The 57,671-nt window shown below is 30.6% G+C and carries 51 protein-coding genes and 1 tRNA gene (2 of these 52 running past the window's edge); 49 read left to right on the top strand and 3 right to left on the bottom strand.

The genetic code is table 11. From position 1 onward, the window contains the following. The 15 genes from FHQ18_RS00780 to FHQ18_RS00710 all read left to right on the top strand — a co-directional run. Window positions 1–653, top strand: the 3' portion of a protein-coding gene (locus FHQ18_RS00780; protein WP_149265264.1) for a metallophosphoesterase family protein. Its footprint begins 133 nt before the window's first position; only the last 653 of its 786 coding nucleotides appear in the window; its start codon lies off the left edge, out of view; the stop codon is at window positions 651–653. Beyond that, window positions 641–1,351, top strand: coding sequence for an RsmE family RNA methyltransferase (locus FHQ18_RS00775; RefSeq protein WP_149265263.1), 711 nt, complete (start codon window positions 641–643; stop codon window positions 1,349–1,351). Before FHQ18_RS00780 ends, FHQ18_RS00775 begins: the two co-directional genes overlap by 13 nt. Further along, window positions 1,338–1,799: a nucleoside deaminase gene (locus tag FHQ18_RS00770; protein WP_149265262.1), complete on the top strand. Its 462-nt coding sequence runs from the start codon at window positions 1,338–1,340 to the stop codon at window positions 1,797–1,799. Before FHQ18_RS00775 ends, FHQ18_RS00770 begins: the two co-directional genes overlap by 14 nt. 99 nt (window positions 1,800–1,898) lie before the next feature. Further along, window positions 1,899–2,963, top strand: coding sequence for an AFG1/ZapE family ATPase (gene zapE / locus FHQ18_RS00765; protein WP_149265261.1), 1,065 nt, complete (start codon window positions 1,899–1,901; stop codon window positions 2,961–2,963). 15 nt (window positions 2,964–2,978) lie between these two features. Beyond that, window positions 2,979–3,743, top strand: coding sequence for an inositol monophosphatase family protein (locus FHQ18_RS00760; RefSeq protein WP_188020304.1), 765 nt, complete (start codon window positions 2,979–2,981; stop codon window positions 3,741–3,743). Then, on the top strand, window positions 3,733–6,105 hold the full coding sequence (locus FHQ18_RS00755) for a DUF4388 domain-containing protein (protein ID WP_149265259.1): 2,373 nt from the start codon (window positions 3,733–3,735) through the stop codon (window positions 6,103–6,105). The genes FHQ18_RS00760 and FHQ18_RS00755 overlap by 11 nt, the downstream gene beginning before the upstream one ends. Window positions 6,106–6,325: 220 nt before the next feature. Further along, window positions 6,326–7,048 (top strand): ABC transporter ATP-binding protein, encoded by a 723-nt coding sequence (locus FHQ18_RS00750; RefSeq protein ID WP_149265403.1) that lies wholly within the window; start codon window positions 6,326–6,328, stop codon window positions 7,046–7,048. Further along, window positions 7,039–8,931, top strand: coding sequence for an AMP-binding protein (locus FHQ18_RS00745; protein ID WP_149265258.1), 1,893 nt, complete (start codon window positions 7,039–7,041; stop codon window positions 8,929–8,931). Before FHQ18_RS00750 ends, FHQ18_RS00745 begins: the two co-directional genes overlap by 10 nt. Before the next feature lie 129 nt (window positions 8,932–9,060). After that, a complete protein-coding gene (locus tag FHQ18_RS00740; protein ID WP_149265257.1) occupies window positions 9,061–9,945 on the top strand; it encodes a branched-chain amino acid ABC transporter permease in 885 nt (294 codons plus the stop codon). Continuing rightward, the gene (locus FHQ18_RS00735) at window positions 9,942–10,994 is read left to right on the top strand and encodes a branched-chain amino acid ABC transporter permease (RefSeq protein ID WP_149265256.1); all 1,053 of its coding nucleotides are present in this window, start codon (window positions 9,942–9,944) and stop codon (window positions 10,992–10,994) included. The genes FHQ18_RS00740 and FHQ18_RS00735 overlap by 4 nt, the downstream gene beginning before the upstream one ends. 421 nt (window positions 10,995–11,415) lie before the next feature. After that, window positions 11,416–12,429 (top strand): IS110 family RNA-guided transposase, encoded by a 1,014-nt coding sequence (locus FHQ18_RS00730; protein WP_149265152.1) that lies wholly within the window; start codon window positions 11,416–11,418, stop codon window positions 12,427–12,429. A gap of 242 nt (window positions 12,430–12,671) precedes the next feature. Continuing rightward, a complete protein-coding gene (locus tag FHQ18_RS00725) occupies window positions 12,672–13,814 on the top strand; it encodes an ABC transporter substrate-binding protein (protein ID WP_149265255.1) in 1,143 nt (380 codons plus the stop codon). Further along, complete coding sequence (locus tag FHQ18_RS00720; protein ID WP_149265254.1) at window positions 13,814–14,596, top strand: ABC transporter ATP-binding protein; 783 nt, start codon at window positions 13,814–13,816, stop codon at window positions 14,594–14,596. Before FHQ18_RS00725 ends, FHQ18_RS00720 begins: the two co-directional genes overlap by 1 nt. After that, on the top strand, window positions 14,584–15,741 hold the full coding sequence (locus FHQ18_RS00715) for a phenylacetate--CoA ligase family protein (RefSeq protein WP_149265253.1): 1,158 nt from the start codon (window positions 14,584–14,586) through the stop codon (window positions 15,739–15,741). The genes FHQ18_RS00720 and FHQ18_RS00715 overlap by 13 nt, the downstream gene beginning before the upstream one ends. Window positions 15,742–15,921: 180 nt before the next feature. Beyond that, window positions 15,922–16,605 carry a CBS domain-containing protein gene (locus FHQ18_RS00710; protein WP_149265252.1) on the top strand — a complete coding sequence of 228 codons (684 nt, stop codon included), beginning with the start codon at window positions 15,922–15,924 and terminating at the stop codon, window positions 16,603–16,605. Between the two features lie 420 nt (window positions 16,606–17,025). Here the strand turns inward: FHQ18_RS00710 and FHQ18_RS00705 are convergent, their stop codons facing one another. Then, complete coding sequence (locus FHQ18_RS00705; protein WP_149265251.1) at window positions 17,026–17,970, bottom strand: ABC transporter ATP-binding protein; 945 nt, start codon at window positions 17,968–17,970, stop codon at window positions 17,026–17,028. 195 nt (window positions 17,971–18,165) lie between these two features. Here FHQ18_RS00705 and FHQ18_RS00700 point away from each other — a divergent pair, with 195 nt between their 5' ends. The 27 genes from FHQ18_RS00700 to FHQ18_RS00575 all read left to right on the top strand — a co-directional run bounded on the left by FHQ18_RS00700 (window position 18,166) and on the right by FHQ18_RS00575 (window position 45,220). Then, a complete protein-coding gene (locus FHQ18_RS00700; protein ID WP_149265250.1) occupies window positions 18,166–18,699 on the top strand; it encodes a hypothetical protein in 534 nt (177 codons plus the stop codon). Beyond that, on the top strand, window positions 18,686–20,407 hold the full coding sequence (gene dnaG / locus FHQ18_RS00695) for a DNA primase (protein WP_149265249.1): 1,722 nt from the start codon (window positions 18,686–18,688) through the stop codon (window positions 20,405–20,407). The genes FHQ18_RS00700 and dnaG overlap by 14 nt, the downstream gene beginning before the upstream one ends. Then, the gene (rpoD, locus tag FHQ18_RS00690) at window positions 20,404–22,206 is read left to right on the top strand and encodes an RNA polymerase sigma factor RpoD (RefSeq protein ID WP_149265248.1); all 1,803 of its coding nucleotides are present in this window, start codon (window positions 20,404–20,406) and stop codon (window positions 22,204–22,206) included. Before dnaG ends, rpoD begins: the two co-directional genes overlap by 4 nt. 51 nt (window positions 22,207–22,257) lie before the next feature. Further along, a tRNA-Ile gene (locus tag FHQ18_RS00685) sits at window positions 22,258–22,330 on the top strand. Between the two features lie 18 nt (window positions 22,331–22,348). Next, complete coding sequence (locus FHQ18_RS00680) at window positions 22,349–23,467, top strand: Nif3-like dinuclear metal center hexameric protein (protein WP_149265247.1); 1,119 nt, start codon at window positions 22,349–22,351, stop codon at window positions 23,465–23,467. Further along, entirely contained in the window at window positions 23,460–24,188 is a 729-nt protein-coding gene (locus FHQ18_RS00675; protein ID WP_149265246.1) for a zinc ribbon domain-containing protein, read from the top strand. Before FHQ18_RS00680 ends, FHQ18_RS00675 begins: the two co-directional genes overlap by 8 nt. Beyond that, entirely contained in the window at window positions 24,169–24,591 is a 423-nt protein-coding gene (locus FHQ18_RS00670; protein ID WP_149265245.1) for a ribonuclease HI family protein, read from the top strand. The genes FHQ18_RS00675 and FHQ18_RS00670 overlap by 20 nt, the downstream gene beginning before the upstream one ends. Then, window positions 24,566–25,762: a DNA-binding transcriptional response regulator gene (locus FHQ18_RS00665; protein WP_149265244.1), complete on the top strand. Its 1,197-nt coding sequence runs from the start codon at window positions 24,566–24,568 to the stop codon at window positions 25,760–25,762. Before FHQ18_RS00670 ends, FHQ18_RS00665 begins: the two co-directional genes overlap by 26 nt. A gap of 35 nt (window positions 25,763–25,797) precedes the next feature. Next, window positions 25,798–28,515 (top strand): tetratricopeptide repeat protein, encoded by a 2,718-nt coding sequence (locus tag FHQ18_RS00660; protein WP_149265243.1) that lies wholly within the window; start codon window positions 25,798–25,800, stop codon window positions 28,513–28,515. Further along, the gene (locus FHQ18_RS00655; protein WP_149265242.1) at window positions 28,505–29,020 is read left to right on the top strand and encodes a hypothetical protein; all 516 of its coding nucleotides are present in this window, start codon (window positions 28,505–28,507) and stop codon (window positions 29,018–29,020) included. The genes FHQ18_RS00660 and FHQ18_RS00655 overlap by 11 nt, the downstream gene beginning before the upstream one ends. Window positions 29,021–29,073: 53 nt before the next feature. Continuing rightward, on the top strand, window positions 29,074–29,850 hold the full coding sequence (locus FHQ18_RS00650) for an ABC transporter permease (protein WP_149265241.1): 777 nt from the start codon (window positions 29,074–29,076) through the stop codon (window positions 29,848–29,850). After that, complete coding sequence (locus FHQ18_RS00645) at window positions 29,847–30,341, top strand: hypothetical protein (RefSeq protein WP_149265240.1); 495 nt, start codon at window positions 29,847–29,849, stop codon at window positions 30,339–30,341. Before FHQ18_RS00650 ends, FHQ18_RS00645 begins: the two co-directional genes overlap by 4 nt. Beyond that, window positions 30,314–31,318: an MlaD family protein gene (locus FHQ18_RS00640; protein ID WP_149265239.1), complete on the top strand. Its 1,005-nt coding sequence runs from the start codon at window positions 30,314–30,316 to the stop codon at window positions 31,316–31,318. The genes FHQ18_RS00645 and FHQ18_RS00640 overlap by 28 nt, the downstream gene beginning before the upstream one ends. Beyond that, window positions 31,315–31,998, top strand: a complete 684-nt coding sequence (locus tag FHQ18_RS00635; RefSeq protein WP_149265238.1) for a hypothetical protein — start codon at window positions 31,315–31,317, stop codon at window positions 31,996–31,998. The genes FHQ18_RS00640 and FHQ18_RS00635 overlap by 4 nt, the downstream gene beginning before the upstream one ends. 114 nt (window positions 31,999–32,112) lie before the next feature. Next, window positions 32,113–32,451 (top strand): P-II family nitrogen regulator, encoded by a 339-nt coding sequence (locus FHQ18_RS00630; protein WP_149265237.1) that lies wholly within the window; start codon window positions 32,113–32,115, stop codon window positions 32,449–32,451. Window positions 32,452–32,478: 27 nt separating this feature from the next. Continuing rightward, complete coding sequence (gene glnA / locus FHQ18_RS00625) at window positions 32,479–33,891, top strand: type I glutamate--ammonia ligase (RefSeq protein ID WP_149265236.1); 1,413 nt, start codon at window positions 32,479–32,481, stop codon at window positions 33,889–33,891. Between the two features lie 42 nt (window positions 33,892–33,933). Then, entirely contained in the window at window positions 33,934–34,752 is an 819-nt protein-coding gene (locus FHQ18_RS00620) for an MBL fold metallo-hydrolase (RefSeq protein ID WP_149265235.1), read from the top strand. A gap of 95 nt (window positions 34,753–34,847) precedes the next feature. Beyond that, complete coding sequence (locus tag FHQ18_RS00615; protein WP_149265234.1) at window positions 34,848–35,480, top strand: response regulator transcription factor; 633 nt, start codon at window positions 34,848–34,850, stop codon at window positions 35,478–35,480. Next, the gene (locus tag FHQ18_RS00610; RefSeq protein WP_149265233.1) at window positions 35,477–37,168 is read left to right on the top strand and encodes an ATP-binding protein; all 1,692 of its coding nucleotides are present in this window, start codon (window positions 35,477–35,479) and stop codon (window positions 37,166–37,168) included. Before FHQ18_RS00615 ends, FHQ18_RS00610 begins: the two co-directional genes overlap by 4 nt. Before the next feature lie 250 nt (window positions 37,169–37,418). After that, window positions 37,419–37,760 carry a hypothetical protein gene (locus FHQ18_RS00605; RefSeq protein ID WP_149265232.1) on the top strand — a complete coding sequence of 114 codons (342 nt, stop codon included), beginning with the start codon at window positions 37,419–37,421 and terminating at the stop codon, window positions 37,758–37,760. Window positions 37,761–37,795: 35 nt separating this feature from the next. Further along, the gene (locus FHQ18_RS12810) at window positions 37,796–37,927 is read left to right on the top strand and encodes a hypothetical protein (RefSeq protein WP_281285435.1); all 132 of its coding nucleotides are present in this window, start codon (window positions 37,796–37,798) and stop codon (window positions 37,925–37,927) included. Between the two features lie 113 nt (window positions 37,928–38,040). Then, window positions 38,041–39,633, top strand: coding sequence for a dynamin family protein (locus FHQ18_RS00600; protein WP_149265231.1), 1,593 nt, complete (start codon window positions 38,041–38,043; stop codon window positions 39,631–39,633). Window positions 39,634–39,635: 2 nt separating this feature from the next. Then, window positions 39,636–40,094: a hypothetical protein gene (locus FHQ18_RS00595; protein WP_149265230.1), complete on the top strand. Its 459-nt coding sequence runs from the start codon at window positions 39,636–39,638 to the stop codon at window positions 40,092–40,094. A gap of 12 nt (window positions 40,095–40,106) precedes the next feature. Next, on the top strand, window positions 40,107–40,670 hold the full coding sequence (locus FHQ18_RS00590) for a hypothetical protein (RefSeq protein ID WP_149265229.1): 564 nt from the start codon (window positions 40,107–40,109) through the stop codon (window positions 40,668–40,670). Between the two features lie 23 nt (window positions 40,671–40,693). Further along, window positions 40,694–42,508, top strand: coding sequence for a dynamin family protein (locus tag FHQ18_RS00585; RefSeq protein WP_149265228.1), 1,815 nt, complete (start codon window positions 40,694–40,696; stop codon window positions 42,506–42,508). Window positions 42,509–42,527: 19 nt separating this feature from the next. Next, window positions 42,528–44,282 (top strand): dynamin family protein, encoded by a 1,755-nt coding sequence (locus FHQ18_RS00580; protein ID WP_149265227.1) that lies wholly within the window; start codon window positions 42,528–42,530, stop codon window positions 44,280–44,282. 263 nt (window positions 44,283–44,545) lie between these two features. After that, window positions 44,546–45,220, top strand: coding sequence for a hypothetical protein (locus tag FHQ18_RS00575; protein WP_149265226.1), 675 nt, complete (start codon window positions 44,546–44,548; stop codon window positions 45,218–45,220). Here the strand turns inward: FHQ18_RS00575 and FHQ18_RS00570 are convergent. Beyond that, the gene (locus FHQ18_RS00570) at window positions 45,207–46,034 is read right to left on the bottom strand and encodes a PHP domain-containing protein (protein WP_149265225.1); all 828 of its coding nucleotides are present in this window, start codon (window positions 46,032–46,034) and stop codon (window positions 45,207–45,209) included. The genes FHQ18_RS00575 and FHQ18_RS00570 overlap by 14 nt on opposite strands. Window positions 46,035–46,106: 72 nt before the next feature. Beyond that, window positions 46,107–47,366 (bottom strand): OmpP1/FadL family transporter, encoded by a 1,260-nt coding sequence (locus tag FHQ18_RS00565; RefSeq protein ID WP_149265224.1) that lies wholly within the window; start codon window positions 47,364–47,366, stop codon window positions 46,107–46,109. A gap of 432 nt (window positions 47,367–47,798) precedes the next feature. On the opposite strand from FHQ18_RS00565, the gene FHQ18_RS00560 reads away from it, so the two are divergent. The 7 genes from FHQ18_RS00560 to FHQ18_RS00530 all read left to right on the top strand — a co-directional run. After that, window positions 47,799–49,628: an AMP-dependent synthetase/ligase gene (locus FHQ18_RS00560; protein WP_149265223.1), complete on the top strand. Its 1,830-nt coding sequence runs from the start codon at window positions 47,799–47,801 to the stop codon at window positions 49,626–49,628. A gap of 59 nt (window positions 49,629–49,687) precedes the next feature. Then, complete coding sequence (locus FHQ18_RS00555) at window positions 49,688–52,075, top strand: 3-hydroxyacyl-CoA dehydrogenase/enoyl-CoA hydratase family protein (RefSeq protein WP_149265222.1); 2,388 nt, start codon at window positions 49,688–49,690, stop codon at window positions 52,073–52,075. 32 nt (window positions 52,076–52,107) lie between these two features. Beyond that, entirely contained in the window at window positions 52,108–53,286 is a 1,179-nt protein-coding gene (locus FHQ18_RS00550) for a thiolase family protein (RefSeq protein WP_149265221.1), read from the top strand. Between the two features lie 264 nt (window positions 53,287–53,550). Then, window positions 53,551–55,329 carry an acyl-CoA dehydrogenase family protein gene (locus tag FHQ18_RS00545; protein ID WP_149265220.1) on the top strand — a complete coding sequence of 593 codons (1,779 nt, stop codon included), beginning with the start codon at window positions 53,551–53,553 and terminating at the stop codon, window positions 55,327–55,329. 41 nt (window positions 55,330–55,370) lie between these two features. After that, complete coding sequence (locus FHQ18_RS00540) at window positions 55,371–56,318, top strand: MBL fold metallo-hydrolase (protein WP_188020302.1); 948 nt, start codon at window positions 55,371–55,373, stop codon at window positions 56,316–56,318. Between the two features lie 190 nt (window positions 56,319–56,508). After that, window positions 56,509–57,402, top strand: a complete 894-nt coding sequence (locus FHQ18_RS00535; protein WP_149265218.1) for a patatin-like phospholipase family protein — start codon at window positions 56,509–56,511, stop codon at window positions 57,400–57,402. After that, on the top strand, window positions 57,399–57,671 hold the 5' portion of the coding sequence (locus tag FHQ18_RS00530) for a biotin transporter BioY (RefSeq protein ID WP_149265217.1). The gene runs 258 nt beyond the window's last position; only the first 273 of its 531 coding nucleotides appear in the window; its start codon is at window positions 57,399–57,401; the stop codon falls past the right edge of the window. The genes FHQ18_RS00535 and FHQ18_RS00530 overlap by 4 nt, the downstream gene beginning before the upstream one ends.

Genomic DNA, 57,671 nt, shown 5'->3' with positions numbered 1-57,671 from the left:
TTGTTGATAGAGGTGATAATGCTAAGGATGTTTTGGATTTTATTATTAACTTTTCAAAACACTATAATTCAATATTTCTAATGGGCAATCATGAAGATATGATGTTAGATTACTTTTTTTCTGAAGGTAAATATGATGCTAATGTTTGGTTTGAAAATGGAGGTAGATTAACGATAAAATCCTTTGACAAAGAATTGTTTTTACGATTAATTTCTTTTCAAAATATAAAAAAAGATTTTGTTAAAAAGTTTGATAATTATTTAAATTTTATTAAAAGCTTTAAATTTTATCATACTGTGGAAGGCTTTGAAAAATATTTTTTCAGTCATGCTGGGTGTTTAAAAATTGATTTGCCACCTGAGTTTCATAATGACGTGGTTCCCGATAATAAAAAGAAAATATTTTTTCCTTATCTTTGGAGTAGAGAGATAGATTCTTACGACAAGAAGATTGAAAACACAGTTGTTATTCATGGGCATACACCTGTTCAAAAATTGAATGGAGAAAGTACTCCATTGGTAAACAGAAGTGATGAAGGTATAATATCAATTAATATTGATACAGGGTGTGTTTACGGATTTAATTTGAGTGTTTTAATACTTAATGAGGCAACTGGTGAGTTTGATTTTGAGGTAGTACGGTGTCTGGATTAGCATCTATTTATGAAGATATCGATAAACTGTCTAAGGAAATTTTACTGTCTCATGAAAACAGTCATTATATAAAAAATGTTTTAAGAAAAAAAGTTGGTGAACATATACAAATTTTTTCAAACAAGGAAAAAGGAATATTTAAAATCAAAGAGGTAAAAAAGAAACTTTTACTGTGTGAAAAGATTGAGGTAAAACAATATGAAATAAGTGAGAAGAAAATCAAGGTTTATCAAGGTTTAATGAAACGGGAATATATGGATTTTGTTGTTGAGAAGTATGGTGAATTAGGAGTTTATGAACTAAATATTGTTTTAACTGATTATAGCATAAAAAATATTACTGAAAAAAATTTGCTAAGATACAAGAAATTGTTAATTAATGGAGCAATGCAGGCAGATTTGGACTTTTTACCAAGAATAAATTTATTAGAATCTGTATCAAATATTAATGATGATTGTGATATGAAGCTGTGTTTTTATGAGAAGATTAAAAATAAGAGTTTTATTCATAAAGTAGGAAAGACTGTTTCCATCTTTATTGGACCTGAAGGTGGATTATCTGATAAAGATGTAAATATTTTAAAAGAAAAAGGATTTCTTTTAGTATCACCTTTAAAAAGTGTTGTTAAGGCTGAAACAGCAGCAGTAGTTTTTACTGGGATAATTAGAGCATTGATGGATTGCAATGAATTTATTTAATAATTGGGATGTGTATTTTATGAAAAAAGCTATTTCTCAGGCACTTATTTCTTATGACAATGGTGATGTGCCTGTTGGAGCTGTCATTGTTAAAGATAATGAGATTATTTCATATGGTAGGAATAGAAAAGAGGAAAAAAGAAATGCATTATTGCATGCAGAAATTGAAGCTTTGAATAAAGCTATTAAGATATTGGGGGATTGGCGCTTAAAAGGCTGTAAAATGTATGTAACATGTGAACCTTGTATAATGTGTGTAGGTGCTTTACTCCATTGTAGGTTAGATGAAATAGTATTTGGAGTGAATGAGCCTAAATTCGGGGGAGTTATTTCCAATGCTAGGCTTTTTGATATTCCATATAATCATAAAATAAGATATAAGTATGGTTTACTGGCAGATGAAATAAAAAATATCATGCAACAATTTTTTAAAGAATTGCGTAAGTAGATATTTATGTATTTGTAACGGTATTTGAAAAAAATAACTAGTTGCTTGATTTTTTCAAATCTGCCTAGTATTGTATCAAAAACAATTTGAGAGGAATAAATGATTGGTGTGGATAATGAATTAAGGTTGCATGATTTAGATTTTGAAATAAGTGTTGAAAGTAGTCTTAAAAATTTAAAACCACATCCAAAATTCAGTAGTTGTTCTTTTGAAAATTATTATCCTGATGAAAAGTATCCTTCACAAAGCTATGTCAAACAGATGCTTTTTGAAAAAATCAGTAAATATAATGATTACAAAAATAGGCCTATAATCAAAAAAAAGTCTTTTTTCTCTTTTTTTGGTAGAAACGAAAATAACGAAAATAGAAGTTTTAAAAACGTTTATTTAGATGGTGGTTATGGTGTTGGTAAAACTCATTTACTTGCCGCATGCTACAATGTTGCAAAATGTAAAAAAGCGTTTATGTCATTTTCTGAATTATGCTATTATATCAATTATATAGGCTTAAATGAGAGTATAGAAATTTTTTCGGATTATGATTTACTCCTTATAGATGAGTTTGAGATTGATGATCCAGCTACTGTAAGGATAATGGCAAAGTTTTTTTCAGAATTAAATAGAGATACTTTAATTATAACCACATCTAATACATTGCCTGGAGATTTAGGGAAAAACAGGTTTCAGGCTGATGAATTTAAGCGGGAAATGGGGGTTATTGCAAACACTTTTAAAGTTGTAGTTGTAGAGGGAGAAGATTATCGTAGTAAAAAAGAGGTTTGGAAAAGAACTTTGGATAGAAAACCTTTTGAAGTTGTTTACGGTGAATATAGTCCTTCTTTGGACAGGAAAAAAATGGTTGTAAGTTTTGATGATTTGATGGCTCAGCTTGAGCAGATACATCCTTTTAGATTTTTTATAATACCAGAGAATGTTGAAGCTGTTTTTATTAGAGATATGAAACCGTTTCCGCTTTTAAATGGTGCATTGAGGTTTACTCATTTTGTAGATTTATGTTATTATTATAATACAAAATTGTTTATTAAATCAGAATATGATTTAGAAGATATGTTTAGTAAAGAAATGTTGGAATCTTGTTTTGAGAAGAAATTGAAAAGGTGTATATCAAGATTAAGTGAACTAGGCATTTTTTACCACAATTAAGTTTTGGAGAAGTCAGTGATAAATTTTTTAAAAGAGATAGTAATAGAAGCCGGAAAGATTATTAAAGAAAATTTCAATAAATCAAATACGGTACATTACAAAGGAAAAATAGATTTAGTAACTGAAATAGATATCAAAGTTGAGGAGTTTATCAAAAAAAGGCTTGAAACTATTGAAGGGGATTTCAATATTGTTGCTGAGGAATCCTTTGATGGGAATTTGCCTGATGATAAAGTAATATTATTGGATCCTATTGATGGGACTACAAATTTTGTTCATGGTTTTCCTTTTGTAGCTATTTCTTTAGCATTAATAGATAAAGATTATGAGTGTGGTATTGTTTATAATCCCATTTTGGATGAGATTTTTACTGCTGAGTCTGGTAAAGGTGCTTATTTAAACGGTGAGAGAATTTTTGTATCTAAGACAGATAATTTAGAGAAATCTTTAATTGCTACCGGTTTTCCTTATTCTTCTGTTGTAGAAAATATTGATAAATTATTAAAATTGTTGTCTAATGTATTAAAAAATACAAGGGGGATTAGAAGGGCAGGCTCTGCTGCTTTAGATTTATGCTATGTGGCAAAGGGTGTGTTTGATGGTTATTATGAGAGTAACTTAAAACCATGGGATGTGGCAGCTGGCAAAATTGTAGTGAAAGAAGCTGGTGGGGAAGTTTTGAATATTGAAGGTGAGAGTTACACTTTTAGTGATAAATTTATAATTGCTACAAATAAATTTATAACAAAGGATTTATTAAGGTTGTTGAATGGCGTTTAATTCCCAATTAATTGGTGATTTGAAATCTATATCAGTTCCGGATGTTTTCCAGTGGGTTTCTCAAAATAGAAAATCGGGCTTTCTTTTTTTTCAAAGAGAAACAGAAGAAGTGAAAGTATTTTTTTCTGATGGTTTTATTATTAATACATCATCTAATATTCCTGAATTTTTATTAGGAAAATTATTAATAAGGTACAAAAAGATTGATAAAAAAAATTTAGCAAATGTTTTAAAAACTCAATTAAAGGAGAAACGTCCTTTAGGACAATTGTTAATTGCAAAAGGTTTTATTACTAAGGATGAGTTAAATGATATAATAAAACAACAAATTATTGAAATAACTGTATATCTATTAGGGTGGGATAAAGGATATTTTTATTTTGAAGAAAAACGTTATAGTAAAAATTTAGATTTTAGTATTAGTGTTGATGAGATTTTATTTGAATGTATTAGACGAAAAGATGAATTGGATTTGTATAAAAAAGTATTGGATGAAAGTGACATAATTAAAGTTGTTGATTCTAGTGATTTGTCAGGGGATTTAAAAAAATTTATAGATGGTAAAAGATGTATAGGTGAAATATTATTTGAGATAGGTGGAGATTATCTTGAGACCTATAAACAGTTATATCAGCTTTTTTTAGATAAAAAGATTGAAAAGATAGGTAAAAAAGAAGTTAAAGAAGACCCCACAGTTAGCTTTTTAGTGGCGTTAGAACTTTATGGTAGAGGTCGAATTTATGAATCTTACAATATAACTAAAAATCTCTATGATAAATATAAAAGTAGTCAAATAATTAAAAACTTCTATCAAAATCTTGTGATATTTGTAAATAATTTCTTTGAGAAAAAAGTAGGGGGGGAAAATTCTTGTTTTAAAGTGAATAGTTATAAATTGCTAGATCAAAGAATTTTTCTAACTCCTAAAGAAGGTTTTATCTTATCTAGAATAAGTGAATATCCTTGTTTTGATGAATTATATAAAGTTGTAAATATTGAAAAAACTGAGCTTAAATTAGTTTTGATTAAGTTGTATAAATTAAATTTGATTATGTTGAAAGAAATTAGACGTAAAGAAACTAAAGAATTAGAAGGAGATACGCTATTATCGTTATTGTATATTATGAAGAACGAATTAACTGGGGCATTGGAGGTTATTAACGAAAAATTTACCGGGGTATTCTTTTTTGAATCTGGAAAGTTTAAGATAGGATATTCCTTTTCAGAGAATTATAATTTTAGTAAGTATTTACAAAACGTTAAAGATATTTCTTTGGTTGATGAAAAAGATTTCAGCAAAACATTAAAATATATTATTGATGAAGATATTTTAAGTTTTGATGAGCTTAAAAGGGTTCTTGAAGTTTATGATAATATGCTCATTCAAGAGATTATAAAAACGGAACCAATTTCAAATATTTTCATATTCAATGAGAAATTTACTTACGATATAAGCATTTCTTTAAATCTTTTTTATCTAATTTTATTTGTTGTGTCTGGGTATAATGTTGATGTTAATGTAGATTTTGATTTGAACCAGAGTTATGAGTTGACAGTACTGGAAAAAGAGTTGTTAGAGATGGCAGAAGAGTACCATGCGATTGTAAAAATTTTGAGTAGTTTTGATAATAATAGATTGGACAGGGAAGTTTTAAGGCAGTTTAGTAGTAGTGAGATAAACATTTTGAAAATTCTGTATTACCTTGATCTTATTAAACCTGTAAGTCAGGATGATTTAGATGTTGATGAATTAAAGGAGTATTTAAACAATTTACAAAAAATGACCCCTTATGAAATTTTTGGAGTAAATAAGGATAGTTTTGATATTGATGAAGTAAAAAAAACATATGTTAATCTATCAAAAAAATACCATCCTGATTTATATGAGGATAAGCAAAAAAAGGCACTTGCTGATGAAATATTTAGGATAATAAAAGAGGCATTTGATTTGCTCACTTCAAAGGAGAAGGAAGAGGAAAGTGAATTAAAAATTGATGCGAAAAAGATATTCTTGGCTGAGCAATTGCTTACAAGTGGTAAAATTTATTTGAATATGGGACGCATATCTGATGCTGTAGATTCTTTTATGAAAGCATATGAAAATTTTGGGCAGGATGAGGAAATTAGATGTTATTATGGACTAGCTCTAATAAAATTAGGTCGTTTTCAGGAAGGATTTAAAATATTAAATAGTATAGACTTTACAAAATTCAATGATCCTAATCTTTATTTTGCCTTTATGGATGCGTCTATCAAACTAGGTAAAAAAGAGAAAGCAAGAAAAATACTCAATAAATTTATAACTGAGTTTAAAAGTCTTAGAAAGAAAGCAGAATTTTATCAGCGCAAATTATCATTATAATTTTCTTTAGATCAATAATTCTTATGGTCAAATAAAATGATTTTATAGTGAATTTTTTTATTAATGTTTAATATAATCAAAAATTGTTAAGCATAATCAAATTTATTGTTGACTATCCTTTTTAGTTTAGTTAGAATTAAATAAGTTTAATAGAAAAATGTTTTAAAAGAGGTTGCAGTTGCTCGAAGTCAATAGAATTTATTTGAGTTTTGGCGGGATAATGGCCATTGCAGGTGTAACATTTAATGTTAATAAAGGTGAGATTTTTTCAATTATTGGGCCTAACGGCGCAGGTAAAACAAGTGTTTTAAATACGATTACAGGTATTTATTTTCCTGATAGGGGGACTATTAAATTCGAAGGGAAGGATATCACAAAGCTTGTTGTTCATAAAAGGGCTAAACTTGGGATAGTTCGGACATTTCAAAATCTTGAATTGTTTAAGGGAATGACAGTTTTGGAAAACCTGATGCTTTCAAGACATATATTCATGAAATACGGTCTTTTTTCTTCAATTTTGTATTTTGGTAAAGCATTGAGGGAAGAGGTAGAGCATAGAAAGAAAGTGGAGGAAGTAATTGATTACCTGAATCTTAACAGTGTCAGAAAAAAATATGTGTATGAACTTTCTTATGGCTTGCAAAAACGGATTGAGTTGGCAAGAGCTCTTTGTTTAGAGCCAAAATTACTTCTCCTTGATGAGCCGATGGCAGGTATGAATATGGAAGAGACAGAGGATATGGCTCGCTATATTCTTGATATAAATGATGAATTAAACACAACCATTATTTTAATAGAACATGACATGAATGTGGTGGTTGATATTTCAGATAGAATAATGGCTCTTGATTTCGGTGAAAAAGTATGTGAAGGGACTCCTTCAGAAGTTATTAATAATGAAAAAGTTATTTCAGCATATTTGGGTGAAGAGAAGTGGTTATAAAAGAAACTTTGTTAGAGTACTTTCTGGAAAATTATAGAAGTAAAAAGGATAAAGTAGCATTACGTGAAAAAGATTATGGTATCTGGAAAGAAATTTCTTGGTCTGAATATTTTAAAAAGGTTGCGTTGCTTGCAATTTATTTTGAGCAATTTGGTATAAGAAAAGGGGATACTATTGCCATAATAGGAGACAATAAGCCTGAGTGGGTAATTGCAGAATTTGCTGCTCAACTTATAAGAGCATATCCTGTGGGTATTTATCAAGATTCTGTTGTGGAAGAAGTGGAATATTTGCTGACAAAAACCGGTGCTAAAATGGTTATCGCTGAAAACCAAGAGCAGGTGGATAAGGTTTTAGAAGTTGCCAGTAAACATTCTTTAATTAAGAAAATAATCTATTATGACAACAGAGGTATGTATTTATATGATGATGAGAAATTAGAAAATTTTGAAAATATTGTTAATAAAGATGTGGATATTGAAATACTGGAAAAGTATTTTGAAGATAAGTTGAGATTGGTTAGTAGTGATGACATAGCGGTTATGTGCACCACTTCTGGGACTACTTCAAAACCAAAAGTGGCAATGCTCACACACAGAAATTTGATTTTTATGTCTACGAGTCTAGCAAAGGCTGATCCAAAATATGATACTGATGAATTTGTGTCATTCCTTCCTCTTCCCTGGATTGGGGAACAGATGATGAGTGTGGCAAGTGCTCAGATTTTTGGCTTTGTGGTTAATTTTCCAGAAAGTTATGAAACGGTTGAAAATGACATGAAAGAGATTGGACCACATATTATTTTTTCTCCTCCAAGGGTTTGGGAAAATATGGCTTCTTCTGTTTTTATGAAAATGATGGATTCTACACCGTTTAAAAATTTTGTTTTTAATAAATGTATAAAAATTGGTTATGAATATGCAGATTTAAAATTTCAGAAAAAATCACCTACTTTGTATCAGAAAATTAAATATGCCTTAGCTTATATAATGCTTTTTAGAAAATTGAAGGAGAGACTTGGTTTTAGCAATTTGAGGAGTGCCATGACAGGTGGAGCTGCACTTGGCCCTGACACTTTTAGATTTTTTCATGCTATTGGAGTAAATTTGAAGCAGATTTATGGTCAGACAGAAATTTCAGGCATTTCGTGTATCCATAGAAATGATGATATTGATTTCACATCCGTAGGGAGACCGATTGAAGGTACTGAAATAAAGATAACAGAGGATGGAGAAATTATATCAAGAAGTCCTGCTGTTTTTGCAGGGTATTACAAGGATGAAGAAGCTACAAAAGAAGTATTGAGAAATGGTTGGCTTTACTCTGGTGATGCTGGTTATTTCGATGAAAATGGAAAGCTGGTAGTCATTGATAGGAAAAAAGATTTAATGTATCTTTCGAATGGCACCATGTTTTCTCCACAATTTATTGAAAATAAACTGAAATTTAGCCCTTATATCAAGGAAGCTGTGACTCTTGGCAATAAGAGGGATTACATAACTGCGATATTAAATATCGATATGGGGATTGTGGGGAAGTGGGCTGAGAACAACAAGATTGCTTATACAACATATACGGATTTAGCAGCAAAAGATGAGGTCTATGAACTTATTGCAGATGAGGTTCGCAAAGTAAATAGTGATTTGAAAGATGAGCATCAGATTAAGAAATTTGTGTTGCTTTACAAAGAGTTGGATGCTGATGACGGTGAGTTGACAAGGACAAGGAAGGTTAGAAGAGGATTTATCGAAGAAAAATATAAAGAGATAGTTGAAGCTCTATATTCGGATAAAAAAGAGATAAATATTGTTGCAACTATTAAATTACAGGATGGTAGGGAAAGAAAGATCAATACGGTTTTAAAAATATATTTTTTGGAATAGTGGTGGAGGTTGCTTCATCTGCTATGCTCAGAGGCTGGCAAGTATAGCAGATTCGCAGTAATGGAAATTGAGTTGGTGAGGTGTTTGGGATGAAGCAATCTAAAATTTTATAATATGAGGTAGTGGGCAATGGAACTTTTTTTTAATCTTCTTATCACTGGATTGGTTGTTGGAAGTATTTATGCCCTTTTGGCTTTGGGGTTTACACTTATATATAAATCCACAGGTGTAGTTAACTTTGCTCAAGGAGAATTGCTTTTAATCGGTGCATATATCTGCTTACATTTAACTGTAAGCTATAGGGTACCTTTTATCCCCTCATTTATACTTACATTTATTTTTATGTTTTTATTCGGTTTTATCATTGAAAGAATATTTTTACGCAAAATGATAGGGGAACCTATTATTTCCATTATAATGCTTACCATTGGTCTTTCCTCATTACTCAAGTCAGTGGTTCAGATTTTTTGGGGAACTGATACGAGAGTATTTCCAAAGGTTTTTCCAAGTGAGCCGGTAAATCTTTTTGGGATTAAAGTTAGTCAGGTATATATATATTCCGTAATAAGTGTGGCTATTTCATTGGTAATTTTTTCAGTTTTTTTCAAAAAATCTAAAGCTGGTGTGGCGATGAGAGCTGTGGCCAGTGATCAGCAAGCTGCCTTGTCAATGGGAATTGAGATAAAAAAGGTTTTTGCTCTTGCCTGGGCCATTGCTGCTGTTGTTTCTGCCGTTGGCGGTGTTTTTGTAGGAAATATTAATGGGGTTAACACAAATCTTTCTCAATTTGGACTCAAAGTTTTTCCGGCTGTTATTTTAGGTGGGCTTGATAGTATTTCAGGAGCAATCATTGGAGGAGTAATTATTGGTATCCTAGAAAATCTGGTAGGTGGTTATGTCGACCCTCTTATAGGTGGTGGTGCCAAAGAAGTTTTTCCATTCATATTTATGATTATAGTTTTAATGATAAAACCTTATGGACTTTTTGGAACTGAAGAGGTCGAAAAAGTATGAATTATGTCAACTGTGGAAATTTCAAAACCAGCTATGAGAAGGATTTTGCTCTTTATCAGACCACTTTTTCCAAAGTTGTATTGATAATTTTCCTTGTTCTTCTATTTCTTTTCCCTTTTGTGGCTACTGATTACCTTTTGTATATATTTAATCTTATTTTTGTTTCAGTGATTGGTGCAGTGGGGTTAAATATTTTGACCGGTGCCACAGGACTGATTTCATTGGGGCATGGAGCCTTTATAGGTGTTGGTGCTTATGCAGCAGGTTACTTTTACAATACGCTTCATGTTAATTTTATCGTCGCTATATTGTTTGGTGGTTTAGCAGCAGCTTTCATCGGGAGTATTTTTGGTATTCCGTCTTTGAGATTAAAAGGGTTGTATTTATCCATTGCCACATTGGCTGCCCAGTTTATTTTAGAGTTTTTATTTGTGAGAATGGAGGGGATTACAGGCGGAGTTACCGGGTTATCTGTAGATTATGCGAAAATATTTGGTATTGAGATAGATGATGATTTCAAGTTTTATTATCTTGGTTTAATTTTTTGTATTTTAATGACCATTTTTGCCGTGAATATCATGAGAACAAGGATAGGGAGGGCATTTTTAAGTATAAGGGACAATTACATTGCTGCAGAGGTTATGGGTGTAAACATTTTTCAGTATAAAATTTTATCTTTTGCCATAAGTAGTTTTTATGCCGGAGTTGCTGGAGGACTATGGACTTTTTATACAACAATTATTACTCCTGAACATTTCACGATAGGTGTTTCCATCCAGTATCTTTCAATGATCATAATCGGTGGACTTGGAAAAGTTCTTGGAAGTATCTTTGGTGCTGTTTTTATGACGGTGCTGCCTGAGGCGTTGAAATTAATTTCTGATTTTCTCTCACAGTATTACCAAGATATTACGCAATTGTTTGCTTCGATTAGGGAAGGTGTATTCGGTTTAGTAATTATACTATTTTTGATGTTTGAGCCGGAAGGGCTTTATAGAAGATGGAAGTTGATAAAAGCTTACTGGAAGCTTTGGCCATTTTCTTATTAACAATAAATGGTTAGCGCAAAAAGCGCTAGCAAAACTACAAGTTTTAAGGATGAGAATGTCATTTAATATGCTTGCAATAATGGGTGCTGGCGTCACCCATTTTATGAAATAGAGAGGGAAATTGTTGTTGTTTTTAATTAGTTGTGTAAAAGAAGCGAGAGGAAAAAATTTTTCTCATCGTATATTAGAAATATGGAATAAACAATTAACAAAGAGTTAAAAAAAGGTTATGTAATGTATGGAGCACTGAAGGTGAACAAGGACATTTTTCTCATTGGTTGTAAGAAACCGTTGAGAATGTTGTCCCCACCTTCAGCTTTCCAAATACTGGACGGAACATTAGGCTACGAGCCTGTATTATGTTGCGATGATAGTATAAAGGGAAGCAAAGCTCAAGAAAAAATATAGGAGACATTATAAAATGAGAAGATTTGAAAATGTGGTAGGTATTGATGTATCAAAGTCGACATTGTCAATAAGTTTTTATGATGGATCTACGCACAAGTATTACGAGACGAGCAATAGTGTAAGATCTTTTACTAAAGATTTTCTTAAGAAAGTAAAAGGAGTAGATTGGTCGAAAGTACTTTTTATGATGGAAAGTACAGGAGTATATCATTTAAAATTAGCCACCCATTTGAGTAGGGAGTTAGGTTACGAAGTAAGTGTAGCTAATCCGATGTCAATAAAGAAATATTCAGATATGAATTTAAGGAAGGCAAAGACAGACAAATCGGATTCCAAATTGATAGCGGAATATGGGCTGGAATATGGTTATAAATGGAGATTTAAACCTAAGGATGAATTATATTATGAGATAGATAGTCGTTTAAAAGCAATAGAGGATTTTCAATCTCAGATAAATAGATTGAATAATCAGATAGAGGGATTTAGCCAATTGCCATATGAACAAGAAGAGGTTATATCGTGTTATAAAGATGTAATTTCCGCCTATAAGAGCAAGATTAAGAAATTGGAGCAGGAACTAGAGGTTTTGTTGAAAAGTCGTTATAGAGAGGAATATGAGTTAGTTATGAGTATTCCTGGAGTAGGTATGAAGTTAGCGTCGATAGTGTTGGGCAAATTGGAGTGTTTTCGTAATTTCAAGAGGGCGAAGGAGGTTGTTAGTTATATAGGTTTGTGTCCTTCTATTAGGGAATCTGGGACATCTGTAAGGGGAAGGGGACATATATCAAGGAGAGGAAATGCTTATATAAGGAAGATATTGTTTGTATGTTCATTGTCAGCGATACGGTATAATAAATTTTGTTCAAATTTGTATAGAAGGCTTTTATCATCAGGTAAAGCGAAGAAATTGGCGATAATAGCAGTAGCGAATAAATTGATAAGGCAAATATTTGGTGTATTAAAAAACGGTAGGCCATATGATCCAGAATATTTAAAAAATTTAACAGAGGTTACAGAAAATGGTTGACAATTAACACGGAACATTCTCATGGCACGTCCGGTGCCACTGCGAGGCAAGTTCCTCTAAAACCGCCGTCCATGGCGGTTTTATGGGAACTTAAACCCGAAAAATGTTTTTCTTCTCGCTTATAAAAAAAGAGTTTTTACAAAAATTAGGATGACGCCAGCGACCGGCGTGTTGTCGTTGAGAACGTAGAGCGTTAAAAAAAGCAACCTTTATGGTTGCTTAAATATAGTGTGGAGGATGTCATGAAAAGGTTTTTTGTCATATTTTTAACTTTTGTGCTGTTTGTGAGTTTAAGTTATGCCAAAGAGGTGAAAATAGGTGCTTTGGTGGATTTGACTGGCCCTACTGCTGATGTGGGTAAAGCGTATGCAGATGGCGTTAAAGATTGTGTGAGATGGTTTAATGAAAATGGTGGATTAAATGGTGATAAAATTAAACTGATATTGATAGATTATGGATACAAAATTCCTCAAGCTATATCAGCTTACAAAAAGTTTAAAAGGGAAAAAGTCGTAGCTATTCATGGTTGGGGTACAGGCGATACGGAAGCTCTAACAAAATTTATAAAAAAAGACAAGATACCTTATTTCAGCGCTTCATATTCTGAGCATTTAACTGATGCAAAGAAAAACCCTTATAACTTTTTAGTGGGAGTTACATATTCTGATCAGGCACGTATTGCATTAAAATATATTAAACAAAATGGTGTGAAGAAGACGGTGGCTTTTATTTATAATGATACGGGATTTGGTAGATCTCCGTTTTTTCCAGATGGTGAAAACTATGCCAAAGAGATTGGTGTGAAAGTGGTGGATAAAGAAGTGGTGGGGCTTAAATCCCTTGATGCTACAAGCCAATTGTTGAATATGGCAAAACATGATCCGGAATATGCTTTGGTGCAGGAAACGTATATGGCGACATCTACAATTTTAAAAGATGCAAAAAAGCTTGGAATAAAAACGAAATTTATAGGTTTTAACTGGACTTTTGGCAAAACTCTTATAAAGCTTGCCCAGGATGCTGCCGAAGGTTTTATGGCTACAAACCCTTTTGCTTTATGGACTGATACCGATGTGAAAGGGATAAAGTTTCTTCATGAATTAAATAAAAAATATCATCCGGATGTGACTTATAGAAAGATTAACTACATTCAAGGTTTCAGCAGTATGTATGTGATGCTTTCCGGGTTGAAAATGGCTAATAAAAATTACAAAGGGGAAAATTTGAAGAAGGTTTATGAGTCCATGAAAGATTTTGATACAATGGGACTTACTGCACCAGTGACATTTACAAGCACAAGTCATAAGGGTGTGAGAGCACTTAAAATTTATAGAATTAATAATGGGCAAATGAAGCCAATTACTGATTATATTTCGGTGGAGTAATGCTTAAGGTAAATAATATTGAAGTAGTTTACAATGATGTCATACTTGTTTTAAAAGGTTTATCTTTAGAGGTAAAGGAGGGGAGTATTACTTCCCTCCTTGGCTCAAACGGTGCAGGTAAATCCACTACATTGAAAGCCATATCGGGGCTTTTAAGGCCTGATAACGGGGAAATTACTGATGGAGAGATAATTTTTGACGGTGAAAGGATTGATAGAAAAGATGCTGCCGAGATTGTGAAGATGGGTATATTTCAGGTAATGGAAGGTAGGAGAGTTTTTAAAGATTTGACGGTTGAAGAGAATCTAATAGCCGGTGCTTATACAAGGAAAAATGCTGAAATAAAAGATTTAATAGAAAGAGTATACACTTATTTCCCAAGATTGAAAGAGCGCAGAAAACAGCTTGCCGGATATATGAGTGGGGGGGAGCAGCAAATGATTGCCATCGGTAGAGCTTTGATGGCGAAACCGAAGCTTATTTTGATGGATGAACCGTCGTTGGGGCTTAGTCCGTTACTGGTTAAAGAGATCTTTAAAATTATTGAAAAACTCAACAAGGAAGAGGGGACAACCATATTGCTTGTGGAGCAAAATGCCAATATGGCGTTGTCCGTATCTAATTACGGGTATATTATGGAAAATGGTAAGATTGTGCTTGAAGGAAGTGCTGCGGAATTAATAGAGAATGATGATGTGAAAGAATTTTATTTGGGGCTGGGTAGTAGAAAGAGTTTTAGGGATGTAAAACATTATAGAAGGAGAAAAAGGTGGCTCTCTTAAAACAGTTTTCAAAAGTTTTATCTTTTTTAAAAAAGAATAGAAATCATCCTTTTATTCAATATCAGTTGAAAAGATCAGGGCTGTCTGTGGATGATATCAAAGATTATGAGGACTTTAAAAAGATAAAGATAATTGGCAGAAAAGATTTAGCAGATTTGTCGAAAGATATAGATAGTTATTTAAAACTTTTTGAAGTGTGTCCGCACAAAATTTTTGAATCTCCGGGTGGAATTTTCAATTTTTTATTCGATAAATACTGTCAGTACAGATTTTATAAAGCGTTAGAGATATCAAGCTTTGGTGCCTGTGATGTTGTGATTAATACTTTTGCATATCATTTGACTCCTGCAGGTGAAATGTTTGAGGAGGCTGCTGAAAAGATTGGAGCCACTGTTATTCCTGTGGGGCCTGTTAGCAGTGAAAAATGTGCTGATTTAGTGGTTAGGACAAAGGCTACTGCTTTTATCGGGACAAAAACATTTTTGAAAAAAGTTTTAGAGAATTTAGGTGATAGAAATTCTCTATTAAAGGCATATTTAATTGCTGAAAAAATTACGGAAGAAGAGCGAAAAGAACTGGCTGAAAAGTATAATATTGAAATTTATCAAGGGTATGGAACTGCTGAAGTGGGATTGATTGCAACGGAGTGTGAATATAAGGATGGGATGCATATAGATGACGAGCTGTTTGTGGAGTTTTTGAGTGTCGACCATACTGAGAATGTGAAAGAAGGGGAATTGGGGGAAGTGATTGTTACTTTATTAAATGAAAAATTTCCTCTTATCAGGTATGGGACAGGTGATTTGTCTAAATATATTTTGAGTGAATGTAAATGTGAAAGAGAAAGTATAAGAATATTAGGTATATTCGGAAGAACCGATTCTTCAGTAAAAGTGAAAGGAGTTTTTATTCACAAATGGCAGTTTGATGAATTTTGTAGTGCAAATTCCATTGCTGGAAGGCTTGAAGTAAATTCAGATGAAGAGAAATTTGATTATTTAATTTTGAGAGTAAACAGTAATGTAAAAGACATTCATAAAAAGTTTAAAGATGTATTTAAGGTGAGCTTAAAAGATGTTATAATAGATGAAAAAATAAAAGAAAACGAGATTATAGATAACCGTGAATATCTAAAGAAGAGGTAAATAGAATAGTTAGCTTTACAACAGGCTAACTATTTAAAATAAAAATTTTTTTATAAATAAGTAAGTAAGTTTTTTGAGTTTTTACAAACTTTATGAGTAAATGCGGGGAAAAATTGAGTTTTTAATAAAGATTGCTTCTCTATTATTGAGTGCGAAAAGAATTTTTAGAGGAGAGTAGTTATGTTTGTAAAAGATTGGATGAAAAAAGACGTTGTGGTTGTAAATAAAAACGATACGATTTTAGATGCGCTACATTTGATGAGAGAGCATGGTTTTAGAAGACTGCCGGTTTTGGATGGTGAAAAACTTGTTGGTATTATTACTGAAAAAGATATAAAGGACTTTTCCCCTTCGAAGGCAAGCACTCTTGATATCTACGAGCTTCATAATGCCTTGGCAAAATATGAAGTGAAAGATGCCATGACGACAGATGTAATCACGGTAAGACCGGAAGATCCCATTGAGAAAGCAGCCATTATTTTACGTGACAAAAGGTTTGGCGGATTACCTGTGGTAAATGATAAGGGGAAGCTTGTTGGGTTGATTACAGCTGTGGATGTTTTTGATGTATTTGTTGAAGCAATGGGGATAAGGGAAAAAGGAGTAAGAATAAATATCCTTGTAGAAGATAAACCGGGAGCAATTGCTGAACTGGCAAAAATTGTTAAACAGTTTAGTTTAAATATTATAAGCCTTGCAACATTTTATATAAAAGAGAAACCTGGTTTGAGAGATCTTGTTTTGAGGATTAATGGAGATGAAAAGAATATAGAATTGTGCGTGGAAGAGATAAAAAAAGCTGGTTTTGATGTGACAAGTGTACTAAAAATGGGGGATATAAACGGAGTTCAATTATACAATTAAAAAAATTATAATGAAATTCTTTGCTAACTCTTACAATCTTGTTTTTTAAGGGCAAATGGCGCAGCATTTAAGTTTTGTTTGAAGAATTTTTAACGATGACTAATTAGTTGCCACTGAACACGTGTAATAAAGCATTTGAGTGATATATTGATTGCGGATAATTCAGGTTTTATTGTTCAAAATTAGAATGTGTGCCATACTATTACACGTGTTGAAAAAGTGGCAACTAATTAATAGTTAATATGTTTTTCCTTATTATACTGATTGTTATCCATCAATCACTAAAATCTGTTATCTTATATAATTTATTGTAAACTCTAAACCTTTTCGGGGGTTTAAAGGGGGCTTGCCCCCTTTAAGTATCATCTTTGCAAATATCACAAATGAATAATTTTCCATTTATCAATAAAATACACTTTTTCAGCAGTAACTAATTAAAGGGTTAAAGCATTTTAAATTGTTTTTAAATTGTGGTTTCTGTTTAGTGCATATTTCTCTTTTTCTGTCACATCTTTTGTAAAAAATACATGCGTTGTCATATGATTTGCTGTTTTGTTCAATTGTTCCAGGTATTGAGTAGAGATATTCTTCTTTATGCTCAATATCAGGAACGCTCTTTTTAAGTGCATATGTGTATGGGTGCTTTATTTTGCCGTCTTGTAAATCAGATTTGGTAATGAGCTCCATTGTTTCTCCAGCATACATTATGAGTATTTTATCTGTTATCATTTCCAGAAGGGATAAGTCGTGGGATATAAAAATGATGGTTAATCCTTTCTCTTCTTTTAGTTTTAGAAGCAGATTTATAATTTTTGTTTGAGTGGTTACATCAAGGGCTGTGGTAGGCTCATCTGCAATCAATACTTCTGGGTCACTTGCAAGGGATAGGGCAATCATAACCCTTTGATTCATTCCTCCACTCAAATTAAAAGGATAGCTCTTAAGTCTTTCTTCAGGGAAATCAATTTCCACTTTTCGTAATAAGTTTATAGCAATTTTGCGAGCAGTTTTTTCATCACACTTTTTGTGCAACTTTATCGTTTCGATTAGTTGTTCACCAATTGTTAGCACAGGGTTTAAAGATGCTGTTGGATTCTGGAAAATCATGGAGATTTTCTTACCTCTAATTTCATTAAAGTCTTTATCAGATTTTAATTCTTTATCTTTAAAAAATATTTTTCCACTTTTCTTAATTAAAGGATACTTAATCAATCCGAGTATAGTTTTTGCAAGGACAGATTTACCTGAACCTGATTCACCTGCAATACCAAAGAGTTCACCTTTATTTACTTGCAGGTTTATATCTCTTAAGATATGAATATCTGTTTTTTCTAACTGAACATTAAGGTTTTCAATTTTTAACATGTAAAAAATACTAATTGAAAAATTAGCTATTGTCTATAAAATATTAATATGAAGTTATTTGCAAAAATCAGCTTAGATTATGAACTTGAATAATAAGTATTAATCAAACAATTTTAACTTTAAATTTTATATGTTTTAATTTTATAGGTTTAGTTGGGAATTATGAAATTCAACTGTTTGGTTTTAGGGGACTTTTTGTTTAAAAATACTCTTTATGAAGAATATATGAAATTTCTCAAAAATTATTTTAAAGTCTATTATGATTGCGACATAAATTATGCTGATTTAATAGTAGGATGGGGAAGTGGATGTTTTGCATTGCTTGAAAATATAAAAAAATTAAACAATAAGGCAATAGTTTTGATTTCGCCATATCTTGATTTTGATATGTTCTTTAACTGGGTACATAAGGATGATGACTGGAAAAGAAAATATTTATATTTATCAGGGATTGATGAGGAAAGATTTTTAAAAGTTGACGCTGATTATTCCATGTTAACAAATAAAAAGGTATTTTTGCCTGAAATGGATGTGTATAATAGTAAAGTTTATATTATTTATGGTGATGAGAATAAACTGGTGCCAGTGGATTATGGTTTAAAGCTTGGTCTATTGTTGAATGGAACATCTTTCCATCTCATTGAAGGTGCTGGTTTTGCACCATTTTATGATAAACATGAAGAATTTAAAAAAATTGTTGAAGAATTTGTGATAAATGAAAATTTCTGAAAGCAGTATTTCAACCATATTAGAGCAAGCAAATATTTTAGACCTTATCTCTGAATATGTAGAGTTGAAAAAAACAGGGAAGAATTATAGAGGATTGTGCCCTTTTCATTCTGAGAAAACACCTTCTTTTTATGTGTCTGAAGAAAAAGGGGTTTTTCACTGTTTTGGGTGTGGTGCCTCTGGGAATGCTATCAGTTTTGTAATGAAATACCATGGTTATGATTTTATTGATGCAGTAAAGTTTTTGGCTGAAAAATATGGAATAAATATCGAAATGGGGGAAATAAAACCCTATGTTAACGAGTTGTACTCTCTGCACGAAGAAATAGGTGTTTTGGCTAAAAAAGAGATTTTACTGTCCAAAGATAAGCGTGTTAAGGAATTTCTTCAAAAAAGGAAGTTGAGTTTAGATTTAATTGATGAGTTTGATATAGGTTTTATTGGAGATGGTATTAATCTAGAAACGGTGCTTAAAAAATATGATAGAGATGTGATTATAAAGTCAGGGCTTTTTTATGAGAGGTACGGTTCTTATTCATTTAAATTGAGAAATCGCATTCTTTTTTCAATTCACAGTCTTACTGGTAAAACTATAGCTTTTTCCGGTAGGGTACTGGATGATAGTTTACCAAAATATATTAATTCTCCTGAGACAGATATCTTTTCTAAAAGAAAGATTTTATACAATCTGAATAGAGCAAAAAATTATACAGAAGGTGAAGTACGAAAAATTTATGTTGTAGAGGGGTATTTTGATGTAATTAGGATGTGGGAGTATGGTTTTAGGAATTGTGTCTCCACGATGGGGACATCTCTTACTGAAGAACATGCTGCAATATTAAAACGTTATGCAGATGAGGTTGTTTTATTATTTGATGGTGATGAAGCAGGTCGAAAAGCAGCAATTAGGTCTCTTGATGTCTTTTTGAAAAATAGTTTTGTTCCCAATGTGCTTTTTTTGCCAAAGGGTGAAGATCCTGATACTTTTTTATTGAAAAATGGTAGTGATGCTCTCATTAATTTAGAGAAGAATAAAAAGGATTTATTTAAGTTGTTTATAAATAAAGTTGCAAAAAGGTGTAAAGATAATTATAATCTAAAATCTAAGTATTTAGCAGACCTTTCTAAGAAAGTATCATTAATTCGAGATAATTATTTAAAGGAAATATATCTTAAGGAAATTTCAGATATATTTCATATTGATTATGACTCATTAAAAAAAGGGGTTGATTTTTCTCTTGCAAAGAAAATCTTAAATAGAAGTGAAAGAAAGGTGAAATACATATGTGAGTATGATTTCATATCATCTTTGTTTAGTTTGCCAGAAGATGTTTTGCTTGAGCTAATTAATGATATAAATGAGGATTATTTTTTCGATGAGAATATGAAGAAAATATATAAAAAAGTAGTTGAATTTTTAAATAAAAATGTTAATATTTCCGTTCTCGTGAATGACCCTGAAGTGGGGGATTTTCTATCTGAATTGCTTTTGAAAGAGCAAAATTACGAAGATGATTATTATAGCGCTCTTTTAAATAAATATAAAATATGCATAAATTATTTGAAAAAGATAAAAAAAGAGAAACAACAGTTGCTTGGGAAATCGAAAGATAATCATGAAAAGATGAAAATTCTCAGTGAAATTAATGACATAATAAATAAACAAAAGGAATATGAAAAGAGATTATTGGAGGTTCAGTCCTTATGAGTAAAAAAATTAAAATTCCAGAAGTAAAGCAATTGATTGCACTTGGAAAAGAAAAAGGTTTTTTAACAGTAGATGAAATAAATGAGACACTCCCGCAAGAAGTTTTAACTCCTGAATTCTTAGATGAGATATTTATGCTACTTGCACAACTTAAAATAGATGTTATTGATACTAAGAATAAAAAAGGTGCTATTATAACAGATATTGATTTAGAAGAAGATGAAGATGAATTAGAATTTGCCGAAGGACTTGAATTTGAGAAAGTTGAAGAGGGAGTTGCGGTAGATGACCCTGTTAGGCTTTATTTGAGAGAGATGGGAAATATCCCTTTGCTAAGTAGAGAAGAAGAAGTTGAGGTTGCTAAGAGAATTGAAGAAGGTCAGAAGAAAGTTATAAGAAGTGTATTGTTGTTTCCATCAACAGCCGCAAAAATTATGGAAATGGCTGAAAAAATTAAAGATGGTTCAATGAGATTGAAAGATATCATAGATATCGATGAAGACATAGATTACGAAGAAGAACTTGATTTTGAGGATATGGACGAAGAAGAAATACAAATATTAAAAGATGAGAAAGAAAATCAGATTAAGGAAGATTTTATAGGTGTACTTACAGATATTGCTGAAAAACTTAAACATAATATAAAACTTACAAAGAAATTGAAATCAGATAACGTTACGATTGATAATATCTTAAGTATTAAAGATCAAATTAATAAGACGGTAGATGAAATTACTGAAAAATTTATTGAGATTAAAGTTAATTATAAGAAAATCATGCAGATAGCAAATGAGATAAAAGAAATTTATGAAGATATAAGCTACTGTGAAAAAGATATTATGAAATTTTTAAATCTTATAGGGATTAAAAATGTTGAAGATGTATCTTTAATAAGTGAAGAAGAGGTATTTAAAAAAATTGAAGAATCTCCTTTTAATGTAAAGGATAAGAAAAAATTAAGAGAAAAATTTGAAGATTTAAAAAGTAAATTGGATAGTTATTATAAAAAACTTGGTTTCACTAAAAACGAATTAGAAGTTATTTATAACAGTTTGTTAGAAGGAGAATATGAAGCAGAAAAAGCTAAATCAGAGCTTATTGAGGCAAACCTGAGGCTTGTTGTAAGTATTGCAAAAAAATATACAAACAGGGGATTACAGTTTCTTGATCTAATTCAGGAAGGTAATATTGGTTTGATGAAAGCTGTTGAGAAGTTTGAGTACAGGAGAGGATATAAATTTTCCACCTATGCTACATGGTGGATCAGACAGTCTATTACAAGAGCTATAGCTGATCAAGCTAGAACAATACGTATTCCGGTACACATGATTGAAACTATAAATAAAATGATTAGAACTATAAGACAGTTGCAGGTAGAGCTTGGAAAAGAACCAACTCCTGAAGAGATTGCAGAAAAAATGGATATCCCTGTAGAAAAGGTGAAAAAAGTACTGAAAATAGCAAAAGAACCAGTGTCTCTTGAGACTCCTATTGGTGAGGATGAAGATAGCAGTCTTGGTGATTTTATTGAGGATCAATCTGCCAAAAACCCTCTTGATGAAGTAGTTTATCAGAAGCTGAAAGAGCATACGAGAACAATATTGGATACTCTTACTCCTAGGGAGGCAAGTGTATTAAGACTCAGGTTTGGGATAGATTGTGATTCAGACCATACACTTGAAGAGGTTGGTAGAAGATTTAATGTTACAAGAGAAAGAATTAGACAGATTGAAGCTAAAGCTTTGAGGAAGCTTAGACATCCAACCAGAAGTAGAATATTAAAAACATTTTTAGAATGATAAAAGTGGTTGACAAAGAAAAAAAAATTATTAATATACACTACGCTTCACGGGCCAATAGCTCAGTAGGAAGAGCCACCGGCTCATAACCGGTAGGTCCCAGGTTCGAATCCTGGTTGGCCCATTTTTTTTTGAGTGATGAATGGAGATCAAAACTAAAAATATCATCAACTTCTTTGAAAAAGAGTTCAGTTCAAAAAGCAGACAATATGAATGGGATTCCAATGGAATTCAACTATTAGTCCACGATAAGAAAATATCTAAGATAGCATTTGCACTGGATCCCACCGAGGATTCAATAGATTATGCGATTAAAATGGGGTGTGAGTTGTTAATAACTCATCACCCCATTTTTTTTCGTCCCATTAAGCAAATAGATTTTTCATCTGTAGTAGGTAACAAAATCATCAAATGTATAAAGAATGAGTTAAATCTATTAAGTTATCATACAGTTTTGGATAGAGCTGATTACAGTTTAAATGATTATATTGCAGAGAAAATAAGTGCAGAAGTTATTTCAGGATTTACTGATTTTGGACAAGAGCCATATTACAAATTTGTAGTTTTTGTTCCTAAAGGATATGAAACAAAAATAATAGATGCGATAGATGCTGCAGGTGGTGGTAAAATAGGTAACTATTCTAAATGCACATTCTATACAGAAGGCACTGGTACATTTTTACCAGGTGAAAATACAAGTCCATTTTTAGGAGAAATTGGTAAGCTTGAAGAAGCAAATGAATATAGGCTTGAGACAATAGTAAAAGGAAAAAATTTGCAGAAGCTGATTGATGCTGTTTTATCGGTTCACCCCTATGAAGAAGTGGCTTATGATGTTTATAAGTTGGAAATGGGAGATGAATATTCTCTTGGCAGAATTTGTAAGTTTAATAAGGAAATGCCATTAAATGACTTTTTGAAAATCTTGGCTGAAAAGTTAAATATCGAAAATATTAGACATAATCAAGAATCGGAAGATATAAAGTTTAGTAAATTTGCTATTGTTACAGGTAGTGGTGCTTCTTTATGGAAAGAGTGCCTTAAATCTGGTGTAACTGTTCTGCTTACAAGCGATATGAAATATCATGATGCCGTAGATGCTTATGAGCATGGTGTTACAATTGTTGATATTGGGCATTTTGAGAGTGAAACTATATTTATGAAATACATTGCTGATATTGTGGCTAAAAAGTTCTCTATAGAGACCTTATATTATGAAAATAAATGTAAAATAAAAAGTTGGAGGCATAATAATGCTTGATGAATTGGTAAATTTAATTGAGTTACAAAAGATTGATAACAGAATAGCAGAGATTGAGACTGCACTGGCAAATATCCCCGCATATTTAAGAGAAAGTATGGAACATTTTGAAACCTTAGAAAAGAAGTTCTTGGAAGCAAAAAGTGAATATGAAAAAAATTTGAGTGAAAAAGAGGTTGTTGAAAAAGAATATAATGAACAGAAAACTCTTTTAGAAAAGGCACAGAAAAAATTATCCACTGTAAAAAATAGTAAAGAGTATGAAGCTGTTTTAAAAGAACTAGATATTCTGAAAAAAAATGTAAATGACGGTGAATTAAAACTTGTTGAACTTAATGAAAAAATTGAAGAGTATGAAAAGAATATTGAAGAGATGACAAAAAAATATGATGAAGCTAAGAAAAAGCTTGAAGAGGATAAAAAAAGAAGAGATGAGGAAAACTCTGAGTTCGTTGAAGAACTTAAAGACCTTGAAGTGAAAAGAGAAGAGCAGGTTAAAAAGATCAAAAAGTCAACATTATCAAAATATGAAAGGATTAGAAAGGCTAGAAATAACCTTGCAATTGTAAGAATTATAGATGAAACATGCACTGGATGTTATATGAAAGTGCCACCTCAGCTTTTTGTTGAAGTAAAGAAAAATGTTCATATTCAGCAGTGTCCAAATTGCCAAAGATTTTTATACTATAAAGAAGATACTGATGAAGAAAGCAACGCTTAATGTATATACAGACGGTGCGTCAAGCGGTAATCCCGGCCCTTCTGGGATAGGTTATGTTATAGAAGATAATGACGGCAACATTGTTTTTGAGTATTCCGAGTTTATTGGCAATACAACAAACAACGTTGCCGAATATACAGCTTTATTGAGGGCTATAGAGAAAATTTTAGAGTTAGCTCCAGAAAGAGTTAGATTTTATTCTGACTCAGAACTTTTGGTGAAACAGTTAAAAGGTGAATATAAAGTAAGGAATGAGAAATTAATAGGGCTGTATAAAAATGTTATGTCAAAACTCTCACTTTTAAATTATGATATCATACATGTTAGGAGAGATAATAATAAGTTGGCGGATAGATTGGCAAAGAGTGCTATAAAAAATGGAATCAGTAGTTTTACTAAGTAATGATAAGAAAAATTTGAAGTTAGTGTCATCAATTTGTAAAGAATATGGTTATATTTTCTTTTATATTGATTCATTGGAGGAGGCGAAAAAATTTCTTTTGAATGAAAAAGTTACTGTAGTTGTTATGGAAGCAGGGTTTATTTCAAGCCCTATTGCTTTTATACAGACAATGAGAAACTTTGGTTGTGATGCTTCTTTTATTTATATCGGTGATGGTGATAGGAATGAGGTAAGGTTTTTTTTAAAAAATGGTTTTTATGATTATTTAAATAGTGATTTTGAAAAAATTGAGCTAGCAACCAGTATTGAAGAAGCTATTGAAAATAAATATGCTTTTGAGGGTATTAGGAGTCTTGCAGAAGAACTTGAGAAGAGCAATGAAAAACTTATTCAAAGAACAAAAGAGCTGGAAATTGAGAAGATTCATTTAAATGAAATTGTTGATGTTTTAAAACTTATTGATAACTTTGTAAAAGATTTAAATAAATCGGATTTTGAAAAGATTCCTGATATAATAGATTCATACATAAGTGTTAGGTTTCAGGATAGGTATTATATAATAACAAAAGTCTATGAAGAAAATAAAGAAGATATTAGTGTTACAAATATTCCTGATAAGTTTGCGAAATTTGATACCTTATTTAAAGGGATTGATTTAAAAAGATTAGGTAATAACGAATCTAGAGGAAAAGTTAAATTAAAGTTGGATAAAGAGTATTTTTTCTTGGTTTATCCTATATGGTATGAAGATAACTATTTTGGTTCTATTCTGATTGAAGGTAATATGATTGAGGAATATGATGATTTTTATTTAACACTCATATCAGAACATTTGGCATTAAATGTTTTTAATAAAAAGTTATTAATAGACTTGCAAGAGGCGAAAGACAAGTTGTTGGAAACTGAGCGACAAAAAACATTATTGAATCTTGCTGTTAGTTTGAATCACATAATTAATAATAATTTATTGGGTATTTCATTAAATTTTGAATATATCAAAAAGTTTTGTAATGATGATAATGAACTACATAAATCCTTTGATATTATTGAAAAAAATATAGATACAATCAAAAAGGTTGTTGAAAAGTTACAAAAAGTAAAAGATATTAAAACTGAAGAGTATTTACCTGGCATTAATATGTTAAAACTAAGTGAGGAAAGTGAAAATTAGATTAAGATTTATTTTTACTATCCGATTATAGATTTATGAAAAAGTTAATAAGTATCGTTATATTAATCTTTATTGTTTTATCATGTTCTGATAAAAAAAAAGAGCTTGTTCAGGACAATAAAACCAAGAATTTACCAATAAACTCTGTAATCGAGATAAAAAAAGAAACAATTTCAAAAGGGAATCAACTTTTTCTAGATGGTAAATATCAAGAAGCATTAAGATTCTATGAGAAGGGTGTAAAAGAGAATCGTTCAGTAGCGTATTACAATATTGGTGTTAGTTATTATTTGTTGGGGGATTTAGAGGAGAGTGAAAAATATTTTAAATTAGCCATTGATGATGATAAAAATTTTAAAGAAGCATACATAAACTTGGTTGCTGTTTTAATTCAAGAAAATAAAGTGGATGAGGCTGAAAAATACATACAGTTTTTAGAAGGTTATAAAGATCTTAAAACGTATATAAACCTTGCTAATCTTTATCTTAAGAAAGGAAGTACAGCGAAATCTTATTATTACTTTCAAAAAGCAATGGAGATTGATGAAAAAAATGAATTTGTTAGAGCAAGCTATGGAAATTTTTTAATAAGTATAGAAGAGGTAGATAAAGGTATCGAGATTTTATCTAAGATAAAGAAAAAAGGTTATGATGAGTATTATAATTTAGCTAAAGCATATTTCTACAAAAAAGATTATCGCAAATCCATTGACAATGTAAAAAAAGCAATTGATTTAAAAAAAACAGAACAGGCATTGAAACTTCTTGCTGAAAATTACAACAAAATTCAAGATTATATCCTTGAAGCTACGGTTTTATCTCAATTGATTGAAATAAGCAACAAACCTGAATTCAGATACAGGTATGCCTTAGCTCTTTACAAAAGTGGTGATTTTTCAAAAGCAAAAGAGGTTGTTACCGCATTGATTAATGAATTTCCGAATGAATCAAGATATTATAAGCTAAAATATGATATTTTGATAAATGAACGTAAATACAACGAAGCATTACAAGTGGTAAAAAATGCCTATACAAATTTAAAATCATCTTTTTTTAGATATTTGTATATCAGACATTTATTACTTTACTTTGATAACGTAAAAAAAGCCTATCAGTTGATAAAAAACGTAAAAGAAGAAGATGATTATATCTTGCTGTCAAAAGCAATTTATTATGCTAAAATTGGAAAATTTCAGATTGCAAATAACTATCTGTCAAACATATCTAATAAAGGAAGTGATTATTATCTTTTAGTAAGCTATATTTTATTGAAACAAAGAGATTATAAAAGAGCTTTAGAGAATATAGAAAAAATAAGTAGGTATGAAAATAGATATTATCTTTACAAATTTATTGCGCTATGGAATTTGGGTTATTTTGATGCACTTTTGACACTTTCAAAAGAGAGGCTTAATTATTTAAAATACAATAGGGAGCTTCCAAAAGTAAGTTTCAAACTTAAATCAAGCATATACGACATTGGCTTTTTTTATAGATATGATGGGAAGTTTGAAGATATTTTAAGATTGTTTCTTTTTCCCCTTGTGATTGATCCTAATGAGTCAATTGAATTTCTAACTCTTGGTTATAAGTTATTGCAGGATAATGAAAATTTAAAAGCTATTATTGAGCTGAAAAAATCCGCGAATTTTAATAATGGAATAATGTATAACAATAAAGGTGTTGATTACTTTCTAAATGGTGATTTTTATAAGGCAATAAATTACTTTCAAAAGGCTGCAAAATATTTGAAAAACAATCCTTTTGTGACCTATAATTTAGGAATAGGTTATTTGGCTTTAGGTGATTTGAAAAAAGCCTATTATTATTTTGATAACTCACTTTTGAATAATAGATTTATTTTGTATTCATACCTTGGAAAGGCTGTTGTTTTTTATCTAAGGGGTGAAGCTACCAGGATAATTTCTCAATACGATTTAGTGATTAATAATTATGATGAGGCTGTAAATAGTGTTAATTATCCCCACATATTTTTACTCGCAAAATATTTTGCAATGATTGGTCTTGGGAAATATGATGACGTAATTTTTGAAATATCAAATAGTAAAAGTGAGTTCAATTATGAATTGTTTGTTGGTAAGCTTGCTCAATTTATGAAGGAGGGGCAAGTAGGGGTATTTGATAAAGATGAATTCAGTGTAATATATCATTTTGAATGTTTTGATGAATTGTTAAGAAAAGATTTTAGTTTAACAGGTGATAGGGTATGTAAAAATTATAAACTTTATTCTAACTTATATTTATCAAAAAGAAATATGTACAATTTTTCAAACAAAATGGATAAATACGAACTTGCTCAATATATTATGTACAATCTGGCAATTAATCAATTGGATAACGTATTAAAAGGTCTCAAGATTTTATCGCGTAAAGATTTTAGATATTCAAAGCTTTATGAGATAAGTTTATATTACTTTTTACTTAAAAAAGATTTTGTAAACGCAGAGGCATCATACACAGCTCTAGAAAAACTAAAATTTAAAAATTTGTTCACTCAGTATTACAGGATGCTTTATTTTCTTTTAAATTACAATGAAAAACGCTTGATTAAAGAGATTAACTCTTTTATAAAAGAGTATCCCGTGGATTACAGAGGGTTAATGGTTGATACACTTTTATCTTTTAAGAATAATAACTTAAAAAAGGTGTTGGATGATTTGATATCAATGAAGAATATCGAACCAAAAATAAATGAGAAAGTTAATTTGGAGATATTAATTGATGATATTTAGATATGATAAGAAACTGTTGTTTTTATTAATAATACTATTAGTTTCATCAGTGTATTTTTCAATTTCACATTATGTTTTGGGCGGTAGCCATGTAAAAATTATAGTATTAATTGTTTTGATGATTTTTGTTCTTTTTAATTTATTAAGTATTTTAAAACGTAAAGTTGAAGTAAAAGATGAAGTTATCATTGTTCACGCATTGTTAGGTACAAAACAAATAAAATATAACGAAATTAAAGATGCGGTATTCCTATACTTAAAAGGGAGAACTGTTCTAATTCTTGCAGATGATGAAAAGTTTGTTTTTTTATCTTCTGTAGTTGACGGTTTTGAAAAAATCATAGATTTATTGAAAGAAAAGGTTTCTGAGGATATAAAAGAAAAGCTAGCTTTATTTGATTACAAAAGAAATAACAAATCTAAAAAGTTATTATTCGCTTTTCTAATTATTGCTATAATATTTTTCTTTACATTTGGCACTCTCAATTTTTTTACAAGGTTTTAGTATTGCTACTGAAGTATTATTGATTAGCTTTAGAATTTTAGTATAATTTATTTATGAAAAGTTTTTTAATAAACTTGGGAGCTGCTTTTCTTAATTTTTATATTTTTATAAAAGACTATTTAGCTTTTTCCTATAAAATAATTAAGTCAGTTTTGAGATTTAATCTATTTAATAAAGCAATATTTACTGTTTTTATTAGACAGGTTTATTTTACAGGTGTACAAATTCTTCCCACTTATATAATCGTATCCCTAGTTTTTGGTATTGCCCTAGTAGGATTTTTATCAAGACAACTGATAGAGTTAGGTATTTATAATGAGTTGGGGAAAATATTAGTTTTATTAATTGTGAGAGAATTGGGGCCTATAGTCACAGTTATTTTATTGGCTCTTAGATCATCTACTGCTGTAGGGGCTGAAATTAGTGTAATGAAATTGAGTAGGGAAATTGACACATTGGAGTACTTTGAAATAGATCCTGTGAAATATCTTTATTTACCTAGAATTTTTGCTGGTTTAACATGTATGGTATCTTTATCTATATTCTTTTCTTTTATTTCAATTACCGGTGGTTATTTACTTCTTAGTTTTAATCTTGGGATAACATTTGATTATCTTTTGAGTTTAATTTTTGATTACGTAAGCTTATCGGATATTGCTGCTTTTTTTTATAAAACTATAATGTTTGGATTTTTTTTAATGAGTATACCTATTTATAGTGCTCTTTGGGTTAAAAAGGCAAATACAGAAATACCGATTTCTCTGTTGAAAGGAATGATGAGATTATTTTTTGCTATTTTGTTTGTTGAAATTACTGGAGCATTTATATGATACTTATTTTTTCAAATTATAAAGAAAATGATTTATTGAAACGTTTAAAGATGAATATTGTAAGTATAAAAATTGCATTTGTGGCAGAAACGCTACCTTTAATTTCTAATTTAAATTTGATTGAGAATATAACATTACCTATTCAGTATCATGGTATCAAATATGATATGAGACAGCTAAATGATGATTTAAGGAATTATAACCTTTATGATAAAATGTATTATAGAAAAGATGGATTAAATGAGATTGAAATATTTTTCACTAAATATTTAATGTGTAAATACTTTGGAGCAAAGGTGATTTTTTTTATAAATCAGTTTCATTATTTTGTTAATTGCAGAGAGCTTTTTTATGATTTTTTTAATAAGCAATATGAGAAGAATTTTGTTATAATTGAAAAGGAAATTTATAAAAATATTCTAACTAAAAACTTGAAAAATTATGATGAGTGGAATTTGGAAGAATGGCTGAAAAAAGGTTTAAGAATTTAGAACTAAAGGTCGGTTTGTTTATTTTTACTTCTTTTATAATTGCTGTTGCAATAATAACTTTTATGGCAATTCAGAAGAATATTTTTACAAAAAAAATAAAAGTGCAAGTAATCGCTGATAGTGGTGATGGATTAGTAAAAGGGATGTCTGTGGTATATTCTGGTTTTCAAATTGCCAAAGTTGATGAATTGTATTTAAGGGATGATGGTAAGGTGGTTATAAAAATAAAAATACCCATCAGATATGCAAAATGGATAAAGAAGGATTCTGTAGTTAAACTGAGTACAAAAAATTTCATTGGTTCTGCTGTTCTTGTTTTTTCAGGTGGAAGTGGCGAGGAGATTACTGATAATGCGGTGTTTGAGTTGAAAAGGGATAAAGGGGTGGAGCAGTTAATAGAAGAAGCAAAGCCAATTTTAAATGATGTAAAGATTGTAATAAAGAATTTAAAAGAAATTACGACAGCATTGAATAAAATGACACCTGATTGGCAAAAGTTGTCTAAAGGTCTTGGGGATGTGGGAAAAGATTTAAGTGATAAAAAAGGAGCTATTGGTAAATTAAGTAGGACAGATTATCTTATCGATAAAATTGATTCTGTTTTTGCAAAAGTGGATAAACTGGAAAACCAGGTAAATAAAATATTAAATAAAGTAGAAAACAGAATTGATGATACTAAGAAAACTTTAGATTACACCAATAATCTTCTTTTAAACAGTAATGAGCTTGTAAAGAATAGCAACAAACTTGTTTTAAATGTCGATGATAAGTTAGCAAAAAGCGAACAATTGATTGTCGAAAGCGGTAAGCTTGTAAAAAATTTGAGATTATTAAGCGACAATTTGAGTCTTTATCTTGATGAAGTGGACTTTTTGTTAGGCAATACAAATATCTTGCTTTTGAATATGCAGAAAAGGTGGCCGTTTACTCCACCAAAAAGAGAGATTAATAATAGCCAAAGGTTAAAATTGCCATGAGAGTTATTTTTATAGTTTTGCTTGTATTTGTAGTTTCCTGCAGTAAAACCACTAAATATCCTGATTATTTTACAACTGTATCAGGATATATGAATAGTTATGTAAAAACTGTTTTAAAAGACAACTCCAAGCTCGCTGATAGTTTTTTCAAAAAGGCTGAGAAACAGCTGTTATTAGCTGATGATAACTGCAATTTGGCAAGAATTTATATAAAAAGATTTTTTGTAGAGGAAGAATTTAACCAAAATTCATTGTTTTATTTAGAGAAAGCAAGTGTTTTTGCAAATCTTTCTGATTGTGATGAAGAGAAAAAAATTATTGATGGTTTATTGATGTTAAAACTCGATACTGAAATAGTAAATAAGTTTTATAATTATTATTTTAATTATCTTAAATCTGGTAATGAAAATAACTTATTGACATTTTTAAAAAAAGATGAAGTACCAGATTATGTAAAATCAAAAGTTTTTAGAATGCTTGCAGAAGATAACTTTATGAAGAGCCTAGAAAAATCTGAATATTATATAAACCAAGCTTATCAAATTGATAGTTTTAATTCTTATTCAATATATCTTTTAAAAGATTTGAATATAATGTATAAAATTTGTGAAAAGAAAGGTGAAGTATGTGATAATTTGGAAAAAAGAAAAACAATGTTGCAGGAGGTGATTAAAAAATAATCAATCAGTGATTAAAAATTATTCATTAACTTTTTTTGTGTTATAGGAATACTAAAAGAATTAAACATGTGATTTTGGCATAAAAATTGTTTTAATTTAATGAAAGGAGGAGTTATGAAAAAAATAGAAGCAATCATTAAGCCTTTTAAATTAGATGATGTTAAAGAAAAACTTACTGAGCTAGGTATAAAAGGGCTTACCATATCTGAAGTGAAAGGTTTTGGTAGGCAAAAGGGGCACACGGAGCTCTACAGAGGTGCTGAATATGTTATTGATTTTATTCCAAAAATTAAAATAGAAGTAGTAGTCCCTGATGATATGGTGGAAAGTGTTGTTGAAGCTATCATTGAATCAGCAAGAACTGGTAGAATTGGGGACGGTAAAATATTTGTAATTCCAGTTGATGAAATAATCAGAATTAGGACTGGTGAAACTGGAGAGAATGCATTTTAAAAATAAACGATAAAGGAGGACTTTTTTATGACGGCAAAAGATGTTTTAAAATTAATTGAGGAGAAAAATATCAAGATTGTTGATTTGAGATTTATGGATTTTATTGGTTTATGGCAGCACTGTTCATATCCAGCTCATGAGCTTACGGAGGATGTCTTTGAGGAAGGTTTGGGATTTGATGGTTCCAGTATCAGAGGATGGCAGACAATTAATGCAAGCGATATGGTTTTAATTCCAGATCCATCCACAGCAAAAATTGATCCTTTTACAGAAATTCCTACATTGATACTTATCTGTAATGTATTCGATCCTATTACTAAGGAGCCTTATACAAGAGATCCAAGGTATATTGCACAAAAAGCAATCAACTATCTTAAGAGTACAGGTATTGCCGATACTGCTTATTTTGGTCCTGAAGCTGAGTTTTTTGTATTTGATAATGTACAGTATGCTTATAGTCCTAATGAAGCTTTCTTTACTTTTGACTCAGAAGAAGGTTTTTGGAATACAGGTTCTGATGAAATGCCAAACCTTGGCTATAAAATCAGACATAAAGAGGGTTACTTCCCTGTTCCGCCTCATGATTCTTTAATGAATATCAGGAATGAAATGGTAATGCTTATGGAGCAGATGGGGATTACAGTGGAAGCCCATCACCATGAAGTGGCTACAGGTGGTCAATGTGAGATTGATATTAAGTATGCACCATTAGTGGAGCAGGCAGATAATTTATTGTTGTATAAATATATTGTAAAAAATGTTGCAAGAGCGCATGGTAAAACAGCAACCTTTATGCCTAAACCAATGTTTGCTGATAATGGAAGCGGTATGCACTGTCACCAGTCACTTTGGAAAAACGGCGAGCCTTTATTTGCAGGGGATGAATATGCTGGATTAAGTGAGCTAGCTCTTTACTATATTGGTGGTATTATTAAGCACGCAAGAGCAATTGCTGCATTTACAAACCCAACTACTAACTCTTACAAAAGGTTAGTACCAGGTTTTGAAGCACCTGTAAATCTTGCTTATTCATCAAGGAACAGGAGCGCATCCATCAGGATACCAATGTATAGTTCATCACCTAAAGCAAAAAGAATTGAGGTAAGATTCCCAGATCCATCCTGTAACCCATATCTTGCTTTTACAGCTATGTTGATGGCTGGTCTTGATGGTATTGAGAATAAAATAGATCCAGGCGAACCAATGGATAGAAACCTTTATGATCTTGATCCTATTGAGCTTTCAAATATACCACAAATGCCTGCTTCCCTTGATGAGGCGTTAAATGAGCTTGAGAAAGATCATGAATTCTTGCTCAAGGGAGATGTATTTACAGAGGATGTTATTTCTACATGGATAGAATATAAGAGGGAAAACGAAACTTCAGAGGTTAACAGTAGACCTCATCCATATGAATTTATCTTATATTTTGACGTGTAAAAGCTTATAGCAGGGGAGTTAAAACTCCCCTTTTTTTATGTTATGAAAATAACAATACTAAATGAAAATTATGTAGATAAGCAAAATTTAATTTCTGAGCATGGTCTTTCAATACTTATTCAAGTAAAAAATTATAATATAATTTTTGATACGGGCCAGAATCTCTCCGTTGTAAACAATTATAAATATTTAGCTGAAAACGTCAGTAAAGTAGATTTTATTGTTCTTAGTCATGGTCATTATGATCATACCGGTGGACTTGCAAAACATCCAGAATTCTTCAAGAAGTTAGCAAATAAGATTTTTGCATCTAAGTATGTCTTTGACAAACATTTAAGAAAAAAATCTGAAAAGGAATTTGATGAAATAGGGTTGAGTAAAGATGTATGTGATGAGTTTCATTTCGAATACATAGATGATTATAAGGAAATAAACGATGATATTTATATTCTTTCCAATATCAAAAGGTATGAACCTTTTGTTGCTGACTTAAGACTTTACTGCGAGATTGATGGGAAATATGTGAGGGATCCTTTTAGAGATGAACTTTATATGTTTATCAAACATAATGGCAAAAATATTTTGATAACCGGTTGTTCTCACGCAGGAATTATAAATATTGTAAAAGATTGTCAAAATAAAATGAATGTGGATAGAATTGATTATCTGATTGGTGGGATGCATCTGTTTAGAAGTGATGAGGCCACAATTGATAGAGTTGTGGATTTTTTTCTTAATGAAATTAAAGTGGAAAATATAATTACAGGTCATTGTACAGGGCTAGATCCGTTTTTTTACATAAAGTCAAAATTGAAATCTAATTTGTTTTACATGAAAACAGGGATGGTTTTTAATATATAATGTAGAATTATGAATGTTAAATGTTGAATTATAAATTCTTAATTCGAAATCTAGTTTGTCTTGAAATGTAGTTGGAATCATACTAAACATAAGTTATGAATAAGAACTTTTACTCTTTACTTATTGTTGATGACCATCCAATATTTAGAAGAGGTGTAATCTCAGTTTTGCAAGATGAAAATTTATTCAATCAAATCTATGAAGCTGGAAATTCTGAAGAAGCTTATAAGATAATTGAAGACAACGAGGTAGATTTAGTTATCCTTGATATCAATTTACCAGGAGAAGATGGTTTTGTTGTTCTTGAAAAATTAAAAAAATATAACGACATAAAAATACTCGTTTTGACAATGTATAAAAACTTCTTTCTAGAAGAAGCTTTAAAAAAAGGAGCAAATGGTTTTGTATCAAAAGATAATGTTTACGAAAATCTTATTGATGCAGTGAAGGTTGTTTTGAACGGAGGAATGTTTGTTGATAGAAATTTATATGATGAATCAGAAAACATAAATAAAAAAATTGAGAAATACTTCACTCTTTCAAAAGCTGAAAAAGAAGTTTTTGTTTTACTCGCTGAAGGTAAGAATACTAAAGAAATAGCATATCTGCTTGGTAAAAGTCAGAAAACGGTTGAGAATCAAAGATTATCTATTATGAATAAGTTGGAAATCAATTCAATGGCTGATTTAATAAAAATTGCTCTAAAATTGAATATCATCAGTTTATGAAAAAGCTCTCAGGTTTGTTTAAAAAGCATTATATATTAATAGTTGTTTTGGTATTGTCATTGTATATTACCGTAAATATTATTAATCTATTTATTTTTTATAAAATTTTAAACAATAACATATTGACGTTATCAAGTTTTATAAAAACATTTTCTAACACTTTTGAGAAAGATGTTAATAAAAAATTAGATTATATTGTATGGTTATACGAAGATATAAAAACTTTTATTGAGAAAAATGATTCTTTTTCAGCTTCTTTGTTGGTAAATTATATAAAGCATAAACATCATGATAGTAACGTAGATGTGGCATTAATATCCAATAAAGGGGTGATTTATGATACCACATTTAAGTCAGAGCTTGGATTAAACTTATGGGAGCTTGAAGATGCAAGAAAAGCATTAATTGATGTTAAAAATAGTGGACGGTTTAGAATTGATTTTCCTGTTCTTGATATCACACATCAGTTTTTTCATTTATATTTATTGGATTATTTGCCAGGGAAAGGCATGTATCTTCAATTAAGTTACAAATTAGATTTATTAAATGAATTGAAAGATAATTTTGGTTTTTTAGGGCAGTTAGACGATATTCGTTATTATTTAAATGTTGTTTATTTTTTTGAGCAGAACGACTTTAAAGTTTATTCTCTAGGTAATAAAAAAGTAGATAAGAATCAATTGGAAAAACTTGAAGGTTTGTATAAAGAAAATAAGTCGGAGCTTATAGAAAAAGGGGTATATTTCTTCAATTTTTATAAAATTTTAAATTTCAACATTAATAAAGGAACCCCCTACGGTATAGCATACGTTTTGAAAATAACTTTACTATCTAATAAAAATTTACTGTTTTTTATAATAATTATTAATTTGTTAGTATTAATAACCTATTATTTGATTTATCGGTATTATTATAAAAAGATCAATAAAACCATTATTAATCCAATTAGAAATCTGGCGAATTTCATTAATAAGTCATCACCAGTATTGGATAGTGATTTTGAAGTAAAAATTGATGAAATACACAAATTAAAAAGTGCTTATATTTCTCATCTTGAAAATATTAGACTGAGAGATTTTGTAGGTGAACTTATAAAAGTGCAAGATAAAGAAAGAGAAAAAATTGCTAGAGAAATTCATGATACAGTTTTGCAAGAGCTGAATTATGTACTCATACAACTTAAAAGAAAAAATGAAAACGATTTGGCTGAAATGGTAAAAAGCGTAAATAGTCAGTTGAGAAGCATTATAGCGGATAATTTTTTATCAACAATTAAGATGTTAGGATTTGAAAAATTGTTGTTACAAATGGTGGATGAATATGAAAGAAAATATTCTGAATTTTCGTTTAACGTAAATATAGAAAAAACAACAAAGAAGATTGAAATAGATAATTTTATTGCATCAAATATTATTAGAGTTGTTCAGGAAATTATTAATAACGCAATTACTCATTCAAGAGGTGATAAAATAGATATACAAGTAGAATATAATGGAGATTTGTTGAAGTTAATTGTTTCGGATAACGGTAAGGGATTTGATGCAGAAAAAGAGTTTGCGAAAAAGGGGCATTTCGGATTGGTAACAATCAGAGAGAGGATTTATTTATTAAAAGGTTTACTGAATATTGTGTCTAATGAGAAAGGTACAATTTATTTTATAGATATTCCTATTCAAAATAAAAAATAATATTGTAAGATTTGTAATTTTAATAAGCTATAATTTTTGTTTTATCTGAAAAAAATCATCAGAAAATTTTAACCAATTCTTATAACGCTACAAGATAATTATAGGAAAATTTCCTAAAAATTTTAGGGATATTCCTGAATGAAATTTTCTGAGGTTTATAATAAAATTCCATCAAAAATGGGGGGTGTTATGCGATGCGGAAGATTTTTATGTTTAATAAAGTAATGCTTTTTATTTTTTAACTTTATTGTTGCTCTTTGTCTCATTTACAAATTTAAAAGCTAAAAAGTTTTTTTATAAAGAAGCGTGTGAAGCTATTGCTTATTATTTTGTTAATTTTTTAAAGTGTGTAGCAGCGTGTAAAGCAGATAGTAGTGTAAAATGGGATATGAATGAGATTTATTATCTCTGTTATAAAAGCTGGGTTATCAATAATCGTGATAAATTAAAAGTTATCAAAGGTGCTTTGACTAAAGAAAATATGTTTGCCAAACATGATGATTGTATGGTTTTTCAGATGAAAATTTTAACAAAAGAGCTTTTTAAGGATATTAAGGAAGGGGATATTAAATTAACTGAAGTGTATCCTTAATTGTTAAATGTTTTAAAAGAGGAGATGATTAAAGAATGTATGAAATCAAAATGAAAAGTAAAAGTAAAAGAAGGGTAATTTTTTTTCCAGAAGAAAGTTTTTTGGAAAAGATTTTGTTTAAAATTTTTAGAGAAAGACGTCGTATTATCTTACCAAAAGTAACGTAAATATTTATTTAACTGTTTTTGCTAAGAAAGAAGGATTGTTAAGGTTTGTTTTCAGGGTATGTAAAAAATTAGGAGTGTAAGTTAGTAAGTTGAAATTGGTAGAAGGAGAGAAAATGGATAAGTCAACGGAAATTAAAGAGACTTCTTTGTATCATTTCTTAATTAAGAGTGCAAAAATCTTGGATGAAAAGCCTCATATTTATAATTGTTTTAAGGATATCTATAATAGGGTAGAAGAAATAACGGAGAAACCTTTAAAACTTGCAATACTTGGTGAGTTTAGCTGTGGTAAATCATCTTTTATTAATAGGCTAATAGGGATGGATATTTTGCCGACAGGTTTTATGCCTGTAACTTCAGCTGTTACCGTTTTGGAATATTCGGAAAAGGAAAAAATAGAAATTACTTATAAAGAGTCAAGTGGAAATATAATTACAAAAGAGTATGATGGGTATGACAAGTTGAGGTTTTTTCAAAATCAACAAGAAAATAAAGAATTCATTAATATACAGAAAATTAGAGTTTTTATTAACAATGAGATCTTAAAATATTTTCATATTATCGACACTCCTGGTTTTAATGATCCAAATAATTTGGGAGAACTTACTAAATCAATTTTTGATGATATTAATTATGTGATATGGATATTTAAGGCGAGTCAGGCAGGAAAAGAAACAGAAAGAATATACTTAGAAGAGTTTAAAAGTAAGTCTCTTTATAAAGACAATATTTATGCGGTTGTTAATTTTGGTGATGAAGTAGTTAGTGATCCAAATGAATACGAAAATGTATCAAATGAAATTCTCGAAAATTTGCAAATACAGTTTGGAGATTATTTTGTAAATGATGAAATATTTTTAATTTCCTGTGTTAAAAAAGATGAGTTTTGGAGTGAGAAATTTGCACTTCTTGAAGGTGATTTAAGAGAGAAAGTGTTAGAGAAAGATAAAGAGATTTCACGAAAACAATTAAAAGAAGAGTTTGAAAAATTAAACAAGCGAATAAATGAAGTTGTTCAAAGCACTTTAAAACTTAATAATGAATTAAATCAGAAATTTAATAAGTTTATCCAGTCTGATATTGGTGAAGATTTAATTTCACATTTAGATGAGATTAAATCAAATATTATTTATATCATTAGAGAAGGTGTTAATAAAATAGAAAATAGATTAAAAAATACATCTCTATTTAAAAAAGAATATGTTGAATCTCTTTTAAAGTTTGCTTCTTTTTATTTTACTGCAGAAGAATTGGATGTAATGAGAAAAAATATTCAGAATATATATTATGAATTTATAGCTAGATTTCATGAACAATTTAAAAAGTTTAAATTAGAAGTAAAAAAGATAAGAGAAAATAATTTAATTAAGAACAATAAGTTAGAAGAAGAGCTGGATAGAAAAATGGATACTCTTTCAGCGAATTTGAATTTATTGCAAAATAGTAAACAACTCTTAATTGTTGGATATATAATAGGACTTCTTTCTGATGATTATGTTTATAAATTCATTAAAAATTGTGAGAATGCTTCGGAAAATTTAAGTGATGGCACTATTTTTAATCTGTTAAATATGGATTTTGATATGTCTTACTTTGTTAACGAAATTAAAAATATAGGAAAAACTATTAATGATGAATTACTTGCGGATGTAGGATTATTAGAGGAAACAAAAGAACAATTAAAAGATTTAGAGGAAAGGAGTTAATAATGATAAAAATGTTTTTGCTGACTGATAAAGAAAAGGAATCATTCTTGAAAGCTATTTATAGCGTTATGATGTTTGATAGACAGATAAGTGATGAAGAAAATGAAATTTTAGAGATTTTAAAAAGTGAAATTCTTCAAATAGATAAATTTCTTAAAATTGACCTTGAAAAAGATGAGTTAATAGTCGATGAAATAAATAAAATATATAAAATAATACCAGTAATTTATCTCTTTAACATACTATTCGAACTAAAAAAATACCATAAAAAAGAGAAAAGAAACGAATATTTGAAAAGAGTTAAGAGTATTTTGAAAAATGTCAAAATGTATGATGAAATTGTTAAAAGCAAATTATTTATTTATTCAGCTAAAACCAATGAAAAAGATGAAGATTCGAATATTAAAGAATTTGGATTACAAAATAAAATTAAGAAATTTTTAGACATTTTGGAAAAATAGGAGGGAGGGGATATGAAACTAAAAAGATATTTAATTCCGATTATAGGTATTATTATTGTTGTAGGTTTAATTGTTATTAATGGATATAAATATAATGAGCAAAAAAAGATTATTAAATATAGACAGCAAATTGAAAATCAAATTAGAAAAGAATGTTTAAATGAATTGAAAATTTTAAAATCAAGATTTGCTAATGCAACTGGTGGCGTGTTTAGTTCATCAGATGAATCTGAATTAGAAAATATTAAATTAAGAGCAAAGGAATTATTGTCTAAATGTGATATTATAAATAACGATATCCAAACATTAATAATTGAATGTGAAAATAAAATAAGTGCAATAGAAAAGAAAAGAAAAAATGAGGAAGAACGTAATAGATTATGGGAAAATTGTTATAAAGAATATGATATTTTAGAGAAGGAATTTCATAAAGCAAAGGGGTGGTTTAATGATGATGAAGAAAAAATAGCAGATATCAAGACTAGGGCAATTGCTTTGAAGAAAAAATGCTCACCATTTCCTGAAATTGTAGTTGAAATTAGAAATTTAATAAGAAAATGTAACGAAGATTTATAATTAATTTAACTTTGGAGGTAATTATGAGTTTAAGAAAACTAAGAGAGATAATAAATAAATATAACGATTATCCATGGTATAATGAGTTAAAACTATTTGATGATAAGTATAAAATCCAGGATCTTGAAGAAGAAATTAACGTTTTTAAGCCTAAAATTGCAGTTATTGGTGAGTTTAGTTCAGGTAAATCTACTCTAATTAATTCTTTTTTGGCAGAGGATTTACTTCCAGCAAAGTATCAACCCACTACAGTTTTTATTACGGAAATCAAATATTCTTCGGATAATTATTTATTGGTTGATGGGGAAAGAAGAGAATTAACTAAGGAAAATCTTGAAAATATAGATAATATTAAAAGTGATAAAATAGAAGTTTTTCTTAATAACCCTATTTTACAAGAATATACTTTTGTAGATACACCGGGAACGAATGATCCTTCAAAATTTACTGATGAGATTGTTTTCAATCTAGTTGGAGAGTCGGATGTTGTAATTTTTGTTATGAATATAAATCAAGCATTAAAAGAAACTGAAAGACAATTTATTTCTAAACTTATAAGGAAAAAGGACTTAGAGAAATTCTTTTTTGTCTTAAATTTTGCAGATATTGTAGACAATCCTCGTTTGGTAAAAAATGAAGTAATAGACAAATTAAACACGTTGTTAAAGCTGAATAAAGATACACTGAAAACTCATACATTTTTATATAGTGCAAAAGAAGTTTTAAAAAATAGATTAAATGGTATAAAAAGTGAAAGCTATGAGATATTTATTGAAAACATAGATGAGTTTATAAAAAGTCATAAGCAGGTGTTATTGAATGAGTGGCTGGAAAATGAAACAAGAAGAATTATAGAATCGATTATATTAAAAATAGAAGCTATTGAAGATAAGATAAATGGCAAGGCAAAAAAATATGAAGAAGAGTTGGCTAAAATTAATGAAGAAATGAAAAACTTTGAGTTGGCAATAAATAAGGAACTGATTAACTTTGAAAGAGAGTTTAATATTATAAAAGAAAATTATAAAAGAAGAATTAAAGATTCAATTAAATATGTTTATTCTGAGATATCGAATGAAGTGAATAATATGTCATATGAGCAGTTAGCAGGAACAAGGTATATTGAATTAAGAACGAAAAAATTGTTAGAAGATAAGATTGAGCAAGATACAAAACTATTTTTAAAAGATGTCAGTAAACTTATTACCGATTTTGATGAAAAAGTGTTAAGTTTAAAAGATACAGGTGTTAATTTTATTTTTACAACTCCTAAAAAAGCAGGTGCAGGTAAAAAAATAGTTAATCTGACTGCATTGACGGCTGGTGGAGTGGGCGTTGCTTCTTTATTACCTACAATGGCAACTGGAGTTGGGATTGCGTCTGGAATAGAAGGATTGTCTGCAATTGCTCCGTTTTTAGCCGGGATTCCTATTGTGGGGCCTGTATTAGCTGGAATTGGAAGTGTTGGAGCTATAGCTTTGCCTGTAATAGGTTCTTTTGCCTTAGCTGCAGGTAAAGTTTTGTTTGATGTTGCTAAATGGGGTGTGGGGAAAATTGGTGATGTGGCAACGGTTGTTGAAGAAAAAGCAAAGAGAAGGATATTTTTAAATCAGGTAAAAAAAGAACTGGATAAAATTGAATCACAAATGATTTCTCAGATTGAAAAGTTAAATATTGAGGAATTTAAAGAAAATTACATAAAAAGTAAGTTTCCTCAAAAGGTTATTTTAGAAGAAAAGATTAAATTAATTAAGTCAAAACAATTTGAAACGTTGAAACTTGCCGAAGAAGAGTTGGTTAGTTTAAATAATTTCAAAAGCGAATTAATGTTTTATTAAATTAAATGTGGGGGAAGATATGTTTTTAGAGAAAAAAAGCGAATTGATTGAAAGAACAAATACATTAAAAATCTTTGCAAATGAGTTGGATATTAATAATATTAATGAAAATATAGATAGCTTTTTAGAAGAGATACAAAGAGATTTAACATTTAATGTTTTGTGTTTAGGGGACTTCTCATCTGGAAAATCTACTTTTATTAATCAGTTTTTTATTGGTAAAAATGTTTTACCGACTAATGTTACTACAACAACAGCAAAACTAACGGTATTAAAATATGGTTTAGAGGAAAAAATAGTCTTAAAATACAAAGATGGGACACAAAAAGAATTTCATGAAAATTTTGAAAATATTTTAAAGCATACCGTAGCTAAAGGAGGAGAAGAAGTTGAGAAAATTGATTTAGTTGAAGTTTATATTAATTCAGAGTTTTTAAAAGATGGAATAGTTATAGTAGATTCTCCAGGTTTAAATGATCCTGAAACTGAAAGAATGGATGTAACATTAGGTTTTATTAACCGTGCAGATAGTATACTTTATTTGATTATGGCTACTCAAGCATGGAAAAAAAGTGAAAAAGAATTTTTAGAAGAAAAGATTCTGAGCAAAGAAGATTTGGATAAGATTTTCTTTTTGCTTAATTATTGGGATCTAATAGATGAGAATCAAAGGGATGAGGTTATTAAATTTGTGAAAACAGAAATGGAAAAATCTTTGAAAATTGTTTCAGCTGAGTTAGGACAGAAAATTCCTACGCCACCTTTGATTCCGATTTCGGCAAAAACTAAAGAGAACTTCGATGTTTTAAAGAAAAAATTATGGGAATATTTGAGTACTAAAAAAGGTGAAAATATCTTAGAAAATAAATATAAAAAACTTGAGGTCTTAAAAAGAAGAATAAAAGAATTAATAATTGAAAAGATAGAATTACAAAAAAAAGAATCTAAAGAACTTGAAGACTCTTTAAAAAATTTAAAACAGGAAGTAGAAAAATTAAAAGAGGATGTAACTATTTTTAAAAAAAGACTTAAGCCTAAAATAGATGGTGAGGTAACTTCATTTGTTGAAGAGGTTCAGAAATTGTTTGAGCGATTAAAGGAGAACATAATTGAAAGATTAAGCAAAAGAATAGATAATAATATAGAGGGAATTGATGATGTTGCAGATTTTGAAAAAATTATAAAAGATAGTATTCGAAAAAGTATTTATCTTGAGAAAAGAAATTTTGAGAATTTATATAGGAAATTTCTAAAAAAAATAGAAAAGATATTAGAAGAAGAAAAATCGAGGTTAGACCTTAAAAACTATTTTTCAAAAAATAAGGTTTTGTATTTAGATGATATTAAGGAGCATTTAAAACCTGAAATAAGTATTAAGGTTGATTATATGATAGATGCAATAATTACAGGTGGTAGTGTACTTGGAGGAGCGGTATTAGCATCTGTCAATCCACTTTTTGCTATAGTTGCCTTAGGAGGTGTAGCTTATAATATTTTTATTAAGGCAAAAAAAGAAAAGCAAGAAATTTTAAAACAATTATCTATTATTGAAGAGCAGATAGATGATACATTTTCAGAGTATATTACGAGATTAGAAGGACAACAAGATGAAATTACTGAGACTATATTAGAAAATATAAGGAATGAATTAATAGAAGCTTATCTTGAAAAAGAAAGAATTTATAAACAGGCTCTTGAAGATAAAAAAATTAATAAAGATGATGAATTAACAGCTTTTTACAATGATAAAATTAAGGAGCTTGAGAAAATTTAAAATCACTTTATTTATCAAGTAATCTATTTATAAAACTTTTGTGATTTTTTCCTCTAAATTCAAATGTTACCTTGGTGTTTTTTGAAAGTTTAAAAGTAATTTTTGCAAAATCTTTTTGTTCCTAAATGTGAATATAACAATCATATTTGTTACTCCAAAATAATTTTTTGTTAATTTTTAATATTTGACAATAGGAAAATACCCTATATCCTTTAAGGATTTTTCCTAATGATAATTTAAAAAATTATACTATAAAGTGAGATATGCTAAAAGAGATAATAAAATATTTTTTTGGAAAAAAATCTTCAGAGTACGACATTTTAAAACAAACTTTCGATGTATGGGACTATAGACTAAAAAATGGGGGGAGTCATTATGGTGTTGAATGGCTGTTTCAAGTAATACTTTCAAAATATTATATAGAATTATCAAAAGATAGTCTAATTTTGATTTCTGAGAGTCTTAGAAAAGTTGTGGAAGATAATGAAAATTATCCTGAAAAGTCTGTATTTAAAACAGATAATAATAGATATATTCAGCCTGATTTATGTGTTGTAAAAAAAAATAATATAAAAGAGATAATAGGAATAAAATCCATTTTAGGTAGTTGTTATTCATGGATTTTTTCTAAGAACGGAAGTATTAAAAAGTTTGATGGAGATATATTCAGGCTCAAAAATATAAAGATAAGATATCCCAAAATAGATTGTTATCAGCTTGTGGTAAAAAGGATGGATTTTACAGAAAGGGATTGGGGGGAGGATTTATTATATGAAATGTTGCAAAAGGATTGTTTAAGATTGGAGGTTGTTGTGGCATTTAACCAACAAATTCGAGTGGAGCTTTATTCGGTAATGGAAAACAGTTTATTGAGTGAATATTTAGAAACTAAGAAGTTCTTAAATGCGCACAAAGATAATAATTTTAAAAATATTTAAGCAGATTTGTGTAAATTGACTTTTGGTATTCTTCAGGACAGTTTGTTTGGCCAAGATCAACATCAGTTTTATTTAATCCGTGAAAATCGCTTCCTGCTGAAATGAATAGATTATATTTTTTAGCAATTTCAAGATAAAATTTACTATCTTTTATTGTGTGAAGTGAGCAAAAAACTTCTATACCATCCAAACCATATTCTATTAACTCTTTTGTAAATTTATCAAATTGTTCATTTTCTAAATCAAGAGTGATAGGGTGAGCAATAATAGAAATACCACTTGCTTTTTTAATCATGTCTATTCCTTCAATGGCTGAATATCTTTTTTTAGCTATGTAAAGAGGCTTACCTTTGCCTAAATATTTGTCAAAGGCTTCTTGAGTAGAAGACACGATACCTTTATCCATTAGAAATTTTGCAATGTGAGGTCTTCCAATTTCACCGTCTATATCTTTTTGCAGATCCGATAGTGATATTTCAATTCCGAAATGATTTTTTATTAATTCAACTAATTTACTATTTCTTTCACGCCTGTATTTTTTTAGTTTTTCAAGCTTTGTTTTTAGGTTTTCGTCGTTGTGTTTGATAAAAAGGCCAACTAAGTGAAAGGTTCCTGGATCAAAATCGATACTAATTTCCACGCCTGAGACTTTCAAAATATCTGTTTCTACTGATAAAAAAGATTCAATACCATTCACAGTATCGTGATCTGTGAGTGCAATGGCTTTTAATTTTTTTTCTTCAGCATAATTTAGTAATTCTTGGGGTGTTAATGTGCCGTCAGAATATGTGGAATGCATATGCAAGTCAATCATATTGATTTTATATTAGAAAAAATAAATGAAATCAAATAAAAAAAAAGCGGCTCATCCGAGCCGCTCTAAATTTTAAAATTTATAGGTTAAATTTACTCCAAAGATGTGAGCACTAACATCAGTAAATTTACCAATAACATTGTATGGTTGCCCAACTTCATTGTTAAAATCTCTACCCTCATCATCAAGATAATTATAAGCAAAGTCTAAAGTGACTTTTTCGAAGTTGAGTCCAAACCCTAATGCATAAAGCCATCTATCCCCTGATGGAACTAATGGATCGATAGTTTCGTCGGGAATAGGTGTAAAATCTCTGATAATACCAGCTCTTAAGTCTAAAAGTTTATTTACTTTATATTGGACGCCAAACCTTATTGCCCAAACGTCATTCCAATCTTTTGGTTTTACAATTTGATCACCAAATGTTGTAGACAACATATCTTTTTCATATTCAACTTTAAGTTCATCATATGAAGACCAACCAGTCCACTGTCCATCAAGTTCAAAAGTAAATCTTCCAAATTTATATGATGTCCCTATATATAGGATATCAGGTAATGTTATATCTGCTGAGGCGGTTCTTTGATAATCGAAATAAGAACCATTTAAAGGATTATAAAGATTATATAAATCATGTGTTCCATCTTTTATTTCGTGTTTTATTTTGCTTCTGTATGAAATGCCGAAGTTCCAATTATCTGTGATTTTATAATGGATAGCGGCATTCCAACCCATTGCCCAATTATATCCTTTTAATTTAGAACTGGCATCTATTGGGGCGCCAGTATATATTTTGTTTTCCAAAGTAATTTCCATTTTTTGGATGTCAATACCAAATGCTATGCTTAGCTTATCTGTAAGTTTGTATGCTATATTAGGGTTAATTGTTAAAGTTACTATTTCGGCATTCGTTCCACCAACTATATATTTTCCTTCCCAATCATCAGGCCATTCTGTAGAAAGTCCAAAATTAGAAAAAACTCCTAATCCAGTAGCAAGTTTGTCTGATAATTTCAGTGTAGCATAGAAATTAGGAATATAAAAAGTTTTGTCTTCTGCATCTGTTGATTTTCCGGTTGTGTCACTTTTGAAAGTTGCGTAGGGGTGAATAGGTGATACTCCTAGAGAAATTTGCATGTTTTCTAATTGAGTTATTCCTGCTGGGTTAAAATAGACTGCACTAGGATCATTAGCCTGAGCTACAAAAGCTCCACCCATACCTAATGCTTTTGCTCCCTGCTCGTTGATCTGAAAACCGTTTGCATACAATAGAATAGGAAAGAGTAAAATTATTAAAACTTTTGAAAATTTTGATGAAAAATTTTTTCTCATAAATCCTCCTTTCTTATGGTTTAGGAACAAACATTATTATATTTTCATTGAATAGTCAATTAGAAAATATTAAATCTTATAATACGAGATATATAATATAGATATAACATTTTGTAAAGTAAAAAGAATAAAGAACGAGAGAATTTTTACGATTGTCAAAAATAGTTTTATTAATTTTCATGCTCAAAAAAAGGTTGTAAATACTGCGTTAAATTGTTTTTTCATAATTAATGACAATTTATTATTTTGCTACAACAATTAATCAAAAATGATTTGTTACTTATATTATATATTTAGCAAATGGCAATAGTAAATTTTGATTTAGTTATGAATCTTAATTACAGCAAAATTAAAATAGTATTTTAAAAGGCTTGACATTAACGTTAAATGAGTTTATGTAGATAATGAACTGTTATTCAACAGGGAGGAATTATGGAAAAATGGCCATTTAAATCAGTTCCCCAGATTTTAAAACATAATGCTGAAAAATTTTCAGATAAACCAGCCCTTGGTTATAAGAAGGGAGGGAAATTTGTTGATGTTACTTTTGCTAGATTTTATGAACTTGCGCTGATGGTTGCTCGAGGTTTGAGAAAACTTGGTATCAAGCCGGGAGACAGGGTGGCTATCCTTTCTGAAAATCGCCCCGGTTGGGTAATTGCCGATATGGGGATTTTATCTGCTGGAGCAATTACAGTTCCTATTTATGCTACAAATACACCAGAACAAGTGAAGTATGTTTTAAATCATTCTGAATCCAAAGTGATATTTATTTCCAATAGATTTCAGTATGAAAAGCTTTTAGAGATAAAGGATGAAATTCCACATATCGAGCATATTATATCTTTTGATAGATTCCTTGGAGATAAGGCGTTTCCTGTTAATACGCATCTTCAGTTAGCTGAAATTTCAGTTCCTCTCAGTGATGATGAAAAGAAAGAGATAGAAGAGGTTATTGAATCCATTGATCCAGAAGATGTGGCTACATTGATTTATACTTCAGGGACAACAGGTGTGCCTAAAGGTGTGATGCTTACACACTATAACCTTGTGTCCGAGATAATTTTGGGTGCAAGAAAAGTTGATATGCTTGGGCCTGATGATATCTTTTTGAGTTTTTTGCCTTTGAGTCATGCCCTTGAGAGATCCGTAGGTTACTATATTCCTATATATGTGGGGGCACAGGTTGTTTTTGCGGAAAGTATCGATAAGGTGCCTGAAAATATATTGGAAGTTAGACCTACATGCATGGTGAGTGTCCCAAGACTATTTGAAAAGATGTACTCAAGGATTTATGAGAATGTGCATGCCATGAGTGGATTAAAAAAGACACTTTTTCATAAGGCTATAGAAGTAGGTAAGCAGTATGTGGAAAAGAAATATTTGAAAGGGGAAAATCCTGGCTTTTTAGGTTTTAAATATAAAATTTATGACAAACTAATTTTTTCTAAAATTAGAGAGCGCTTTGGTGGTAGGATAAAATCTTTTGTTTCTGGGGGTGCACCTCTTGATAAGACAATTAATGAGTTCTTTTGGGTGATTGGGATGCCGATTCTTGAAGGGTACGGGCTTACAGAAACAAGTCCAGGAATCTGTATTAATACTTTGAAGCAGGTTCGATTTGGTTCTGTGGGGACTATGTTTGAGCATTGTTATGCTAAATTGGCTGAAGATGGAGAACTTTTATTAAAAGGTCCTGTTATTATGAAAGGTTATTATAAAAATGAAGAGGCAACGAAAGAAGTGTTGGAAGATGGTTGGTTTAAAACAGGTGATATAGGTAAAATTGATGAAAATGGGTTTGTTTACATAGTGGATAGAAAGAAAGAGCTTATTATTACTGCTGGAGGCAAAAATATTGCCCCTCAACCTATAGAAAATGAACTAAAACTGGATAAATATATTTCTCAGGCCTTTGTATATGGTGATAAAAAGCCTTATTTGGTTGCATTGCTTGTGCCAAATTTTGAAAGATTGGTGGAATATGCTAAAGAACACCATATCGAATACTTTGATATGAATGATCTTGTTGCTCATGAAAAAATCTTGAAACTGTATCAAGAAAGAGTGGGAGAGATTAACAAAAAATTTGCAAAGTTTGAAACTATCAAAAAGTTTTCACTTGTGCCTGTAGATTTCACAATAGAGGGTGGGGAGCTTACGCCGACATTGAAACTGAAGAGAAGGGTAATTTACGAAAAATATAAAGATAAGATAGAATGCTTATATGAGGATAATGGAGATTGTTTTACTTGCACGTAAAGTTGTGTTATGTTATAAAGTGGTTTGTAAATAAATGAACGTCAAATCAGGAGGAAGTGATGAGGCAAATTAATAAGGCAGCTGTTTTAGGCGCAGGGGTTATGGGTGCTACCATTGCTGCGCATTTGGCCAATGCAGGTGTTGATGTTGTACTTTTAGATATCGTGCCCAGAGAGTTAACAGAAGAAGAGAAGGCTAAAGGACTTACTTTAGATGATAAGGTAGTAAGAGACAGAATTGCAAGAAACGGGCTTGAAAATGTAAAAAAGATTAAACCTGCAGCATTTTATTTTAAAGAGTTTGCCAATCAGATTGAAGTGGGCAACTTTGAAGATGATATGCATAAAATCTCTGATTGTGATTGGGTTATCGAAGTAGTTGTTGAAAATATGGACATCAAGAAAAAGTTGTTGTCTGAAAAAGTTGTACCAAACTTTAAAAAAGGTGCAATCTTATCCACTAATACAAGTGGTCTTTCTGTTAATGAAATGGCAGAAGTATTGCCTGATGAAATAAAAAAGAATTTTCTTGTTACACACTTTTTTAACCCACCAAGATATATGAGATTGATGGAAATTGTTCCTTCTAAGTATACGGATCCAGAAGTTGTTAATTTTATGGCCGATTTTATCAGTAAACGTTTAGGTAAAGGTATTGTTTATGCCAAAGATACTCCTAATTTTATAGGTAATAGAATTGGCGTTTACGTAATCTATTCTGCTTTTAAACATTTGAATGATTTAGATATGACTGTGGAAGAAGCAGACGTGGCAGCAGGCCCAGCCATTGGTATGCCTAAAACTGCTATCTTTAGATTAGCAGATCTCGTGGGTATAGATACTATCGTTCATATAGGTCATAATTCTTACAATCTATTAAAAGATGACGAGGAAAGAGAAATTTATAAGGTTCCTGAATTTTTATCTAAAATGGTTGAAAAAGGTTTACTTGGAAACAAGGCAAAACAAGGCTTTTATAAAAAAGAGAAAACAGCAGAAGGTAGGAAAACATATTTTTACGATTATAAAACAGGTGAGTATAAAGAAGTTGTTAAACCAAAATTTCCATCTACACAAACTGCAAAGCAGATCGATGATGTGGCAACAAGAATCAAAACAGTTGTTACGGGCAAAGACAAGGCTGCTGAGTTTGCCTGGAGATTGCTGAGAGATTCTTTGATATACACTTTCAACAGAATTCCTGAAATTGCTGATGATATAGTGAATGTTGATAATGCTATGAAGTGGGGCTACAACTGGGAGTTGGGCCCATTTGAAGTGTTTGATGCTATTGGTGTTAAATATTTTGTAGAAAGGGCAGAGAAGGAAGGTAAGCAGGTTCCTGAAAAACTTAAAAAGATAGAGAAATTTTACAAGGTAGAAAACGGTAAGAAATATTATTACGATATTTTGACTGATGAATACAAAGAAGTGCCCGTTGATGAAAAAACAATCAATTTAGCACTTCTTAAAAATGCAGGTAAAGTTGTAGATTCAAATAAAGGTGCGTCTCTTATCGATATTGGTGATGGCGTATATTGTCTTGAGTTTCATTCTAAGATGAATTCTATTAGTGGCGATATTCTTTCAATGACTAAAAAGGCTATTAAGTATGTTGAAGAAAATGGTGTTGGCCTTGTAATTGCGAATCAAGGGAAAGCATTTAGTGTTGGTGCAAACCTTGCAATGCTTGCTGTGGCTATTGCTGAAGGTGCGTTTGATGATATTTACATGATGGTAAAAGCTTTTCAAGATACTGCTATGGCAATCAAATACTCTAAGGTGCCTGTTGTTGCAGCGCCATTCCAGATGGCTCTTGGTGGTGGTTGTGAGTTTTGTTTACATGCAGATGCAAGGGTTGCTCATGCTGAGACATATATGGGATTAGTTGAAATCGGTGTTGGCTTACTTCCTGCAGGTGGCGGTACGAAAGAAATGGCTATTCGTGCTATAAAGTTAGCAGAGAAATACAATACTGATGTTTCGCCATTTATTTTCAAAAATTTTATGAATATTGCAATGGCTAAAGTTTCCATGGGAGCTTACGAACTTTACGACCTTGGTTATCTTACCGATGGTGATGCTATTGTAATGAATATTGATAACCTTATCTATGATGCAAAGATGAAGGTGCTTGACTTGGCACAAAACTATAGACCTAAAAAACCACTTACTAACTTGAAAGCTCCAGGTAGAAGCGTAGCTGCCAGCATTAAGTCACAACTTTGGAACATGAAGATGGGTGGATTTATTACTGAATATGAAGAATATCTAGGTAGCATGATTGCTGATGTTATAACTGGCGGTGATGTGAATGCTGGAACACTTATCACCGAAGAGTATTTATTAAAACTTGAAAGGGACGCTTTTGTAAAACTTTGCTCCCAGAAGAAAACAATAGAAAGAATTCAACATATGTTGAAAAAAGGGAAGCCATTAAGAAATTAAAATTTTTAAAATAGATGATGGAGGATTTTAAGATGAGAAAGGCATATATTTTAGCTGCTTATAGAACACCTGGTTGCAAAGCTAAAAAAGGTAAATTTAAAGATATGAGGCCAGATGATCTGGCTGCTGCAGCGATTAAAGGGTTGGTGGAAAAAACTGGGATTGATAATACGGATATTGAAGATGTTATCATAGGATGTGCGTTTCCTGAAGGTGAACAGGGGATGAATGTGGCTAGGGTTGCATCTTTTAAGGCTGGGCTTCCCATAGAAGTGCCTGCTATGACCGTAAATAGGTTTTGTTCAAGTGGTTTGCAGACAATAGCGTTAGCTGCTGAAAGAATAATGGCTGGTTTTGCAGATTGTATTATTGCTGGTGGTACAGAGTCCATGACAATGGTACCTATGGGTGGTAATAAATTTAGTGCAAATCCTGATCTTGTGGCAAGTTGGCCTGAAACTTATGCTTCAATGGGGATAACAGCGGAACTTGTGGCTGAAAAATTCGAAATTTCAAGGGAAGAGCAGGATGAATTTGCATATCAAAGCCATATGAAAGCGGCTGCTGCTATTAGGGATGGGAAGTTTAAAGATGAAATAATCCCTGTGGAAGTAGAATATACAAGTATCGATGAGAAAAATAAAGTTAATAAAGTTAAAGAAGTTGTGGAAGTGGATGATGGTGTTAGGACCGATACCACTATTGAAGGGCTTGCCAAGTTAAAACCTGTGTTTAGAGCAAACGGTTCTGTAACCGCTGGAAATTCCTCTCAGATGACTGATGGAGCTGCTGCTGTTTTAGTGGTGAGTGAAGACTATTTGAAAAAGATTGGCGGTAAGCCGCTTGCAAGGTTTATTGCTTTTGCTGCAAAAGGTGTTGCTCCTGAAATTATGGGTATTGGACCTGTAGCTGCAATTCCTGCAGCTCTGAAACTCGCAGGTCTTGAGTTGAAAGATATCGGTTTGATAGAGCTTAATGAAGCATTTGCGGCTCAGTCATTGGCAGTGATTAAGGAGCTTGGCTTAAACAAGGATATAGTGAATGTAAACGGTGGTGCCATTGCCCTTGGTCACCCACTTGGCTGTACCGGTGCAAAATTAACTGCCACACTGCTTCACGAAATGCATAGAAGAGATGTTAAATATGGTATGGTTTCTATGTGTATCGGTGGTGGTATGGGAGCTGCCGGGATTTTTGAGATTGTTAAATAATTAATTAGTTCTCACTGAAAAAGTGAGAACTAATTATTAAATAAAAAATTTTTTATGATTTTATTAATTTTAAATAATTTTTTATATTATGAAATGCATTTTATAAAAACTTAAAGGAGGATTACAGCCCCCATCTTTTTGTAATAAATATCAAAAAACTGATAGGATTTTTATAAGTATATTGAAAAAGATTAGTATTTATCAATTAGTTGCCACAATTTCAGTGGCAACTAATTGATAAAATAAATATATAAGGAGTGTGAAATGGAGAAAAAGTTATTGAAAGGTGCAGAATATTTAATTGCAGATGTTTCAAAGGATGATGTGTTTACACCAGAAGATTTTACTGATGAGCAGAAGCAGATTGCTGAGACTACCGAGCAGTTTGTTTTAAATGAAGTGCTTCCTGATATTGAAGATATTGATAATCAAGATTTTGATAAAGTTGTACAGCATATGAAAAAATGTGGAGAGCTTGGTCTTTTAATGATTGATGCCCCTGAAGAGTATGGTGGTTTGGATTTGGATAAAGCAACAAGTATGTTAGTTGCTGAAAAAATAGCTCCTTCTGGCTCTTTCTCTGTGGCCTATGCTGCTCATACAGGTATTGGTACTTTGCCACTTGTTTACTATGGCACAAAAGAGCAGAAAGAAAAATATCTTGAAAAGATCATAACAGGTGAGTGGATTGCTGCTTACTGTTTAACTGAGCCAGGCTCAGGTAGTGATGCTCTCGGTGCAAAAGCAACAGCTACACTCAGTGAGGATGGAAAATACTATATTTTGAACGGTACAAAGCAGTTTATAACAAATGCAGGATTTGCAGATCTTTTCACAGTTTTTGCAAAAGTGGATAAAGAACATTTTACTGCGTTTCTTGTGGAAAGGACTTTTGAGGGTGTGGAACTTGGACCTGAAGAAAAGAAGATGGGTATTAAAGGTTCTTCTACAAGACAGGTGATTTTGAATAATTGTAAAGTTCCTGTAGAAAATGTTCTCGGAGAAATAGGGAAAGGGCATAAGATTGCATTTAATATTTTGAATGTTGGAAGATTTAAATTAGGCGCGGCTGTTACAGGAGCTGCTAAGTATGCTCTTGTTGAAGGTATAAAATATGCAAACGAGAGAAAACAGTTTGGAAAGCAAATAAGCAGTTTTGGTGCTATTAAAGAGAAAATTGCTGATATGGTGGCGCATACCTATGCTTCTGAATCTCTTGTTTACAGGCTTGCCGGATTACTTGATGATAAATTAGCAACAATTGATAAATCTGCAGAAAATTATTATGAGCTTTATCAAAAAGGTATTGAAGAATATGCCATTGAATGCTCAATTTCAAAGGTGTTCTGTAGTGAAGTTCTTGCAAAAGTTGTTGATGAAGTTGTGCAGATTTATGGTGGTTATGGATTTATCCAAGAATATCCAGCAGAAAGATTTTATAGAGATGAAAGGATTAATAGAATATTTGAAGGTACAAATGAGATTAACAGATTGCTTATTCCTGGTATGATGCTAAAGAGGGCAATGAAAGGTGAAATTCCTTTGCAGCAAGAAGCAATGAAAGCAGTTGATGCTTTAATGACCCCATCTTTTGATGAAATTGATGATTCTATTCCTTTCGCACAGGAAAAATACACATTAAAGAACTTAAAAACTCTTTATCTTGTCCTTTCAGGAGCTGCTGTGCAGAAATATATGGATAAGATTATTAATGAGCAGGAAGTTCTTCTTACACTTGCTGATATTGCTATTCAGATATTTGCTATCGAAAGTGCTGTGCTTAGGGCTGAAAAGAATTTGGGCAGGGTAAGTGAGAAAAAAGCAGAATTAATGAAAGCTGCTGCGAAGGTATTTACTTTTGATGCGGTGGAAGTGATTGCAAAAGCTGCAAGAAAAGCTGCTTTCTTCGTTGAGGAAGGCGACAATCTTATGATGCTTTTGAGCGGTATTAGAAGGTTTACAAAATATGATGCTACAGGCTTGTTGCAAGCAAAAAGATTATTAGCTGATACTGCAATAGAAGTAGAAAAATACATATTCTAAGAGAGGCTTAAATAGCCTCTCTTTTTAATATAGGAGGGGCAGTGATTAAGAAATATACAGTTGATACTCCATATCCAGTGGGACCAGTTCATTTTTATGTGAAAGAGTATGATGATTTTTTGGTTCTTTTTGATACAGGTCCAAACACTAATCATGCAAAAGAATTCCTAAAGCAATCTATAGATTTGAGTAAACTAAAATATTTATTTGTTACTCATTGTCATGCCGATCATTACGGTCTTATTCAGTTTATAAAAGAAAACAGCGATGCAGAAATTTTTATTTCAAAATATGATTTATTTAGACTTTACAATCTAGATTTAAGAATTAAAGCCATGAGTAGAATATTAAAAGAAATTGGCATGGCTGATACAACCATTGAAAAGATAATAGGCGTTTTGTGTATGTTTGCGAAAGAAGTGCCAGTACCTGATGGAATACGAGTTCTTGAAGAAGCAGATGATATTTTAGAAGATCTGAAGATTTCATATGTTAGGTGTCCTGGTCATTCTCAGAGCGATATCGTTTATCTTTTGGATGGCAAGGCTATTACGGGAGATGTTTTTTTAAATGGAATTTTTCAAACGCCACTTCTTGATATCGATGCTGATTATGAGGATGACAGGTTTATAAATTATTTGTATTTTTGCGATACTATAAAAAAGATGAAAGAGTTAGAGAAAAAATATGAATTTTTACCAGGACATAGGGATTATATCGATAGCGTGGATGAAAGAGTAAAATTTTATGTAAGTAAAATGTGTGAAAGAATGGTAAGCTTGAAAAAGTATTTGAAACTAGGTGATATTTTAAAAGCGTTGAAAACAATTATACCAGAGCCAGATGCAGAGCCTTTTAAAACGTATATTAAGTTGTCAGAGATCTTATTTTTCAAGGATTTTTATGAAAATCCAAAATTATTGTTAGATTCTTTAAAGGATGCAAAAATTGTAATTGATAATAAAGATATTATGATGTGCACAGATTGAAATTTAGTGTAGAATATAAAATAGTATTTTGATTAGTCCAAAGTCGGACAAGTGATGACTGTTGAATTAAAAAATAATGATAAATGTTAGAGAAAGTATCTAATTGGTAATAAGGGAAATTATAACTTCTTCATAATTTTCTTGTAATTCGGTAAGATTTATGTATTTTCTTTAATATTTAGAGGTGTGTATGAAAATTGGATTAAGTCTTGGTAGTGGTGCAGCGAGGGGGCTTGCTCACATTGGAATATTAAAAGCTTTTGATGAAGCAGAAATTCCTATTTATGCCATTAGCGGTTCAAGTATGGGTGCGTTGATTGGTGGGTTGTATTCTGCAGGTTATGATATAGCACATTTAGAAAAGATGATTTATGAACTGGATTGGAAGATTTTTACAGAATTTTTTGATTTGAAGATAACAAAATCTGGTCTTGTCGATGGTAAAAAGATTGAGAATTTTATTTATGAGTTTGTAGGTGATGTGCAAATAGAAAATCTTGATGTGAAATTTTGTTGTGTTGCCACCGAACTTATTACAGGTAATGAAGTGATTTTTAAGTCGGGTTCACTCATAAAAGCGTTAAGGGCAAGTATCTCTTTCCCTGGTGTATTCATCCCTGCATATTTAGATGGTATGTTTTTAGTTGATGGAGGATTGAAAAATCCTGTACCTGTAAATAGGTTGCCTGATGATTGTGATATAAAAATTGCAGTTCATGTGGGACCTTTTGCAGAGAAAGAGGAACTTGTAAGCAGATATTATAAAAATGATAATATTGAAAATGAAAATAATGTTGGTTTTCCTTTGTCTATAAACAAATTTATTAAAGATATTTTAAAATTAAGCAGTGGTAATGGGACAGTAAAATATCCTAATATATTCGAGATATTAGTGCAAAGTATTGCTATTTTGCAGGAATCAGTAGCAGAATATGTGATGGATGATGTAGAATGTGTAAAGGTTAAGCCTGATCTTGATAATTATAAATTAACGGATTTTACCAAAGCAAAAGAAATAATTAATATTGGTTATCAGGAGGGAAAGTCATTAGTTCGAAAAATAATAGAAACGGGGGAGTTATGAACAAGGAGAAAAGGTTGGCTTATTCTGGTCTTATTTGCGCATTGCTTGCCGTGAGTGCTTTTATTAAGATTCCAATATCTCCTGTACCATTAACTCTTCAGCCATTTGTGGTTTTATTGGCACCGATGGTATTTGGTTTGCGAGCATCGTTGATTGGTTTTGTGGCTTATCTTATTTTAGGGCTTGTAGGGTTACCTATTTTTGCCCATGGTGGTGGTATTGCTTATGTATTGCAACCTACGTTTGGATATTTGGTAGGATTTGTCCTA

Source organism: Deferribacter autotrophicus, assembly GCF_008362905.1.
In the GTDB taxonomy this organism is placed as follows: Bacteria; Chrysiogenota; Deferribacteres; order Deferribacterales; family Deferribacteraceae; genus Deferribacter; species Deferribacter autotrophicus.
The sequence above is the reverse complement of the archived record's forward strand: the minus strand, read 5'-3'. Positions and strand labels throughout refer to the sequence as shown.

What these genes read in the sequence shown, in the direction of transcription:
- FHQ18_RS00680 (WP_149265247.1), top strand. Translation starts at nt 22,349, where the DNA reads ATGGAGATCAAAACTAAAAATATCATCAACTTCTTTGAAAAAGAGTTC.
- FHQ18_RS00710 (WP_149265252.1), top strand. Translation starts at nt 15,922, where the DNA reads ATGTTTGTAAAAGATTGGATGAAAAAAGACGTTGTGGTTGTAAATAAA.
- FHQ18_RS00635 (WP_149265238.1), top strand. Translation starts at nt 31,315, where the DNA reads ATGAGAGTTATTTTTATAGTTTTGCTTGTATTTGTAGTTTCCTGCAGT.
- FHQ18_RS00650 (WP_149265241.1), top strand. Translation starts at nt 29,074, where the DNA reads ATGAAAAGTTTTTTAATAAACTTGGGAGCTGCTTTTCTTAATTTTTAT.
- FHQ18_RS00705 (WP_149265251.1), bottom strand. Translation starts at nt 17,970, where the DNA reads ATGTTAAAAATTGAAAACCTTAATGTTCAGTTAGAAAAAACAGATATT.
- FHQ18_RS00560 (WP_149265223.1), top strand. Translation starts at nt 47,799, where the DNA reads ATGGAAAAATGGCCATTTAAATCAGTTCCCCAGATTTTAAAACATAAT.
- FHQ18_RS00655 (WP_149265242.1), top strand. Translation starts at nt 28,505, where the DNA reads ATGATATTTAGATATGATAAGAAACTGTTGTTTTTATTAATAATACTA.
- FHQ18_RS00535 (WP_149265218.1), top strand. Translation starts at nt 56,509, where the DNA reads ATGAAAATTGGATTAAGTCTTGGTAGTGGTGCAGCGAGGGGGCTTGCT.
- FHQ18_RS00595 (WP_149265230.1), top strand. Translation starts at nt 39,636, where the DNA reads ATGATAAAAATGTTTTTGCTGACTGATAAAGAAAAGGAATCATTCTTG.
- FHQ18_RS00755 (WP_149265259.1), top strand. Translation starts at nt 3,733, where the DNA reads ATGGCGTTTAATTCCCAATTAATTGGTGATTTGAAATCTATATCAGTT.
- rpoD (WP_149265248.1), top strand. Translation starts at nt 20,404, where the DNA reads ATGAGTAAAAAAATTAAAATTCCAGAAGTAAAGCAATTGATTGCACTT.
- FHQ18_RS00660 (WP_149265243.1), top strand. Translation starts at nt 25,798, where the DNA reads ATGAAAAAGTTAATAAGTATCGTTATATTAATCTTTATTGTTTTATCA.
- FHQ18_RS00645 (WP_149265240.1), top strand. Translation starts at nt 29,847, where the DNA reads ATGATACTTATTTTTTCAAATTATAAAGAAAATGATTTATTGAAACGT.
- FHQ18_RS00620 (WP_149265235.1), top strand. Translation starts at nt 33,934, where the DNA reads ATGAAAATAACAATACTAAATGAAAATTATGTAGATAAGCAAAATTTA.
- FHQ18_RS00610 (WP_149265233.1), top strand. Translation starts at nt 35,477, where the DNA reads ATGAAAAAGCTCTCAGGTTTGTTTAAAAAGCATTATATATTAATAGTT.
- FHQ18_RS00585 (WP_149265228.1), top strand. Translation starts at nt 40,694, where the DNA reads ATGAGTTTAAGAAAACTAAGAGAGATAATAAATAAATATAACGATTAT.
- dnaG (WP_149265249.1), top strand. Translation starts at nt 18,686, where the DNA reads ATGAAAATTTCTGAAAGCAGTATTTCAACCATATTAGAGCAAGCAAAT.
- FHQ18_RS00740 (WP_149265257.1), top strand. Translation starts at nt 9,061, where the DNA reads ATGGAACTTTTTTTTAATCTTCTTATCACTGGATTGGTTGTTGGAAGT.
- FHQ18_RS00555 (WP_149265222.1), top strand. Translation starts at nt 49,688, where the DNA reads ATGAGGCAAATTAATAAGGCAGCTGTTTTAGGCGCAGGGGTTATGGGT.
- FHQ18_RS00565 (WP_149265224.1), bottom strand. Translation starts at nt 47,366, where the DNA reads ATGAGAAAAAATTTTTCATCAAAATTTTCAAAAGTTTTAATAATTTTA.
- FHQ18_RS00640 (WP_149265239.1), top strand. Translation starts at nt 30,314, where the DNA reads ATGGCTGAAAAAAGGTTTAAGAATTTAGAACTAAAGGTCGGTTTGTTT.
- zapE (WP_149265261.1), top strand. Translation starts at nt 1,899, where the DNA reads ATGATTGGTGTGGATAATGAATTAAGGTTGCATGATTTAGATTTTGAA.
- FHQ18_RS00735 (WP_149265256.1), top strand. Translation starts at nt 9,942, where the DNA reads ATGAATTATGTCAACTGTGGAAATTTCAAAACCAGCTATGAGAAGGAT.
- FHQ18_RS00770 (WP_149265262.1), top strand. Translation starts at nt 1,338, where the DNA reads ATGAATTTATTTAATAATTGGGATGTGTATTTTATGAAAAAAGCTATT.
- FHQ18_RS00670 (WP_149265245.1), top strand. Translation starts at nt 24,169, where the DNA reads ATGAAGAAAGCAACGCTTAATGTATATACAGACGGTGCGTCAAGCGGT.
- FHQ18_RS00720 (WP_149265254.1), top strand. Translation starts at nt 13,814, where the DNA reads ATGCTTAAGGTAAATAATATTGAAGTAGTTTACAATGATGTCATACTT.
- glnA (WP_149265236.1), top strand. Translation starts at nt 32,479, where the DNA reads ATGACGGCAAAAGATGTTTTAAAATTAATTGAGGAGAAAAATATCAAG.
- FHQ18_RS00750 (WP_149265403.1), top strand. Translation starts at nt 6,326, where the DNA reads ATGGCCATTGCAGGTGTAACATTTAATGTTAATAAAGGTGAGATTTTT.
- FHQ18_RS00725 (WP_149265255.1), top strand. Translation starts at nt 12,672, where the DNA reads ATGAAAAGGTTTTTTGTCATATTTTTAACTTTTGTGCTGTTTGTGAGT.
- FHQ18_RS00590 (WP_149265229.1), top strand. Translation starts at nt 40,107, where the DNA reads ATGAAACTAAAAAGATATTTAATTCCGATTATAGGTATTATTATTGTT.
- FHQ18_RS00600 (WP_149265231.1), top strand. Translation starts at nt 38,041, where the DNA reads ATGGATAAGTCAACGGAAATTAAAGAGACTTCTTTGTATCATTTCTTA.
- FHQ18_RS00675 (WP_149265246.1), top strand. Translation starts at nt 23,460, where the DNA reads ATGCTTGATGAATTGGTAAATTTAATTGAGTTACAAAAGATTGATAAC.
- FHQ18_RS00550 (WP_149265221.1), top strand. Translation starts at nt 52,108, where the DNA reads ATGAGAAAGGCATATATTTTAGCTGCTTATAGAACACCTGGTTGCAAA.
- FHQ18_RS00545 (WP_149265220.1), top strand. Translation starts at nt 53,551, where the DNA reads ATGGAGAAAAAGTTATTGAAAGGTGCAGAATATTTAATTGCAGATGTT.
- FHQ18_RS00580 (WP_149265227.1), top strand. Translation starts at nt 42,528, where the DNA reads ATGTTTTTAGAGAAAAAAAGCGAATTGATTGAAAGAACAAATACATTA.
- FHQ18_RS12810 (WP_281285435.1), top strand. Translation starts at nt 37,796, where the DNA reads ATGTATGAAATCAAAATGAAAAGTAAAAGTAAAAGAAGGGTAATTTTT.
- FHQ18_RS00730 (WP_149265152.1), top strand. Translation starts at nt 11,416, where the DNA reads ATGAGAAGATTTGAAAATGTGGTAGGTATTGATGTATCAAAGTCGACA.
- FHQ18_RS00575 (WP_149265226.1), top strand. Translation starts at nt 44,546, where the DNA reads ATGCTAAAAGAGATAATAAAATATTTTTTTGGAAAAAAATCTTCAGAG.
- FHQ18_RS00665 (WP_149265244.1), top strand. Translation starts at nt 24,566, where the DNA reads ATGGAATCAGTAGTTTTACTAAGTAATGATAAGAAAAATTTGAAGTTA.
- FHQ18_RS00570 (WP_149265225.1), bottom strand. Translation starts at nt 46,034, where the DNA reads ATGATTGACTTGCATATGCATTCCACATATTCTGACGGCACATTAACA.
- FHQ18_RS00630 (WP_149265237.1), top strand. Translation starts at nt 32,113, where the DNA reads ATGAAAAAAATAGAAGCAATCATTAAGCCTTTTAAATTAGATGATGTT.
- FHQ18_RS00615 (WP_149265234.1), top strand. Translation starts at nt 34,848, where the DNA reads ATGAATAAGAACTTTTACTCTTTACTTATTGTTGATGACCATCCAATA.